Origin of the sequence: Comamonas sp. E6, from assembly GCF_001010305.1 — a bacterium.
In the GTDB taxonomy this organism is placed as follows: Bacteria; Pseudomonadota; Gammaproteobacteria; order Burkholderiales; family Burkholderiaceae_C; genus Comamonas; species Comamonas thiooxydans.
Genome location: NZ_BBXH01000011.1, coordinates 172,259 through 229,929, shown reverse-complemented (window position 1 = coordinate 229,929; position 57,671 = coordinate 172,259). Strand labels below are relative to the sequence as shown.

Here is a 57,671-nt window from a genome sequence, read left to right as displayed (position 1 = left end):
CTGGCCAGCACGCCCCCACTGCCGCCGTAGCGGCACAGCGCCAGCCACAGGGCTGCGCGCAGGCCGTGTGTAGCCGCAGTACCACCGAACTCCTCGGGGTAGCCGATGCCGAGCAGCCCCAGCTCGGCGGCCTGGCCATAGAGCTGGCGCGGGAACTCACCCGCCTCGTCCCAGGCCGTGACATGGGGGGCGATTTGCTCGCGCGCAAAGCGACGCACCAGGTCATAGAGCATTTCGCGTTCAGCAGCATCCGTCATGCAGGACCTCCAGACATGGGCGCCAGCTTCAGCAGCACCTGACCCGGCGCCACCTGCTGGCCGGCATTGACCAGCACGGCCTCCACCCGGCAGTCGGCCTTCACGCTCAGACTGTGCTCCAGCTTCATGGATTCGATGACCACGACCACATCGCCGGCCTTGAGCGCCTGCCCGGCCACCGCGCCCAGTTGCACCACACGGCCGTTGAACGGCGCGCGCAGTTCTGCAGCCTGGCCCGCTGCCAAAGCATTCTCCGGCGGGGCATAGCTTGCATCTTCGACCCACCAGTCCACGTCGCCCGCCTGCAGATGCCAGCGCGCCCCGCCCTGCCCGGCGGGCAGCTCCACGGCCTGCACGGTCTGGCTCAGGCCCGCAGCTCTCGCTCGCCAGCCATGGGCCAGCAACGCGTCGACCTGCAGCAGCGCAGGCTCGGCGCCGTGCCGCTGCAGCAGCCAGCTGTCTGCGGTCTCGGGCCGCAGCATCAGCTCCTGCGTCCGGCCTCGGTGCTGCAGCTTACGCAACTGGGCATAGCTGCAGGCCAGCGGCCCCGGCCGTTGGCCCACGGCGCACAGCGCTCCCCAATGCTGGTGTGCCAGGACTTCCTTGTCCCGCAGCAGCTGCTGCAAGCGTGGCGCATCGCTCGCCAGATAGGAGATCAGAGCCTGACCCCGCCTGAACACCTCGTCGTTCAGGCACTCAATCAGAAAGGCGCGATTGGTCGGCAAGCCCAGCACCGTGAGCCGGCCCAGCGCATGAATCAGCCGGTCGATGGCTTGCTCTCGCGTTGGCGCATGGACGATCAGCTTGCCCAGCATGGCGTCGTAATAGGGAGTGACTTCGCTGCCGGTGTGCAACGCGTGGTCAAAGCGCAGCGGCGCGCGACTGAAGACGGCGGCCTCGGGTGCCGAGAAATGCCGCACCACGCCGGTATGGGGCTGAAAGTTCTCGTCTTCGGCGCACAGCCGCACCTCGATGGCATGGCCGTCAAGCCGAACCTGCTGCTGCGTCAGCGGCAAGGCTTCGCCGCGCGCCACGCGAATCTGCCATTCGACCAGATCCAGACCAGTCAATGCCTCGGTCACAGGATGCTCGACCTGCAGTCTGGTATTCATCTCCATCAGATAGAACTGCCGGCCTTCGACCAGGAATTCCACCGTACCTGCCCCCACATAGCCTGCGGCCTTGGCCAGGGCCACGGCGCAACTGCCCATATGCTCGCGCTGCTCGGCATTGACGGCCGGACTGGGGGCTTCCTCGATGATCTTCTGGTGGCGACGCTGAACCGAGCAATCGCGCTCCCCCAGATGAATCACATGGCCATGCCCGTCCGCAAACACCTGCACCTCCACATGGCGCGGATGCATGACGGCACGCTCCACCAGCAAGTCACCGTTGCCGAAGCCAGCCAGAGCCTCCGAACGTGCGCTGTTCAGAGCGGCATGCAACTGGTTGGCACTTTCCACAAGCCGCATGCCGCGCCCCCCACCACCTGCCACGGCCTTGACCATGACGGGGTAGCCAATCATGGCGGCTTCATCGGCAAAGCGCGCGTCGCACTGGTCATCGCCTTCGTAGCCCGGCAGACAGGGCACGCCATGGGCCTTGGCCAGTTGCTTGGCTGCGGCCTTGCTGCCGAGCTGGCGAATCGCCGCCGGCGGCGGGCCAATCCAGATCAGGCCCGCTTCCTGGACGGCCTGGGCAAAGCCGGCATCCTCGCTGAGAAAGCCGTAGCCGGGGTGCACGGCATCGGCCCCTGTTGCCTTGGCGGCCGCCAGCAGCTTGTGCATGTCCAGATAGCTCTGTGCCGATGTCAGCCCGCCCAGTGCATAGGCCTGCGTGGAATGTTGCACATGGAGGCCTCCCGCGTCCGCATCCGAGTACACCGCCACGGTATCTATGCCCATGCGCCTGGCCGTAGCCATGATGCGCAGCGCAATCTCGCCACGATTGGCAATCAGAATGCGCTTCATGATGTGCCTCCTGCCTTGCAGGTCCAGGGAGCGGGCTGCTTGCTGGAAAAGGCCTTGAGCCCCGCCCCCGCCTCAGCGCTGCGCAGTGCACTGGCAAAGGCCTGCGCGCCCTGGTTCAGCGATGTATCCAGACTTTGCCCGCCAATGGTTGCCAGCAATTTTTTGGTGGCTGCCACCGCCTGCGGTGCAGCCAGTGCGCAGATTTCAAGCTGATGCTGCAACTGCTCGCGCCAGTGGGCAGCGTCTGTGGCCTGGATCACGGTCTGCACCAGGCCGACCTCCTGCGCCTGGCTTGCGGACCAGCGCTGACCGCCCAGCAGCCATTGACGCCCAGAACCATCGCCCAGCCTGCGCAGCACAAACGGCGCGATCTGCGCGGGCACAATGCCCAGCGTCACCTCGGGTGTGGCAAAGACGGCCTGCTGATCCGCCACCACCCAGTCGGCCACGCAGACCAGCCCCACACCGCCGCCCATGGCTGCGCCCTGCACGGCAGCGATCAGCAACTGGGGCAGCTCTGCCAACTGCTGCAGCAGATGACCAAACTCGCGGTTGACCTGAACCAGCGGGTCCTGCGCGCCCGCAGGCAGCGGAGAGCCTATGCTGCTGGCAAAGCCTCCGAGGCTGCCGCCCGCACAGAAATGCCCGCCGTTGCCGCACAGCACGACCACGCGCAGCAGTGAATCCTTCTGCGCTCTGGCGGCGTGTTCGCGCAAGGCCCGCACCAGCTCGTCGGTCAGTGCATTGCGGGTTTGCGGCGAATTCAGCCACCACCATTCCACAAAACCGTTGCCCAAGGGAAGACGTTCGATTTCAAGCACCTGAGTCATGCGCCGCTCCTCAGTGCGCCTGGCGCTTGATCAGCCCCATGGTCTTGCCGATGATGCCCAGCATGACCTCGTCGGCACCGCCGCCTATCGAGCCCAGACGCCCGTCGCGGTACAGGCGCGAGACGCGGTTGTCCCAGGTAAAGCCCATGCCACCCCAGAACTGCAGACAGGTGTCGGCCACTTCGCGCGTCAACCGCCCCGACTTCAGCTTCGCCATGCTGGCCAGCTGCAGCGCATCCTGGCCCGCCATATATATCTGTGCGGCACGGTAGGTCAGCGCGCGCAGCGCCTCGACTTCGGTCTGCAGCTCGGCCAGCTTGAACTGCACCCATTGCTGATCGATCAGGGTGCTGCCGAACATCTGTCGCTGCTGTGCCCACTCGATAGTCTGCTGAATGCAGTCCTCCATGGCGAGCAAGCCGCTGGCCGAGGCCCAGAGCCGCTCTTCCTGAAACTGCTGCATCTGATAGATAAAGCCCTGCCCCTCCTGACCCACCAGATAGCGCTGCGGCACGCGCACCTCGTCAAAGAACAGCAGGCCCGTGTCCGAGGAGTTCATGCCGATCTTGCGCAGCTTCTGCGCCACTTCCACGCCTTTGGTCAGCTTGCCGCGCGGGCCCTCCCGCAGCGGCACCATGATGAGACTTTTATTCTTGTGCACCGGTCCATCACCGGTGTTGACCAGCATGCACATCCAGTCCGCCTGAATGCTGTTGGTGATCCACATCTTCTGGCCGCTAATGATGTAGTCATCGCCATCCTTGCGGGCATGGCTTTTGATACCCGACACATCGCTGCCCGCACCGGGCTCGCTCACGCCTATGCAGCCCACCATATCGCCCGCGATGGCGGGCGCCAGAAACTGATCGCGCAAGGCGTCGCTGCCAAAGCGTGCCAGCGCGGGCGTGCACATATCGGTCTGCACGCCAATGGCCATGGGCACGCCGCCGCAGCGGATATGACCCAGAGTCTCGGCCATCATCAGGCTGTAGGAATAGTCCAGCCCCGAGCCGCCATAGGCTTCGGGCTTGGTCAGGCCCAGCAGGCCCAGATCGCCCAGCCCCTTGAAGACCTGGTGAGCGGGAAAGATTTCCTCTTCCTCCCATGCGTCGACATAGGGATTGATCTTCTCGTCGATATAGCGCTTGAGGGTCTTGCGCACTTCCAGATGTTCATGGGTCCATTGCATGGCTTGTCTCCGTCGAGTTCTGTTTGGAAGAAGTGGGGGAAGAGGCGCGGCACTACATGCGTGCGACCCCGAACTGCATGGGGCGCACCGTGCGCTGCTGCGCTTCGTGCAAGGTCTGCAGGCAGAAGGAGAGCACTGCGCGCGTGTCGCGCGGATCGATCACGCCGTCATCCAGCAGCAAGCCGCTGGTGACCAGCGCATCGGCCTGGGCTTCGAACATGGCCACGATCTGGTCGTACTGCTTTTGCATCAGCTCGGCATCGACGGGCAAGCCCTTGCGTGCCATGGCGGCCTCGGTGACCTGGCGCATGGTGCTGGCCGCCTGCTCGCCGCCCATCACCGCCGTCTTGGCACCGGGCCAGCTGAAAAGAAAGCGCGGCGCATAGCCGCGGCCGCACATTCCGTAGTTGCCCGCACCGAAGCTGGCCCCGCACTGAATAGTGATCTGCGGCACGGTGGCATTGGTCACGGCCTGGATCATCTTGCTGCCGTGCTTGATCATGCCGGCCTGCTCGCTGTCCTTGCCCACCATATAGCCCGTGGTGTTCTGCAGATAGATGATGGGATGACCGAGCTGGCACATCCATTGGATGAAATGCGCAGCCTTGTTGGCACCAGCCACATCGATGGGACCGTTGTTGGAGATCAGGCCCACGGCATGGCCCCCGATATGCGCCTGCGCACACAGCGTGGCCGCACCGTAGCCGGACTTGAACAGCAGCAGCTCGGAACCATCGACCAGCCGCGCCATGACTTCGTGCATATCCACTGGCTCGCGATGGTGCGCCGGCATCAGCCCCAAGAGCTCATCGGCCTCGTAACGCGGCTCGACGATTCCTGAACCGGCAGCCTCCCGTTTGGATATATCAAGCGCTTCAGGCCTTTTCCACTGGGACAGCTGAGACACCACAGCGCGTGCCATGCCCAGGGCTTGGCGGTCGTCCTCCGCGAGATACTCGCCCAGCCCCGAGACACTGGTGTGCATCTCGGCACCACCCAGCTCTTCCTCGGTCGCAATTTCACCAGTCGCCGCCTTGAGCAAGGGCGGTCCAGCCAGAAAGGCACGCGAGCGACCGCGCACCATGATGACCACATCCGACAACCCCGGCATATAGGCACCGCCAGCCGTGCCCGAACCATGCTGCACGGTGATGACAGGCAAACCTGCGGCCGACAACCGCGCCAGGTTGCGAAACAAGGCTCCGCCCATCACAAAGCCCTCGACGCGGTAGCGCATGAGATTGGCTCCCGCGCTTTCGACCAGATGGATGAAGGGCAGCTTGTTCTGCAGCGCGATCTCCTGCACGCGCAGCATCTTGTCCAAGCCTTTTTCCTGGATGGCTCCCGCTTCGATGCCCGAGTCGCTGGCCACGACCATGCAGCGCACGCCGCTGACAAAGCCGATGCCCGCCAACATGCCGCCGCCGGGCACGGATTTTTCAGGGTCTGCCCTGTCCTGCAGATAGCCTGCCAGTGAGCACAGCGGCAACCAGGGGGCACCCGGGTCCAGCAGCAAGGCCACGCGCTCGCGCGGCAGCAACTGGCCGCGCTTTTCAAACTGCGGCTTGGAGCGTTGCGATGCCTGCACTGCGCGCTGCTCCAGCTCACGCAGCGCGGCGATGCGCGCCAGCGTGGCGGCCCGGCGCTGCTGCGCCTGCTCACCGGCTGCATTCCATTGCGATGCAAAGACGCTCATGACTGAAACACCTTGGGAGTCTGGTAGAGAGAAAAGCCGTCAAATGCACGCACTGCGCCGCGTTGCTGCACCTCGGCACTGGCGGCCACCGGCCCCATGCCCATGCGCACCTGAGGACGGGCGCCATCGACGCGCAGCACCGTGCCGCTGATGAAACTGGCTGCGGGACTGAGCAAAAACACGATGGAGGCGGAAACCTCGGCCTCGTTACCAAAGCGCCCCGCCGGCACGGTAGCGGGCATCTTGCGCAACATGGCAGCCGCTTCGGGTGGATAGTGATCCATGCCGCTGGAGGCGATGTAGCCGGGTGCGATGGCATTAACACGCACGCCATGGGGCGCCCATTCCGCAGCCGCCGTCTCGGTAAGGCTGACCATGCCTGCTCGCGCCGCGCCGCTGTGCCCCATGCCCGGCATGGAGCCCCACATATCGGCCACCATATTGACGATGGAGCCCCCATGCTCTGCCATGTGTTGCACAAAGCATTCGCGCGCCATGAGGAAGCCGCCTGTGAGGTTCGTGTCCAGCACGGCCTGCCAGCCCTTGGCTCCGATGCTGGCCAGGGGCGCAATGTATTGCCCACCCGCGTTATTGACCAGGGCATCGATGCGCCCGTGGCGGGCCAGAACCTCGGCCACCAGCGCTTTGACGGCAGCCTCATCCCGTATATCCGCTCCGTGCCGGCTGACTCTGTCTGCCGGTACTCCGGCCTGCTGCAACTCGGCTTGGACAGCAACCAGCTTGTCCTGATTACGTCCCACCAGGGCAACTGTGGCGCCCAAGGATGCCAGCTCGTGCGCAACACAGCGGCCGATGCCCGAGCCGCTACCGGTCACCACAACCACCTGCCCCGCAAACAATGCGGCACGGAATACGGATTGGTACATCAACGCTCTCCAATGAATAAAGCCAGGGCTTGCTCGGTAAGCTCATCCAGCGTCAGCCCCCGGCCCTCGGTAAACCATTGAGCCGTCCAGTTCAATGCGCCAAAGATCAGCAGTCGCGCGATTTCGGGACGGGCCTTGAGCTTGCCCGTGCGGTGCAGCGCCTGCAACACGGGCATCCATTGCGCTTCGTAGGCATCCTTTTGTGCGCTCACCTCCATGCGCTGCGCATCGCTGAGCAAGCGCCATTCGTAAAGCATCACGGGGATGAAGTCGCTCTCGCCGCCGACCATGATTTGCAGATGATTGCGCACCAGAGCGCTCAGTCGTTCCACGCCGTTGGCACGTGCCCCCAGTGCTTGCAGCGCAGCGTTCTGACTCACCGCAGCCTGAGTCATTCCATCCTGCATCACCGCGTGCAGAATGGTTTCCTTGCTCTCAAAAAAATAGAAGATAGACCCCGACTGCATACCTGCAGCGGCGGCGATGTCACGGGTGCTGGTGCCGTGAAATCCGCGCTGCCTGAACAGCTGCGCCGCGACCTTCACCAGCTCGCCACGACGCATGCTTTCATTGCGCTCATCGGCCGACTTCGGAGGCCTGCCGCGACCGCGCTTTTTTACTATGACTGCTTCATGACTTGTTTGCATGAGACGCAGCATATCGGCCTTTGTTATTTTTACCAATCATTTGCTTTGTAAAAATAACTAGGGCTTGTACGCAAGGGTTTTCAAACAGTCAGCTCTCGACCCGCCTGGCACGGTAAAGACCGGGCGAGCTGCCCGTCCAGCCCTTGAATGCACGCTGAAACGCCGCTGCGTCGGCAAACCCCAGGTCTGCCGCCAGCTCCGTAAAACTGACTTTGCTGGTTCCCAGTCGGGAGACCGCGATATCTCGGCGAAGCTCATCCTTGATGGCTTGAAAGGAGGTGCCCGCAGCAGCCAGCTTGCGCTGCAGCGTGGGGGCCGACATGTTCAGCTCGGCGGCCGTAGCTTCCAGCCCCGCCCATCGCGGACGCGACTGCAGCAAATGAGAATGCACGCGGGCATCCACACCTTCTCCGGTACGCGGCGGCATGATGGCCGCCGCCGGCCAGCTGGCCACAAAGGTCTGCAACGCCTGCTCGTCACGACTGCAGACACGCGCGAGCTTGCGCGCATCGAACCAGAATGCCGAAAACGGCAAACCGAAATGCAAAGGCGCCGGAAAGGTATCGCCATAGTCGTTGGCGTAATCAGGCTGCCCGAAGGCAAAGTCAAAGTGCTGCACCTTGAGCGTACCGCCCATCAGCCAGGCAGTAAGCCGCCACAGCACGCGCAGGGAAAACTCATAGAGGAAATTGGGCAAGGGCTCATCGCCCACAGGGCGCAGCACAATGCCCGCCAGCGCTCCATCACGCACCAGTTGCACATCCACCTGATCCTGCAGCAGCACATGGGCCTGGCACATGCGTTGCAACGCAGTCTCCATCCCGTGCCCTGAAAGGGCCTGACGCGCAATCAGCTCCAGACTGCCACGCTTGAGCGGTCTGGAGAACTGGCACATGGCCTCATCCCCCAGCAGCTCCACCACTCGCCACATCAGCGCCACATACTGGTCTGCCGTGACTCTGGCGCCGTCCTGCGCCAGCAGCAGAGGGGCTATGCCGGCACGCAGCAGCAGCAGCTCCTTGCAGTCATGCCCGTGTCTTCTTACCCCGGCAGCAATACCCCGCACCAGCGCCATGGAGATCGTGAAAGGAACGATGGAAGCAGCAGCCATGAACAGATCACCTTGAGGTCTTTTGACATACGAAAGATGCGCTCGGCAATGGGTTTGCGCATCGGTAATTCCTACGATGGCTCTCATTGCCCAGCACCTGTTTGCCACTTTCCCAAGGAGCCCCCATGAGTCGCGATGTGTATGTTGCCGGCGTAGGCATGATTCCATTTGCCAAGCCCGGAAAGAGTGATCCCTACTTCCAGATGGGCTCCAGCGCCACGTCCCTGGCTCTGGCAGATGCAGGCCTCGCGTATGACGCAGTGCAGCAAGCCTATGTGGGCTATGTCTACGGTGACTCCACCGCCGGTCAGAGAGCGCTGTATGAGGTGGGCATGTCGGGCATTCCCATCATCAATGTCAACAACAACTGCTCCACCGGCTCCACCGCACTGTTCCTGGCACGTCAAGCCGTGGCCAGCGGCGCTGCCGACTGTGTGCTGGCCCTGGGGTTCGAGCAGATGACCCCTGGCGCACTGGGCTCGGTCTTTAGCGACCGGCCCAGCCCCTTTGACCGATTCGAAGCGGAAACCGATGCCCTGGTCGGCGACAACGGCGTGCCACTGGCCCTGCGCTACTTCGGCGGAGCAGGCAAGGCCCATATGGACCAGTACGGCACGCAGCTTTCCACCTTTGCCAAGATCCGCGCCAAGGCCAGCCGCCATGCAGCGCGCAATCCCCTGGCCCTGTTCCGCACCGAGGTGTCAGAGGAGGAGGTCATGGCCTCTCCCGTGATGTGGCCGGGCGTCATGACCCGGCTCATGGCCTGCCCACCTACCTGCGGCGCGGCGGCGGCCCTGCTGGTGTCCGAAGCCTATGCGCTCAAGCATGGCCTGGACCACAGCGTGCGCATCCGCGCCCAATCCATGACCACGGACAGCCCCAAGACCTTCGAGGCCCACGATATGCGCGAGGTGGTGGGCTTCAGCATGGCTCAGGACGCTGCGCGTCAGGTCTATGAACAGGCCGGCATCAGCCCCCAGGACGTTGATGTAGTGGAGCTGCACGACTGCTTTGCACAAAACGAATTGCTGACCTACGAGGCTCTGGGCCTGTGCCCTGTGGGCGGTGCGGAAAAATTTGTCTGCGACGGCGACAACACCTACGGCGGCAAGTTTGTGACCAATCCATCGGGCGGTCTGCTATCCAAGGGACACCCGCTGGGCGCCACCGGTCTTGCCCAGTGCACAGAATTGGTACAACAGCTGCGCGGCCGGGCCGATCAGCGCCAGGTTGCCAATGCCCGCCTGGCGCTGCAGCACAACCTCGGCCTCGGTGGCGCCTGTGTGGTCACCCTCTACGAGCGCGTCTGAAGGAGCGGCCAATGATTGACACCCAATGGATAGGGCATGACCTGCCCTCTTCTGAGCTCAACCTGGACCGCAGCCGCCTGCGCTTCTTTGCCAAGGCCATCGGTGAAAACAACGCCGTCTATACCGACCTGGAGGCCGCCCGCGCAGCGGGCTACCCGGACCTGCCCGTGCCCCCCACCTTTTTGTTTGCGGCGGAGATGGACAGCGGCGCGTCCGACCTGCTCCTGCAAACCCTGAACATCCCGATCGCCAAGATCCTGCATGGCGAGCAGAGCTTTTGCTATCACCGGAGCGCCTGCGCCGGAGACCGCATCACGGTGCAGTCCAGGATCGATGACATCTACAGCAAAAAGAACGGCGCACTGGAATTTGTCGTGAAGTCATCGCGCGCTGTCAATCAGAACAACGAGCTGGTGGCCGAGATGCGCTCCGTCATCGTGGTTCGCAACTAGAAAGGACCGGCAATGAACACCCCCCGCTACGACGAGGTCCAGGTTGGAGATGCACTGCCGGCCCTCGAACTGTCCCCGATCAGCCGTACCACGCTGGCCTTGTTTGCCGGAGCCTCGGGCGACCACAACCCGATTCATATCGACACCGACTTCGCGCGCAAGGCCGGCATGCCCGATGTGTTTGCCCACGGCATGCTGGGCATGGCCTGACTGGGGCGGCTGCTGACCAACTGGGCGCCGCAATCCAGGCTGTACCGTTTCGACGTGCGCTTTCAGGGCATTACCCATCTGGCCAATGCGATCTCATGCACGGGCCGCGTTGTGGAAAAACGCGATGCAGACCGCAGCGTCCGGGTCGAGGTGCAAAGCAGCAACCAGCATGGCCAGACCAAAATCGCGGGCGATGCCTGGATCAGCCTGCCCTGAGAACGTATTGATTCGCCCAAGGAGACAGCAATGACAGGAAAACTCGACGGCAAGGTAGCCCTGGTTTCAGGATCGGGCCGCGGCATAGGCCGCAGCATCGCCCTCAAGCTGGCCAGCGAAGGTGCACGCCTAGTCATCAACGACCTCGATGCCGAACCCGCCAATGAGACCCTGGCCCTGATACGCGAGATGGGCGGCGAGGCCATTGCCTGCGTGGGCAATGTCACCCACACCGACTTTGCCGAGCGCTTTGTCGGCACCGCCGTCCAGCAATACCAGGGACTGGACATCATCGTCAACAACGCCGGCTACACCTGGGACAACGTCATCCAGAAGATGAGCGACGAGCAGTGGTACGCCATTCTCGACTGCCATCTGACCGCCCCGTTTCGCATACTGCGTGCGGCTCAGCCCGTCATCAAGGCCTTGTCCAAGGCCGAGCTGGAAGCTGGCCAGCGCGTCATGCGCAAGGTGGTCAATATCTCCTCGGTGGCGGGCCTGTTCGGCAATGCGGGCCAGACCAACTACTCCGTGGCCAAGGCCGGAATCACGGGCATGACCATGACTCTGGCCAAAGAGTGGGGACGCATGAACGTCAATGTGAACTGCGTGGCATTCGGACTCATCAAGACCAGGCTGACCAACTCCGCCGCCAATGGCGAGACGGCCCACATCGAAGGCCGCGACATCAAGGTAGGCGTGAACCCCGGCCTGATGGCAGCCATGGAACAGACGATTCCCCTGGGTCGCGCTGGCACGCCCGACGAAGCGGCGGGTGCGGTCTACCTCTTTTGCCAACCCGAGTCGGACTACATCAGCGGCCAGACCTTGATGTGTACCGGCGGCCTGACCGGGGTCTGAACATGCTGCTGCCCAAACCCTTTCAACATGCCTGGATGAATGCAGATATCGATGCTTTCAGAGAGCAGGTGCGCCGCTACATAGTGCGCGAACTGACACCCCATGTACCCGCCTGGCGCGCTCAGGGCTATGTGCCGCGCGAGATCTGGCGCGGCTTTGGCGCGCATGGCTTTCTGCTGCCCGAAATGGACGAGCAATGGGGCGGCGGTGGCGGCAATCTGGCCTACCAGTTGGTGGTTCAGGAAGAGCTGACCAAGGCCGAAGTACATGCCATCACCAGCGTGCACACCATCGCCTCGCACTACCTGCTGGCCTATGGAACTGAAGAACAAAAGCAGCGCTGGTTGCCCAGGCTTTGCAGCGGCGAATTGCTGGCCGGCATTGCCATGACCGAACCCAGCGTGGGCTCCGACCTCAAGGCCATGCGCACACGGGCCCAGCGCGATGGCGAGCACTACGTTATCAATGGCTCCAAGACCTTCATCACCAATGGCTACACGGCCAATTTGCTGGTGGTGGCCGTGCGCACCGGAGATGCCGGAAGCGTCGGCGTATCGCTGGTGGTGCTGGAGACGGAAAACCTGCCCGGCTTTCGCGTGGGTCGCAGGCTAGGCAAGATCGGCCAGCATATTTCGGACACCGCCGAGCTGTTCTTTGAAGACCTGCGCATACCCGCCAGCCACCTGCTGGGAGGCACCGAGGGGCAAGGCTTCAAGCAGCTGATGAGCCAATTGCCCTATGAACGCATGCTACTGGGGGTCAGCGCCGCTGCAGCCATCGAGATGGCTGTTGCACTGACCGTGGACTACACCCAGCAACGCAAGGCATTCGGCCAGACGATTGCAGATTTCCAGAACACGCGCTTCAAGCTGGCCGAATGCGCCACCACGGCCCATGTGGTGCGCAGCTTTGTCAACGACTGCATACAGCGCCTGCTCGACGGCACTCTGGATAACGAGGCCGCCTATATGGCCAAGTGGTGGTGCAGCGAGCAGCAGTGCAAGGTGATGGATGAATGCCTGCAGCTGTTCGGCGGCTACGGGTATATGGAGGAATATCCCATCGCGCGGCTGTACACCGATGCCCGGATCCAGAAGATCTACGGAGGCGCTAACGAAATCATGAAGGACCTGATCGCCAGACGCCTTTTCGCCCAATAGCTCTCGCATTGATCGCTTTCTCTGTTTCAAGAAAGGCCAGTCATGTATCTCACGCAAAGCTTGCGTCGCGCCGTGCAGCAGACGCCTCATGCCACAGCCAGCATCTACAACGGTCGCAAACGCAGTTTTGCGCAGCTAGGGGAGCGAGTCGCCCGCTTCGCCGGTGCGCTGCAAGCGCTGGGCACCCAGGCCGGGGACCGGGTCGGGATTCTGAGCCTCAACTCAGACTGGTATCTGGAGTACTACATGGCCTGCTACTGGGCAGGCGCGGCCGTCAATCCCATCAATATCCGCTGGAGCGCCAACGAGATCGCCTACTCCCTCGATGATTGCGACACCCGCATTCTGCTGGTGGATGACAGTTTTGCGCCTTTGACACCGGAACTCCTCAAGCTATCCCGCTCTCTGCAAACGCTGATCCACCTGGGCGATGGTCCTGCCCCGCAGAACATGCTCTCCTATGAAGCGCTGGTGGTAGACAGTAGCCCGGTTGAAGACGCCATGCGCAACGGCGACGATCTGGCCGGCGTCTTCTATACCGGTGGCACCACGGGCTCCCCCAAGGGGGTCATGCTCTGCCATCGCAATCTCTATACCAATGCCATCTCGAGCGTGTCGTCACAGATCGTGCGCGCAGGCAGCATTGGCCTGCACGCAGCCCCCATGTTCCATCTGGCTGACGGTGCGTTCATGAATGCCCTGTTCGCCGCAGGCGGCTGCCATGTCATGGTGCCGCGCTTCGATCCTCTCGCGGTACTGCAGGCCATCGCCAGCACCGGCGTGACCGATACGCTGCTGGTGCCCACCATGATTCAAATGCTGGTGGACCACCCCGATCTGCACAAATATGATCTGAAGTCGCTGCGTCAGATGGCTTATGGAGCCTCACCCATCTCCGAGGGCCTGCTGGACCGGGCCATGCGGACCATCCCCGACGTGGATTTTGTGCAGGCCTATGGCATGACGGAGGTATCCCCCATCGCCACCATTCTTTCCCCCGAGATGCACCGCGAATCAGGCCGGGCCAAGGGCCGCCACCGCAGCGCCGGACGCGCCACGGCCTGCACCGAGGTGCGCATCGTCGATCCCGAAGGGCGAGAGGTGCCGCGTGGCGAGGTCGGTGAGATTGCGGTTCGGGGCCCCGGAGTGATGCTGGGCTACTGGAACAAGCCTGCCGAAACCGAAGCCGCCATCCGTGATGGCTGGATGCATACGGGCGATGGCGGCCGCATGGATGACGAAGGCTACGTCTTTGTCGTGGACCGCATCAAGGACATGATCATTACCGGTGGCGAGAACGTCTACAGCATTGAGGTGGAGAGCGTTATTGCCACCCATCCTGCCGTGGCCTCGTGCGCCGTCATAGGCATTCCCCATGAACATTGGGGCGAGCAGGTCCATGTCTTCATCGTGCTTAAGCCCGGACAGAGCCTGGAAGCTCAGGAGCTGATCCATTTCTGCAAGGAGCGCATCGCCGGCTACAAATGTCCCCGTGATGTTTCCTTTGTCGAGGCCATGCCGCTATCCGGTGCAGGCAAGATCCTCAAGACCAGCTTGCGGGCCCCGTTCTGGGCCCATCATGAAAGAAAGGTCACCTGATGTCTGATCTGGTTCTCTGGGAAGTTCGCAACGGCGTAGGTCATATGGTCCTGAACCAGCCCGAGCGGGGCAACGTGATCAGTACGGCCATGGCTCACAACCTGAAGGCGGTGGTAGGGCGGGCCTGCAACACGGATATCGGTGCCCTGCTCATTTCCGCAAGCGGTAAGCAATTCTGCGTCGGGGGCGATATCAGCGAGTTTGGCGAACATCGCGAGCGACTGGCACCGCTGATCGGCGCCATGCTTGATCTGCTCAACCCTGTCATGCATCAGCTGGCCAGCTTGCCGCTGCCAGTCATCAGTGCCGTGCAAGGCCCTGTCGGAGGTGGCGGCATCGGGCTCGCACTGTGTGCGGACCTGGTACTGGCCAGCCGTCACATGTTTTTGCGCGGAGGGTACTCCGCCATCGGCCTGAGCCCGGATCTTGGTGTATCGGGTTATCTCACCCGCCGTGCCGGTGCTGCCAGGGCCAAATACATTCTGATGAGCAACCGCGCTGTCGCGGCCGAGGACTGTCTGCGCATGGGCCTGGTCGACGAGCTGCACGAGCCCGAACAGCTGCTGGCGGCGGCAACCGCGCTGGCCGAAGAGCTTGCCGGCGGCCCCACAAACTCCTTGGCGGGCATCAAAAGCCTCTGTGACTCGGCACATCGGCAAGATCTTCAGCAGCAACTGGGTGCCGAGCGCGAAGCCATGCTGGGCTGCGCCCGCTCCGGCAACAGCCTCGAAGGCGTGACTGCCTTTTTGCAAAAGCGCAAGCCCGTGTTTCAGCGTCGCTGAATCGTTTGCCTGTTTTTTAGGCGCAACAGGCAAAGCCTTGCCAGTCAAGGCTTTGCGCATTTATTCCGATATTTACCCACAGGCCAGACCACATGTTCTGGGGATAAGCACGAAGCTGGTGTGTAATTGCCGACATGCCCCGATTGATTGCACCCAGCAAGGACGAAAGTGCCCTGCTCCCTCCGTTTCTGGAATTGCCCGAACATGCAATCCACATACCGCAGTCCGAAACCGAATTTGAAGCCGCCTTCAAGGCCATGAATGCCGAGCCCGTGCTCGGCTTTGACACTGAAAGCAAACCCATCTTCAATATTGGCCAGCAAGACAGCGGCCCTCATCTGGTGCAGCTTGCCACGGCCAGTCAGGTCTGGCTGCTGCAACTGCATAGGCCCATGGCTCTGGAAGTGTCGCGCATGGTGCTGGCTGCAGAACATATCTGCAAGGTCGGCTTCGGGCTCGATAACGATAAACACTCCCTGCCCCGCAGGCTGGGGGCGCCGCTGATCAATATTCAGGATCTGGACAGCCGCTTCAAGCGGCTCGGCTATGGCCCATCAGTGGGTGTGCGCGCCGCCGCAGCGCTGGTGCTCCAGCAAAGCTTTCGCAAGTCCAAGCGCACCACCACCTCCAACTGGGCTGCCACAGAACTCAGCCCGGCCCAGCGACGTTATGCCGCCAATGACGCCCATGCTCCGGTCGTGATCTATGCCCGCCTTCCCGCCTGGGAAAGCACACAACCAGTCCTTCCCCGACCCGGCCCCAGGAGTCCGAGGTCGTAAACGTTCAGCCCTCAGATCGCGAAAAGAAGCCAATCGTCAAAGCACCATAAGCTCTGTGCCCGACAGCGGGATTCAGGCAATCATTCTCCATTGCAGCTCGCTCTCGTCCTGCGCAGAGCTCATGACACAATCCCGCCCTGCCTTCTTGGCCTGGTATAGCAGCGCATCGGCCCGAGCCAGTGCCTGCTCGAAATCCTGTGCGGAACTGAGTGCAGCAATGCCAAAACTGGCTGTTACCTTGAGTTGCGCAGCCAATCCTCCGAGCACCTGGCTTTGCAAGCGCTCACGCACACGCTCCACAATGGCTTGCGCTTCGAACAGCTGTACTCGCGAGAGCAGCAAGACAAACTCCTCTCCGCCGAAGCGGGCAACCAGATCGTAGTCTCTGACCTGCTGAGTCAGCAACTGTGCCAGTTGCTGTAGCACCTGATCGCCGGCCGCATGGCCCCAGTTGTCGTTGATGTATTTGAAATGATCGATGTCCACGGCAACCACGGCCCAGGGCACCAGCCGCTGATCGGCCAAGCGCGACTCTGCGGCCTCCATGAAGGCGCGGCGATTGAGCAGGCGCGTCAAAGAGTCACGGTTGCGCTCTTCGCGCAATGTCGTCATCACATCCCTGACCGAGCAGGCCAGCAATCCAACGGCAAACCACATCGCAAACAGAAGCGCTATGGCCTGGGTGAGCAACCAGTATCCAGATCGGGTCAGCTCCTGCACTTCGTGAACGGGCAACAGACTTACGGCCGCCGGCCTGAACAAGGCATAACAGACGTTGAGCCCATAGGCCCAGCGCACGCCACGCTCCAGCCAGTCCTTTGACGAATCGGCCTTGAGAAACGCCGGCATGGCCAGGGTCAGCTGCAAGGCCATGGCCAGAGCCAGGCACTGCACGCGGACCCATAAATCATTCTCGATCCGGGAAAAATAGAACAGCACGGACAGGGCGACGACAGCGATCAACAGGCCGCCGGCCACGCTTGCCCCTGCCGACCCCAGCCGCAAGGACATGCCCTGCGCCAGCGACCAGGTTCCCAGCAAATACAGGCATGCCGTCATCAGGGCGAAATGACTCAGTTGCGCATTGCTCATCAGGCTTTGCGCAGCCAGAGCTGTCGCGAGCAGCACATAACCGCCCACCAGCCAGAGCAGGAACAGCGCACGCGGCTGTCGGCGCTGGACATACCAGCAAGCCAACAAGGCAAACCCGAACAACACCACGCAAGCCGGCGCAATCAAGGCAAAGTACAAATCTGCAGGCTGGCCCAATTTAGGTTCTCCGCGCAGGAAACTGTGAATTCAACGTCGTCCATTCTCCGGCGAGAAGTATCTCCAATATTCCAATACAGCGCTCGCTTTCACTCTGGCATAAGCACATAGCCATTAGGTCGTTCTCCTGAGTCGGCGTCCTGCCCATAATCAATGACGCCAAAGCTCTGGCTGTGGCGTTCGAATAACTTGCCAAAGAGACACACACATGCGCATAGAGACACTCGCCGTACATGCCGGCTATTCCCCCGACCCCACCACCAAGGCTGTGGCCGTGCCCATCTACCAGACGGTGGCCTACGCGTTTGACAGCGCCCAGCATGGCGCCGATCTGTTTGATCTGAAGGTCCCGGGCAATATCTACACGCGCATCATGAATCCCACCACCGACGTGCTGGAAAAGCGCGTCGCGGCGCTCGAAGGCGGCATTGCAGCGCTGGCCGTGGCATCGGGCATGGCAGCCATCACCGCCGCCATCCAGACCCTGGCCGAAACGGGTGACAACATCGTGTCGGCCAGCACGCTCTACGGCGGCACCTACAACCTGTTTGCCCACACCTTCCCGCAGCAAGGCATCGAGGTGCGCTTTGCCGATCCACGCGACCCGGCCAGCTTCGGCAAGCTGATCGACGCCAGGACCAAGGCGGTATTCATCGAGTCCATCGGCAACCCTCTGGGCAATGTGACCGATATCCGCGCTCTGGCCGATGTGGCCCACCGGCACGGCGTGCCGCTGATCGTCGACAACACCGTGCCCTCTCCCTATCTGCTGCGCCCGTTCGAACATGGCGCTGACATCGTCGTGCATTCGCTGACCAAATACCTGGGCGGCCACGGCACCAGCGTTGGCGGGGCGATCGTGGACAGCGGCAAGTTCCCCTGGGCGGAGCACAAGGCCCGCTTCAAGCGCCTGAACGAACCCGACGTCAGCTATCACGGCGTGGTCTACACCGAAGCACTGGGCCCCGCCGCCTTCATCGGCCGCGCCCGCGTCGTTCCGCTGCGCAATATGGGCGCCGCCATCTCGCCGCAGAACGCCTTCCAGATTCTGCAAGGCATCGAAACCCTGGCCCTGCGCATGGACCGCATCTGCGAAAACACGCAGAAGATTGCAGAAACGCTGCAAAAACACTCCAAGGTGGAATGGGTGCGCTATGCAGGCCTGAAAGACCACCCCGACCACGCCATCGTGCAAAAACAGTCTGGCGGCCGCGCATCGGGCATTCTGTCGTTCAGCCTCAAGGGCAGCGAAGGCCGTGCGGCCGGTGCGCGTTTCCTGGATGCGCTGCAGCTGTTCACGCGCCTGGTCAATATCGGCGATGCCAAGTCGCTGGCCACCCACCCTGCTTCAACCACGCACCGTCAGCTGGATACGGACGAACTGGCCAAGGCCGGCGTGACCGAAGGCATGGTGCGCCTGTCCGTGGGCATCGAGCATATTGACGATCTGCTGGCCGACCTGAACCAGGCGTTGGAACAGGTCTGAAGCGGGCTGAGACTCCGGCGCGCGACTTCAGGCATCGCGCGCCAGCCGCAGCCCCGTCATCTGCCATCGAGCCGTTGCGGGAAAGAAGTTGCGATAGGTCAGCCGCGCATGACCGGCAGGCGTGAGGCAGGAGCCTCCGCGCAGCACATACTGGTTGACCATGAATTTTCCGTTGTACTCCCCCACGGCACCCTCGGCCACGCGAAAGCCCGGGTAGGCGGCATAGGACGAATGCGTCCACTCCCAGACCTGGCCAGTTGCCACCCCATGATGAGCGCCCGAGACTTCAGGGTGCAGGCTGGCATGACCCACTGACGAGGACACAGGCCAGTCATGCGCACCCATTGCCACCTCCCACTCCATCTCCGTCGGCAGGCGCGCACCGGCCCAGCGCGCATAGGCATCAGCCTCGAAATAGGAGATATGGCAGACAGGCCTCAGCGCATGCAGAGCCGTCACGCCATACAGGCTGAACTCCTGCCAGCCCGCATCACCCGCAGCATCCTCAGCTTGCCTCCAGTACCAGGGGTGGCTCAGTTGCTGGGCCTGGCACCAGTCCCAGCCTTCGGCCAACCACCATTGAGGCTGACCGTAGCCGCCATCCAGCACAAAACGCAGAAACTCGCCATTGCTCACGGGCCTCGATGCAATCTGCGCAGCTTGCACATAGACACTGTGCCTCGGCATTTCATTGTCAAACGCAAAGCTGCCGCCACCATGACCTATGCTGTAGATGCCTGCCTCAAGTGGCAGCCATGTGAGATCGGCATAGGCCTGCACGCAATTCTCCTCTGCTACCCCATCTGACGCATAAGCAGGCCAGAGCGGGTGACAAGAAAGCAAATGCTTGATATCGGTGAGCATCAACTCCTGATGCTGCTGCTCGTGCTGCAAGCCCAATGCGACGAGCTGAGCAACGACCTGCTGCGTCGTCGGACTTTTCTCTTTCATGGCGGCCATCAGTGCCAGCATCTGCTCATCCACCACAGCGCGATAGGCCATGACCTGCGCCAGAGCCGGTCTGGTCAGCAAGCCCCGCTGGGCTCTGGGATGACGTGCACCCACCTGCTGGTAGTAGGAGTTGAACAGCATGCGAAAACTGCCGTCAAAAGCCTGATGCCCTGGCTGGTGCACGGCCAGTACAAAGGTTTCGAAGAACCAGCTGGTATGGGCAAGATGCCATTTGGCAGGACTGGCGTCCGGCATGGATTGCACGCAGGCGTCTTCTGCAGACAAGGGCGCAGCCAGCTTTTGCGTGCAGGCCCTCACCCGCTCGAACTGCTGCGCCAGCACTATCCAGTCCCTGGCAGCAGGCGCCATGAAAAATGGCCGCACCATGGTTTCAGACTTGGGCATGAATGACGGCAAACCATTGCTGCTCATCGGTCCAGACCCTGGGTTCGGCAAATCCCGCGCATGCCAGCATGGAGAGGAAATCGGACAGCGGGTATTTGTAGCTGTTCTCCGTATGGATGGTCTCGCCCTGAGCAAAATAGCGCAGGCCCTGAGGCCAGCACACCATGACGGGGCGACGGGCGCGCAAATGCATCTCTATCCGCGATGTCCGACTGTCGAAGCGCGCCTCATGCGCCCAGTCCTGAAGATTGAAATCGCTGCCCAGTAGACGGTTCACATGATTGAGCACATTGAGATTGAATTCGGCTGTGACGCCCTGCTCATCGTCGTAAGCGGCTATCAGAACCGGTACCGGCTTGGGCAGATCAATGCCAATCAGCAGCCCGCCGTCGCCCCCCAGAAGTGAATGCATGTGTCCGAGCATATGCAAAGCCTGCTGCGTATCGAAGTTGCCGATCGAGGAGCCAGGATAGAACAGCTCACGCCGTGTCTGTGGCACGCCTGACGGCAAATGCCAGTCCCCCGTGAAATCCGCCGCAACTGCACGAGCCGTAAGTCGCGGGAAGTCATGCTCCAGCCTGGCCACAGCGGCCTGCAGAAACTCGACCGCAATATCCACTCCCAGAAACTGCTGCGGCCCCACGCTGCGGCACAGGCGTCGCACTTTTTCGCAATTGCCCGCTCCCAGCTCTATCAACACCTGGCAACCCGCCATGGCCTGGGCGATCTCCAGGTCGTAGCGGGCCATGATGGCAGCCTCGGTTCTTGTGGGGTAGTACTCGGGCAGCTCGGTTATCTGCTCAAACAAGGCGCAGCCATGCGCGTCATATAGGAACTTGGGAGAAATCTGCGCCTGCCGCTGCATCAGCCCCTGCGCCAGCTCATAGCGCAGATGCGTCGGGGGGATATACGCGTCCATGAAGCTGCAACCCTCGTCCTGAAGCGGTGGAGGTCTCAACGAGGACGCCAGAGGCAATGGAATGCGCCCTGCGCGTGATGCAAACTCTATCGATGCTGCCTGCCTGTCCGGTGTCGCGCGCATGCTGATCCTCCTGATGAGCTGATCGCGCGATGCAGCCATTGCCCGCGCCATCACTGCCAAGCCTGCTTTAGAACGTGCTTACCGCGTTGGAGTGCAAGGAGATCGTAAACACGTTCTTAGACCCTCAGCCTAGCGCGGCCGGCAATCGGCAGAAGTAGGACTGAAGCCAGCGATCCTTTTACTGCATGCGCATGCAGCAATGCTGACAAAGTCAATACTGGCCAAAGAATTCAGCAAAAAAAATCGGTACCCCGCGCTGGCGGAATACCGATCTAAACATACACCCTAGCCTCCGAAGTCATCAGGCCATGCCGACCTGCTGACTCCGATGCACCGCAGAGCCTGCGGTGCGTGCCTCGCCTGCGGGAAGAAGGCCGCAGACAAGAACACTCTTTGCCGTGAAGCTATCAGAAGCGATAGCCCACGCCCACACCCACCAGCCATGGGTCAACCTTGAACTTGGTGTTTTCAAACACGCCTGCACCTGTGACCTTGGTACCCAGATACACCTTCTTGATGTCGAAGTTCAGCGACCAGTTCTTGTCCAGCGCATAGTCGAAGCCGACCTGCAGCGCGCCGCCAAAGCTGTTCTTCTTCACGGTCACGGCACCATCCAGGATGTCCACGTTCGAGAAGCGTGTGTAGTTCACGCCTGCCCCCACATAAGGCTTGAAGGCCCCGAAGTTGGTGAAGTGGTACTGCGCCAGCAAGGTGGGGGGCAGATGCTTGAGCGAACCGATCTTGCCGCCATTCAGGCGCACATCATGCTTTTGGGGATAGGTCAGCACCAGCTCTGCTGCAATGTTGGGCGTGAAGAAGTAGGACACGTCCAGCTCAGGCATCCATTTGTTGTTGATGCTCACGCCTGCGTCTCCGGCAGCGCCACCGTTGTCGCTGTCCAGATGCAGTGCGCGCACGCGAACCTGCCAAGGGCTGGAGCCGTCAAACGAAGATTGGGCAAAAGCGGTACCGGCCGTCAGGGCGCTGGCAACAGCAGCAATCGCGATCAGAGTCTTTTTCATGGGTTCTTTCCTTGAAGAATTGGGTGAGTGCAATGCTTTGCATCCCTTGGCATCCATTGAAGCAAAGCCACTGCCACACGGGTTTGTCCCAAGTCAACCCGCACACCAACACCGCAAAGAAAAAAGCGGACGTTGCCCATCGGCCACGTCCGCCCAGGACACTGATGAAGCGCAAAAATTTGCTTCAGCAGTGATGGTAGTCGTCAATTCGGATGAGCCACCCTGGCTGGTCGCAGCTTGTGCCACAACTCCATGCACACCACAACCGCACCGCCAATGACGGCCCCAACCAGCACATGTACCAACACCGGTCCCAGCGCTGCAACAATACCGCCCGTGGGCACAATCACCTGCTCTATCCAATGTTCGACAGGCTCTATGCCGTGCACCAGCAAGCTACCGCCCACCATGAACATGGCAGCCGTGCCCACGATGGACAGCCCGCGCATCAGCCACGGGGTAAAAGCAATCAGACCACGGCCCATGGCCTTGGCAGCGCTGCTGCTCTTGGCCATCAGCCAGCCGCCCACATCATCCATGCGCACGATCCCGGCCACCAGTCCATAGACGAACACGGTGATGGCCAGAGCTACTGCGATCAGCACCGAGGCCTGCTCCCAGATGGGTTTGGCGGACACCGTACCCAGCGCAATCGCCATGATTTCGGCCGACAAGATAAAGTCCGTGCGCACGGCCCCCTTGACCTTCTGCTTTTCGTACTCCATCGGGTCCATCTGCTTTTCACGCGCGGCACGCACCGATGAAGGCGCAACACCTTTATGGGTAGCCTCCTCGGCATCCACCACGGCATCATGCGCATCATGCTTTTTGTGCTTGTGAAACAGCTCAAGGATCTTTTCCACGCCTTCGAAGCACAGAAAAGCGCCCCCCACCATCAGCAAAGGCGTGATCAACCAGGGCACAAAGGCGCTGATCAATAGCGCTGCGGGCACCAGGATGGCCTTGTTCATCAACGAACCTTTGGCCACCGCCCAGACCACTGGCAACTCCCGATTGGCCTTCACTCCCGTGACCTGCTCGGCATTGAGAGCCAGATCATCGCCCAGCACGCCGGCCGTCTTCTGCACCGCCACCTTGGTCTGTGTGGCCACATCATCCAGGATTGCTGTGCTCTTGCCCGCAGCGGTCTTGGTCATCAAGGCCACATCGTCGAGCATGCTTGCAATATCGTCTAGCAGCATCAAAAGGCCGGCACCTGCCATCGCACTCCCCAGTTGGTTTCAATGTCCACTATCATGCCTGCAAACCGTGCAGCGACTGCAGCAGGAAGTTGCCAATCGCCTACGCGATCAGCACGGCCAAGGCTTTGCAGCGACAATGAGCGCCCTCATCGAACGGAAACCCTGTGACTCAAGCCATCGCTCATGCCGAACTGATTGCCAGCTACCGCAAACTTGCCGCAGAGGCCGCCAAGAAGGCGGAACTGGTCAAGGCCGCAGCGGGCAAAGGCCCCAAGACCATTGCAACGGTCAGCGAAACCGCTGCCAAGGCCGCGCGCCGCCGCGATGTGATGGCCGCCAGACTGGCCAAGCTTGGTATCGATCTGCCGGGCTGAGCCTCAACAAGCAGCCTTCTTCGGGCAGTCTCCTTATTTGCTGGTCTTGAAGCCCTGTGTCGCCGCCCAGGCTGCCACATCGTCGCGGCGGATGGCCGCTGCCATGAGCTGTGGAAAGGCATCGGGGGTACAAGCAAACGAGGGCACGCCCAGTGCCGCCAGCTTGGCCGCCAGTTCCGCGTCATAGGCCGGCGCACCCTCGTCGCTGAGCGCCAGCAACGTGATGAACTGCACGCCTGCTTCCACCAGCTCGTTGGCGCGGCGCAGCAGGCCCGACTCCACACCGCCTTCGTAGAGGTCGGAGATCAGCACCAGAATGCTGTTGCGCGGCTCGCTGATCAGCCCCTGGCAATAGCCGACCGCACCGTTGATATCGGTGCCGCCACCCAGTTGCACGCCAAACAGCACATCGACGGGATCGTCGAGTTTTTCCGTCAGGTCAACCACGGCCGTATCAAACACCACCAGCTTGGTGGCCACGGCCGGCAGGCTGGCCATCACCGCACCGAAGATGCTGGAATAGACCACCGAGTTGGCCATGGAGCCGCTCTGGTCAATGCACAGAATCACCTCGCGCTGCGGGCGGCGCGCCTTGCGTCCATAGCCGATCAGCGTCTCCGGAACAATGGTCTTGTACTCGGGCTGCCAATGGCGCAGGTTGGCGCGTATGGTGCGATTCCAGTCGATTTCTGCATGGCGCGGGCGTCGGTTGCGCTGGCTGCGGTCCAGCGCCCCGGCCACGGCACTGCGCATGGGCTCCTCGAGCTTTTTCATCAGCTCGTCCACCACCTTGCGCACCACCAGCCGCGCCGTGGCCTTGGTGTTCTGCGGAATCACCGAGCCCAGCGAAATCAGGTCCGCCACCAGATGCACATCGGGCTGCACGTTCTCCAGCATTTCGGGCTGCAGCAGCAGCTCGCGCAGATTCAGACGCTCCATGGCATCGCGCTGCATGACCTGCACGACCTGGCTCGGAAAGTATTTGCGGATATCGCCCAGCCAGCGCGAAACCGAAGGCGAGGAGTTGCCGCGTCCACCCTTGCGCGATGCCAGCTTGCTGTCTTCCTCATACAAGGCGGCCAGCGCCTGGTCCATCTCCTGCAAGCGGCCCGTCACACCGCCGCAACTGGCGTCAGCGGGGCTGCCCAGTACCATGCGCCAGCGCTGCAGCCGCGTGGTGGGCTGCAGCTCTTCGGACTCCTGTTGCGGCTCGGTCGCCAAATTTGCTGTTTGATTCATCGTCACACCCTGGCCGCAGCCGCATCAAAATCGGTAGCTGCCTGGGCTTGTCCCATCAGCGCCTGTGGCAGATTCAATCCCAGCAACTCATTGAGCACGGGCAAGGCCCGCAAGGCACGCGACTCATCCCAGGGCGCGGCGTCGTCCGCAGCGCCCACAGCAGGACCAGGTGCCGCAGCGCCCCCCACAGGAGTTCGCTTGACCTTGTCGCCCAGGCTTTGGCGCTCGTGATTGCTGAAGGTCGAGAAGCTGCGCCGCACCAGCGGCAGAATCTGGGCAAACTGCACCTCGCCCAGACCGCTGAGCCAGGCATCGACAGCACCCCAGATGGACTCGTCATGCAGCAACACCAGCGCCTGCTGGTTCAGGAAACCGTCCAGCCAGGCGGCCACATCCATGGGCGCCGCGCCCAGCGAAAGATTTCGGTTGAACTGACGCACGATCTCAGCGCTTTCCAGCAACTGCTCATCCAGCAGCAAACGGCAGGCCATGCCGCGCAGCAGCGCCGCTGCGGCATCCCCCATGGCCAGGCTGCGCAGTGCCAGACGCCAGGCATCCACCGCCTGTTGCGCCTGGCCGTCGCTGGTGCGCAGCCGCAGTGCCTCGTGCGCCGCCAGCACCTTGGTCTTCATGGCGGCCGCAGCATCCTCATCCATGGCCATGCAGGCAACAGGCAGGCCGATGGCGGCGCGCAGCACCAGCGAATCGATCACGCCGGCAAGCAAGGCGGTATCGGTCTGGCGCACGCTGCCATAGCGATAGACATTGGCCAGCGGCGGCAAGGCCTGCAGCAGCTGGGCCACATCGCCCGTGGTAGCTGCACGCTGGGCCAGCGTGGCGATCAGGGCTTCGACCAGCTGCGGCAAATCGGCCAGCAACGCATCGTCGATGGCCTGCGCGATTTCGGGCAGCGAGGTCTCGGTCGTCAGGCTGGAGCGCAGCTTGGCCGTGGCGGCCTGGGCCACGGTCGCGCCGTGCACGCTGGCCTCGATGATGCGCACTGCCAGCTCGGGCTCCCACTGCAGCTGCCAGCTTTCGCGGAAAGTACCCCGGTTGCGCTGGGCATCAGTGGCGCGCACGCCCCAGTCAATGCCGAGCAGGCGCAGACGGTGCAGGAAATGGCTGCGTGCCAGATCCGTGTCCTTGCGCAAATCCAGTGCCAGCAGCTTGCTTGCCGCCTCGGGCTTGAGGCGCAGCGATTTCTGCTGCTGCTCAATGTCGCGCTGCAGTGGCACCTGGGGTACATCGGCGGGCACCTGGCCCAGCACATGACCGACGGTCAGCTCCTCATCGATCAATCTGAGCGGCGCGTCCTCGCCCATGCAGATCACGGTGACTATGGCCTCGTTGATCTCCTCCAGGCCGGGCATGGGCTGGCCGCGCAGCGCCGCCAGGCCCTCGGCCAGACGCGTGGCCTCGATGATGTGAGCGCTGGAGCAGTCCAGATCCTTGTCGCGCAGCAGATGGGCCACGCGCGTCAGCCAGCCCGCCGTGCGCAGCGTGGCTGGAGAAACCTCGTTTTTGATAGCTACTTGCGCTTTACCATCAAGCGTTTGAGGCTGATTTGAATCCAAACCCTGGGACGACTGATAACACTGCCACAGATGCTGGTACCAACCCGGAGAAGTCACACCCGCGCCATAGCCGCTGCTGCTGGCCAGGTTGCGGTAGGTCCAGGGGGCCCAGGTCGCCATCACCTTGGCCTTGGGCAGGCCTTTGAGCAGTGCGCTGTCGGCCTTGGCCGTCACGCTGGCCTTGAGCGCCGGCACATGCCAGGCGCCACAGACCACGGCAATGCGCTGGTGACCGGCCTTGATCGCCTCGCGAATGCACTGGCGCATATGGGCTTCGCGCAGTGCTTCGCGCTTCATGTATTCCTCGCCGCGCCAATGTTCGCCATCCTTGGACAGTTCTTCGCGAGCTGCCGTCATCACCTCGCCAATGCTTTCAAACAGTGCTTCGCTGTCGCCGCGCTCCTCGACCAGACGGTTCCACCAGCTCTCGCCATCGTCAAAGCCTGCGGCATGGGCCAGCCAGTCCAGCGGATCGCGGTGCAGGTGTTGAGGGGGCGGTGCCGGGATGTCCAACTGCAACCCGTGCTCGTCACCGTCCTGCATATCGGCCAGCGTCGCGGCCTCCGCGACATCCGGTGCATCCTGCTCCGAGTCCGGGACAGCCACCGCCTGCACAGCAGCCTCTGCCTCCTGTTCCGCCTTCTTCAGCGCTTCGCGTCGCGCAAACTCGATGGCCATGCCATGGGTCTGGGGCAGGTCGATGAAGCGCGTGGCAACACCCTGGCGACTGGCCCACTGCAATGCCTGCCATTCGGGTGAAAACTCGGCAAATGGATAGAACGCGGCCTGGCTGGGCTCGTCCTGCATATAGACCAGCATGGCCACGGGCGGGCGCAGCTCGGCACTTTGCAGCATGGGCAGCAGCGCCTCCCCCTCTGGCGGGCCTTCCACCAGCAGGCAATCGGGCTGCAGTGCTTGCAGCGCCTGCAACAGGCTGCGCGCGCAGCCCGGGCCGTGATGGCGTATGCCAAAGAAATGAACAGAATCAGCGGAAGTGGCCATGGGCTGGGTCAATCAGAAATTCTTGAGGAGCGACTGCATTTCAATGCGGTTGGCACAGCCCAGCGAATCGAAGATTCGCGCTTGAGACGAGGCGTCTTTGTCGAAGACAGTAGCAGCGCTACGGCGAGACAAAGCAACGAAGTATCAAGGGCTGTGGCAGCCGCTCGCCGAATTACAGTTGCTCGCGGCAGGCGCGGTACAAATCCTTCCAGTCGCTGCGCTCCTTGACCACGGTTTCCAGATATTCCTTCCACACCACCGTGTCCTGCACCGGGTCCTTGATCACGGCTCCCAGCAGGCCCGAGGCCACATCGGCCGCGCGCAGCACGCCATCGCCGAAATGGCCGGCCAGCGCCATGCCGCTGTTGATGACCGAGATGGCCTCCGCCGTGGACAGCGTGGAGCTGGGCGACTTCACGCGCACGGTCTTGCCGTCCTCGGTCTGGCCGTGGCGCAGCTCGCGGAAGATCTGCACCACGCGGCGCACTTCCTGCAGCGCAGGCGGTTCGGTTGGCAACTGGAGCGCCCGCCCCTGCTCGGCCACGCGCTTGGTGACGATCTGCACTTCCTCGTCCTGCGAGGCAGGTACAGGCAGCACCACGGTGTTGAAGCGGCGCTTCAATGCGCTCGACAACTCGTTGACGCCCTTGTCGCGGTTATTGGCCGTGGCGATGACAGAGAATCCCTGCACGGCCTGGAACTCCATGGACAGCTCCGGCACGGGCAGCGTCTTTTCGGACAGCACGGTGATCAGCGTGTCCTGCACATCGGCGGGAATACGTGTGAGCTCCTCGATGCGGGCGATCTTGCCCAGCTTCATGGCATGGACCAGCGGACTGGGAATCAGCGCTTTCTCGGACGGACCATGGGCCAGCAACTGGGCATAGTTCCAGCCATAGCGCAGTTGCTCCTCACTGGTGCCGGCCGTGCCCTGGATCAGCATGGTCGAATCGCCGCTCACAGCCGCAGACAGATGCTCGGACACCCAGGATTTGGCCGTGCCGGGCACGCCGTACAGCAGCAGGGCACGGTCGGTGGCCAGCGTGGACACGGCAATCTCCATCAGGCGCGGATTGCCAATGTATTTGGGGCTGAGCTCAAACCCGTTGCTGAGCTTGCCGCCCATCAGATACTGGAGCACGGCCCAGGGCGAAAGCTTCCAGTTGGGCGGGCGCGGACGGTCGTCCACCTTCTGCAGGGCATCGAGTTCTTCGGCAAATTGCGCCTCGGCGTGCTGACGTAGTACTTGGCTCATGATGACTTTCGGGTTGAATGCAGAAAAATTCGAAGGCTTAGGCGCTCAGCGCGGCATGCAGGGCCATGCGCAGATCGGTGATACGGTTGAGTTGCTCGAGCACGCGCTCGTCATCCCAGGGGCGCAGGCGGGCGCGCTCCAGCCGCGCCTGTTGTTCGGGCGTCAGGGTGCTTTGCGCAGCAACGGTAGTGGCCTCTTCGGCCGCATCGGCCACCTTGGATACCAGCTTTTGCCAGAGCCCGGCCAGCCCTGACGGGGCTGCGGCCTCGGGCTGCTGCTCTGGCGCGGCAGGTTTCTCAGCCTGTGCAGGTTGACGCCAGAGCCACACAAAGCGCGGCAGAACGGCCGGATGCAGCCGGCGCGCGCAGGCCAGCACGGCCTGGTCGGCCTGCCAGCTATGCCAGCTGCCCGTGGCCTGCTTGCCGCCCAGCGCCTTGTCCAGAGCGTCCATCAGTTGCTCCGACATGGATTGAGAAAACACGCCAACCACGGGCATGCTGCTCTCGATGGTGTTGATGCGATCCACCAGGCTGCCCTTGGCCTGCTGCAGCTGCGCCTGCCAGAGCGCCTCGCGCTCCTGCTGGCTCAGTCGGTCCAGCAGGGCCGGCAGCAGCGCTTCGGCCCGCGCATCGCGCTCCATGGTCTGCAGCAGCGCAATCCAGCGCACATCGGGCTGATCGCGCAGCGCCGCCAGCCAGCCCTGGCGCAGGGCGGTCTTCCAGTCGCTGCGGCGGCTCCAGTCCCAGAGCTGCTCGGGCGTCATCTCCAGGGTCTGCAGCCAGAAGTCAATCGGCGCAAGTTCCACCATTTGCTGCAGCCACCAGGCTTTCACGCCCTTGATATAGGCCGGCGGCTGCAGTGCAATGCCGTCGCGCTCCCAGTCCTTGCTGCCCTCCTCGGGCGGCTCGATCTGCCATTCCCCCTTGGCATTGCGGCTCAGCATGGACTGCAGCCAGCCCAGGATGCGCAGGCTGTGCGCGCTTTGCGGCAGGCGCGAGAGCAGGCGGGCCGCGTTCTCACGCACCTCCTTGCTGCGATCGGTCAGCAGCTTTTCCAGCAGCGGCTCGTCCGCCATGGACAGCCCCACGCCCAGAGCCAGCACCATTGGCGCACGCTCCTTGGCATTGAGCTCCTTCAAGCTAGCTTCCAGTCTGGCGCGGGCCTGGTCTGCATCGGTATCACGTTCGCTATGCAGCAGCGCCACGCGCTGCTCGATGGAGCCTTCCTGCCAGATCAGCTCTGCATTGGCTGTCTCCTGCACGCCGCTGGCATAGCTCCATTGCGGGTTGAGCCCGGCCAGCCAGCGTCCTCGCTCGCCCAGCACCGGCGTCAGCCAGGTACGCAGCTCCACCGAACGGCGGCCTTCGTTCAAAGCATCGACCAGAAGTGCATAAGGCAAGCGCTGTCCGGCCTGATCGAGGGCATGGAACATAGGAGCCAGCATGTTCTCGGGCCCATGCTGCAGCACATCACGCATCAGGCCATGCAAGCGCTCATCATCGGACGCGCGGCGAGACTCGTCGGCAGGCAGTGCTGGGGAGCTCAAAAGCGCACCGAGCCTGACCTGCGCACCGGGTTGCCAGCCCGCTCGCTCCAGGACGGCGGCGACGGCGCTGGCTCTGAGCAGTTGTGCAGCCGTTGACGCAGCCGGCTGCAGCCAGGCGGCTTGCATGGCTTGCAAACCGGGGCTGGCTGCGGCGTCAATCTGCGCGGTCAACACCGCAGGTACGGCCAGCCTGTCCGCGCCGACCAGACTTGACTGCTGCAGCGCAGCCCACAAATTGGCGCTGCTCATCGCATCTCTCCTTGGTTCTGCCAGATGGGGGACAAGACCTGGCTGTGAGCATCCTGCTGCCAGGCACTGAGCAAACGCCAGCGCCCCAGTTGCGGCCCGGACTCCCACTCGCCAAACAGGGCCAGAGGCGTGCCGCCACTCAGCGCCAGCAGCCGCCAGGCTTCGTCATCGGCAATCACCGCAGGCACGGGTGCCGCCTGGCTCTGTCCTGTGGGCCAGCCCACCAGCCATTGCCCCTCTACATACAGCAGCTGGGCATCCGCACACCACAGCGGCTGCACCGGCTGCAGCGCATTGGCGGCAATGCGCTCGCCCAATTGTTGCAACGGTTCGCCCAGAGCCTTGACCGTCAGGGCTGCGGCATCGGAGCTGTCGATTGCTTCAACCCCATTGACGGCAACCGCCCGCAGGCTCGCCCTGCCCGGATAAAAGCTCAAGGCTGCGCGATAAGCGCTGCCGCTTACCCAGGCCGTCTCGAATCCTCGCCCGCCCTGGGCATAGTCCAGCATCAGGGCAGCGCGGCCGGTATTGAGGCCCTGCAGCCAGACTCGGCGTTCCAGCAGGCGACCCTCGCGCTCAATCAGGCGCTGACCCAGCACCCGCCAATCGTCGCTGATGGTCTCGCCACGGGCCTGTACTTCGGCCTTGTCCATGGGCCAGCCCAGAGCAGCCATGACGTCGGCCTTCACCTCGGGGCTCAGCGAGTCGCGCCGCTGCACCGCGTCCACCAGCAGCTGCCAATGGCCAAGCTGCACCAGCAGGTCACGCGGCCAGGTCGGGTGGCTGTCCACCAGCTCCCAGGCTTCCCTGATACGCGCGGCCATGCCCGTGGCCTGGGCATCCACCATGCGTGCCGCCATGGTGTTCCAGTGCTGGCGCGTCTGGCTGTCGCCGGCCTGATTGGCCAGGCCGGTGCGCACCATGTCCTGCATCCATAGCGACAGCTCCTGCATGCCGCCAGCAACCTTGTCCCAGCGCTTGTCCTCGCGCTTGGCCTGCTGTCTGGCCAGAGCCTCCTGATCCGCAACTGGCGCAGCGGCAATGGCGGCCGCCTTGGCCTCTTTCTGCTCGGCTTTTTGCTGACGACCACCCAGCCAGTTGCTGACCCATTCCGGGGGCTCTCCGCCCTCCGGCACCTGGCCGCCTGCGCGCAGCAGCATCAGCGCCAGCCCGTGCTTGCAGGGGAACTTGCGGCTGGGGCAGGAGCACTTGAAGGCCGGCCCGCTCAGATCGACCTGAGTCTGATACGGCTTGCTGCCGCTGCCCTGGCATTCCCCCCAGACCGCAGCATCATTGCTGCCTGTGTTCGGCCATTTGCTCAGGGACTGCAGTCCCTTGGCCGCCTTGGATGACGCAGCATCCGGCGACAGCGCCAAAACTTCCGCTTCCGTTGCTAATACACGCGACACCAATGTCTCCCGTCCCGAATCGACGCAATATCTTGATAGTTCGAGGCGCTTACGTACCAAGGGCGAGTGCGAGACTACCCTCGGAAAACCTCGTCCGCACTTTGCTGAAACTGTGTTTTCAGCGCGGCAAAAACTGTGGTTTGACCGACCGCGCAAACTGTTGCGCGCAATGCGTCAGCCTATCATCGCCATGGCACTGTGCCGATGAAAACGTGCAAAAAATCAGAACATAGAGAAGCTGGGTGACATGCATCAACCGGCTTCCTCGTCGAGCTGCGGTACCTCTGTTCCCGGTGAACATTCAGCCTGCCGACGCTGCTGCAGATGCAAGTACCGACTCCGCAGCAGCCAAGCCACGGCATGCTTGCTACTTTTGCTTACCAATGGCTCAGCCCGGCTTCGGTGCTCATTCCGCGCAAGCTGCCCGCAATTGCACCTTGCTGCCTATCTGGCTGTCAAATTGCTACCAGGGGTCTGAATGCTCTGGGTCAAATCGACCAGGACACTTTCGACGCCATACACGCCCTGTGTCACAGCCTTGGAAGTCGGCTCTGGGTCGGAGAATTAGCCACTGACGATGCTTCGGCTGGCAAGCCCGCTGCCAACAAGATAGAGGACTGCAAGAGATTCTGTCTGGCAGCTAACGAACAGCGTCGAAAGTTCTCCAGCAAGAGCTGTTCGCCGGCATCCCCCGCTGGAAGATCCGACTGGCGCCGGCCGGTCAGCACAAACAGCACATCAACACCTGCTGCGGCAACTGCAACAAGGTAATCACTATCCGGCTTTCGTTCGTCTTTCTCGTAGAGCAGCTGCGCCTGCTTGCGCACACCGCCAAGTTGGCCAAACCCTTCCTGATTTAAGCCAAGGCGTTCTCGTTCCTCACGCAAACGCGCACCAATACCCATATGTATAACTCAATATTGACAAATATACGCATTTGCGTACTATTGCCATACCTAAGCCAAGCTAGCGCCGCTTCACAGCACCGCACTAGAGGCAAAAAGCAGCAGCCCTTTGCACAGAGCTGCTGCACCTATTCACATCAATCAGTAGATTTTGACATGAAGCAGCTACATCCCCACGCGCAGGCCCGCACATGACTTGAGAGCCAAGGCCTACGGTCGCCCAATGGACACGGAACAGTCCAGATAGCCGCTTCCCGATCAACAGCCGGTGCAGTGTCGGCAACGGATCTTGCCTGCTCTGACAACAGGCACTCTACGAATGTGTTCTGTAGCGCTCGACAATTTCAGCCTATGTCTGAGTCCGGCGTTTACGGACTTGATGCTGTCAAAGCATCAGCTATCCATGCACGACTGTCGCGGGCAAATCAGCGCAGCTGAAAGCATGCGCTATTCAACACCAACGCCAGGACCTGCAGATCAGGCCCGACTGGAGTTTTGAGTCATGAGCCAGGACATTTTCGATCAGCGTGCCGATGGCAAGGCTTTTGCGGCAGCAGCTTCGTTGGCGCCGGCAACCGTGCCACAAGCCCAGATTGCCTGCCACCAAGCGCAGTTGATCGGCTATGCGTTGAGCCACCATGTGCCGGACATGCGGCGAGGCTTCGATATTCTTACCAGCTATGGCCGCTGGCATATAGATGCGAAGCCAGCCGCGCAGATGGCCGAGTTGATGCGCCAGCATCTGATGCAGCAACTGGAGACGATCTAGGCCTACGCTTCCGACAGGACGCGGAAAGCAGTTCACCCGATCCTTGAAGTCGGCCTCCGGGAAGACCATGAACCATGAAAAAAGGCTCTGCAGAATGCAGAGCCTTTTGATTGCGCTAGCAGTACCCGGGTATCAACCCAGCCACTTGCGGGCGTTGCGCCAGACGCGCATCCAGGGGCTGAATTCGGACTTGTCGCCCGAGGTCCAGCTCATCTGCACATTGCGAAACACGCGCTCGGGGTGAGGCATCATCGCCGTGAAACGGCCATCGGCCGTCGTCACTGCTGTCAGGCCACCGGCCGAGCCGTTGGGGTTGAACGGGTACTGTTCGGCAGGCTGGCCGTGGTTGTCCACATAACGCATGGCCTTGACCACTTGCTCGGCATTGCCACGGAACTGGAAGTTGGCATAACCCTCGCCATGTGCCACGGCGATGGGCAGGCGGGAGCCGGCCATGCCTTGCAGGAACAGGCTGGGCGACTCCAGCACTTCGACCATGGACAGACGCGCTTCGAAGCGGTTGCTCTGGTTCTGCGTGAAGCGCGGCCAGTCCTGCGCACCAGGGATGATATCGGCCAGCTCGGCAAACATCTGGCAGCCGTTGCACACGCCCAGACCGAAGGTGTCGCTGCGACCGAAGAAAGCCTGGAACTGCTCGGACAGACGGTCGTTGAAGGTAATGGAACGCGCCCAGCCAATGCCCGCACCCAGGGTGTCGCCGTAGCTGAAGCCGCCACAGGCCACCACACCGGCGAAGTCCTTGAGCTGCGCACGACCGGACTGCAGGTCGCTCATGTGCACGTCCACTGCATCAAAGCCGGCTTCGGTGAAGGCGTAGGCCATCTCCACATGGGAGTTCACGCCCTGCTCGCGCAGCACAGCCACGCGAGGCTTGGAGGCCACATTGATGAAGGGCGCTGCCACGTTCTCCTTGGGATCGAACGTCAGATGCACATGCATGCCGGGGTCGGCAGGTTCGCCAGCGGCAGCATGCTCGCTGTCGGCGCAGACGGGGTTGTCGCGTTGCTGGGTGATCTTCCAGCTCACGGCATCCCAGACCTGGTGCAGATCGGACAGAGTTGCTCCGAACACCTTGTTCGCATCGCGCCACACCTGCAGCTCGCCCTTGCCTGCGTCCACGGGAGACGAGGCGGGACGGGTCTTGCCGATGACATGGCTGCACTGGATCAGGCCATGTTCGCGCAGCACCTGCAGCACTTCGGCACGGTCTTCCGTCCTGATCTGCAGCACGGCGCCCAGCTCTTCGTTGAACAGCGCGCGAAGGGTCAGATCTTCGCGGCGGCCGGAGACCTGCTTGCCCCAGTTCTTGCCTTCGCCGCTATCCATGCGGCTGTCGGAGATACCGTCGCCTTCGGTGATCAGCATGTCCACATTCAAGGCCACGCCCACATGGCCGGCAAAGGCCATTTCGGCGGCCGTGGCCAGCAGGCCGCCGTCGCCCTTGTCGTGGTAGGCCAGAATCAGTCCCTTGGCGCGCAGCGCATTCACTGCATCCACCATGGCGATCAGATCCTTGGGCTCGTCCAGATCCGGCACCTCGTTGCCCGACTGATTGAGCACCTGACCGATGATGGAGCCGCCCATGCGCATCTTGCCGCGGCCCAGGTCGATCAGCACCAGGGTGCTGTCTTCCACCTCGGCGTCGAGCTGGGGCGTGAGCGTGGTGCGCACATCGTCGATGGAGGCAAAGCCGGTGATGATCAGGCTCACGGGCGAGGTGACCTTCTTGGTCTGGCCGTTCTCGCTCCATTGCGTGCGCATGGACAGAGAGTCCTTGCCCACGGGAATCGAGATGTTCAGCGCGGGGCACAGCTCCATGCCCACAGCCTTGACGGTGGCGTACAGCGCAGCGTCTTCACCGGCTTCGCCGCAGGCGGCCATCCAGTTGGCCGACATCTTCACCTTGGACAGCTCGATGGGCGCGGCCAGCATATTGGTGATGGCTTCGGCCACGGCCATGCGACCCGAGGCGGGCGCGTCGATGGCGGCCAGCGGTGTGCGCTCGCCCATGGCCATGGCTTCACCCTTGAAGCCCTTGTAGTCGGCCAGGGTCACGGCCACGTCGGCCACCGGCACTTGCCAGGGACCGACCATCTGGTCGCGATGGGTCAGGCCGCCGACGGCGCGGTCGCCAATGGTTATCAGGAAACGCTTGGAAGCCACCGTGGGGTGGGCCAGCACTTCGATCACGGCCTTTTCCAGCGGCACGCCGGTCAGGTCCATGGCGGGCAGCTCGCGCTCCACGCTGGTCACATCCTTGTGCACCTTGGGCGGCTTGCCCAGCAGCACGTTCATGGGCATGTCCACGGGGAACTTCTGGTCGCCGGACTCGACCGCCGTGTCCTCCAGCACCAGTTGGCGCTCTTCGGTGGCCGTGCCGATCACGGCAAACGGGCAGCGCTCGCGCTCGCAGAAGGCCGTGAACTGCTCCAGCGATTCGGGAGCGATGGCCAGCACGTAACGCTCCTGCGATTCGTTGGACCAGATTTCCTTGGGCGACAGGCCGGACTCTTCGAGCTTGACGGCACGCAGGTCAAAGCGTGCACCGCGCCCGGCATCGTTGGTCAGCTCGGGGAAGGCATTGGAGATGCCACCGGCCCCCACGTCGTGGATGGCCAGGATCGGGTTCTCGGCGCCCTGCTGCCAGCAATGGTTGATGACTTCCTGCGCACGGCGCTCGATCTCGGGATTGCCGCGCTGCACCGAGTCAAAGTCCAGTTCTGCTGCATTGGTGCCCGAAGCCATGGAGCTTGCCGCACCGCCGCCCATGCCGATGCGCATGCCGGGACCGCCCAGCTGGATCAGCAGCGTGCCCGCCGGGAACTCGATCTTCTTGGTCAGTTCGGAATCGATCACGCCCAGGCCGCCGGCGATCATGATGGGCTTGTGGTAGCCACGGGTGATGTCGCCGACCTGCTGCTCGTACTCGCGGAAATAGCCGGTCAGATTGGGACGGCCGAACTCGTTGTTGAACGCCGCGCCGCCCAGAGGGCCTTCGATCATGATCTGCAGCGGGCTGGCGATATGTTCGGGCTTGCCTACTTCGCTGCCCCAGAGCTTGGAAACGGTGAAGCCCGTAAGGCCGGCCTTGGGCTTGGAGCCACGGCCGGTTGCGCCTTCGTCACGGATTTCGCCGCCGTTGCCGGTCGATGCACCGGGGAAGGGCGAAATCGCCGTAGGGTGGTTATGTGTCTCCACCTTCATCAGCACATGGTTGGTAGCCGCCTGCTTCTGATAGCTGGGAGCGCTGACTGCGCCTGCCTTGGCATCGAACTTGGCGACAAATCGCTCAACCTCATGGCCTTCCATGATGGAAGCGTTGTCGGCATAAGCCACCACGGTGTGCTGGGGCGAGCAGGCCTCGGTGTTGCGGATCATGCCGAACAGCGATTTTTCCTGCTCCACGCCGTCAATGGTGAACTTGGCGTTGAAGATCTTGTGGCGGCAGTGCTCGGAGTTGGCCTGCGCGAACATCATCAGTTCCACATCCGTGGGATTGCGCTTGAGGTCGTTGAAGGCATTGACCAGATACTCGATCTCGTCTTCGGCCAGGGCCAGGCCCCATTGCTTGTTCGCGGTTTCCAGCGCTGCGCGGCCACCGCCCAGCACATCCACAAACTCCATGGGTTGTGCCGCCAGGGTGGTGAACAGTTGCTCGGCTTCAGCACGTGTCGCAAACACGGACTCGGTCATGCGGTCGTGCAGCAAGGCGGCAATCTGTGCCGTCTGCTGCGGCGAGAGCTCGGGCTTGCCGCCCAGCAGGCCGGACTTCACGTCCACGCGATACTCGGTCATGCGTTCCACACGGAACACATTCAGGCCGCAGTTGCGCGCGATATCGGTGGCCTTGGAGGCCCAGGGCGAGATGGTGCCCAGGCGGGGAGTGACGATGAAGGCCAGGCCTTCAACGCTGCCCTTATAGGGGTCACCATAAGTCAAGAGCGCCGAAAGGCGCTCTTGCAATGCGGGCGCAACTGCGCCCTCGGTGGCAACCAGGTGCACAAAGCGTGCAGATACGCCGGTGATCTTGGGGTGGATGGCGACCAGATCGGTCAGAAGCTGTTGGGCGCGGAACGAGCTCAGGGCGTTTCCACCCTCAAACTGTGTCAGATGCAATGTCACGTGGCGGCCTGTTTATGTGAAGGCTGTTGAAAAGCGTCCTGGTCAATCCCCTGCCTGAGAGGACCGGGCCAAAGCGCTGAATTCGGTGAGCCTCGGATTTTACCGTGCCTCGGGGTTAGTCCGAATGCTCACACCCACAAGCCCTGCATGTTCAAGCGCGCAATGGGATAATTGCGACCATGAGCATCACACTGAAGACTCCCGAAGACATCGAGCGCATGCGCGTTGCAGGCCGCTTTGCTTCGGATGTGCTGGACTACATCACCCCCCACATCAAGCCCGGCATCACCACCCAGCAGATCGACGATCTGTGCGCCAAGCGCATGGCCGAGCAAGGCACCAAGACGGCCTGCCTGGGCTATCAGCCCCCAGGCATGACGCCCTACCCGGCCTATGTCTGCACCTCGGTCAACCATGTGGTGTGCCACGGCATCCCCAACGACAAGCCTTTGAAGAAGGGCGATATCGTCAATGTCGACGTGACCATCATTACCGAAGACGGCTGGTTCGGCGACAACAGCCGCATGTTCATCATTGGCGAAGGCACGATTGCGGCCAAGCGGCTATCCAAGCTGACCTTCGAGGCCATGTGGAAGGGCATTGCCCAGGTCAAGCCCGGTGCCACGCTGGGCGATATCGGCCACGCCATCCAGACCTATGCGGAGAGCAACAACCTGTCCGTGGTGCGTGAATACTGCGGCCACGGCATCGGCAAGGTGTTCCACGACGAGCCCCAGGTGCTGCACTACGGCCGCCCCGGCGAAGGCGTGGTGCTGGAAGAAGGCATGGTCTTCACCATCGAGCCCATGCTGAATCTGGGTAAGCGCGACATCAAGGCCATGCCCGACGGCTGGACCGTCGTCACCAAGGACCGCAGCCTGACTGCCCAGTGGGAGCTGATGCTGGCCGTCACCAAGACCGGCTATGACGTGCTGACCTGGTCCGAGGGCTCGCCCACCCCGCCCGACTTCATCACGGCCATCCGCACCTGAGCGCACTGCTGCCGCTGACCTGCATGCCGCATCTGGCCAAAGCCGGATGCGGCATATTTTTTGCTTGTAGACCTTGTGCTGCAAGCGCCATGCGCTCATCTTTTTGCCATCACAGGCCTCAAGCCCAAGTCAGTTGGGTTAAGGTGACGCTCAAGCACTTGCCCTGTTGAAACGCTTTTTTCTACTGCGCATGACCTCCTCTGCCCACTCCTACGCCAACTCTGCCGACGCCTCCGACCTCTCCTCGCTACAGGGCCTGCGCGAGCAATACCGCGAGGCCAAGGCCCGGCAGATGGAGTTGCTGCGCAACCCCACGCTGGGCAGACGCAGCGTGCGCGGAGTGCTGCACCATTTCAGTGAACTGGCCGACGGTCTTCTGCGCACCCTCTGGCAGCGCGCGCAGATGCCGCAAGGCGCGGCCCTGCTGGCCGTGGGGGGTTATGGACGCGCCCAGCTCTTTCCCTACTCGGACATCGATGTGCTGGTGCTGCTGCCCCAAAGCAGTGCACCGCCGGCTGCGGAACTGGCGGCCAGCATCGAGCAGTTCATCAGCAGTTGCTGGGATGCTGGCCTGGAAATCGGCTCCAGCGTGCGCAGCATTGCCGAATGCCTGCAGGAGGCCGCGCAGGACCTGACGGTACAGACCGCCATGCTGGAGTCACGCCGCATCACCGGCAGCAAGGCCTTGTTTGCCGACTTCGAACAGCAGTTCCGCGCACAACTTGATCCCAAGGCTTTTGTCGAAGGCAAGCTGCTGGAAATGCGCCAGCGCCACGCCAAATACGATTTCACGCCCTATTCGCTGGAGCCCAACTGCAAGGAATCGCCCGGCGGGCTGCGCGATCTGCACACCATGCTCTGGCTGGCCAAGGCCGCAGGCTTCGGCAACAGCTGGCACGAGCTGGCCGAGCAAGACCTGATCACCCATTTCGAGGTCCAGCAGCTCGAATCCAACGAATCCCTGCTCAGCCTGATCCGTGCCCGCCTGCATGCCGCTGCCGGCCGCCATGAGGACCGGCTGGTCTTTGACCTGCAGACCGCCGTGGCCGAAGCCTTCGGCTACCGCTCCAACACGCCGGAGGGACGCAAACTGGCCATGCGCGCTGGCGAGACCCTGATGCGCCACTATTACTGGGCCGCCAAGGCAGTGACCCAGCTGTGCCAGATCGTGCGCATGAGCATCGAGGAGCGCCTGAACCCCGGCTCTCACGAACTGATCCAGCTCAATGATCGCTTCTGCGAGAAGGCCGGCACCATCGAGGTGGTCAGCGACGATCTGTACGAGCGCGATCCGCATGCCATTCTCGAAACCTTTCTCATGTATGAGCAGCATGAGGGATTGACGGGTCTGTCGACGCGAACCCTGAGAGCGCTGTATGCCAGCCGCGATGTGATGGACAGCGCCTTCCGTCGCGACCCGGTCAACCGCGCCACCTTCATGAAGATCCTGCAGCAGCCGCGCGGCATCACCCATGCCATCCGGCTGATGAATCAGACCTCGGTGCTGGGCCGCTATCTCTGGCCCTTCCGCCGCATCGTGGGGCAGATGCAGCATGATCTGTTCCACGTCTACACCGTGGACCAGCATATCCTGATGGTGCTGCGCAATGTGCGGCGCTTCTTCATGGCCGAGCATGCCCATGAGTATCCGTTCTGCTCCCAGCTTGCCGCAGGCTGGGACAAGCCCTGGATCCTGTATCTGGCTGCCATCTTCCACGACATCGGCAAGGGTCGTGGCGGCGATCACTCCGTGATCGGTGCCGTCGAAGTCAAACGTTTTTGCCGCGCCCACCAGATCGACAAGGCCGATGCGGAGCTCGTCGAGTTTCTAGTGCGCGAGCATCTGACCATGAGCCAGGTGGCACAGAAGCAGGACCTGTCCGACCCCGACGTGATTCGTGCCTTTGCCGAACGCGTCGGCAACGAGCGCAAGCTCACCGCCCTGTACCTGCTGACGGTAGCCGACATTCGCGGCACCAGCCCCAAGGTCTGGAGCGCCTGGAAAGGCAAGCTGCTGGAAGACACCTACCGCCTGACCTTGCGCGTGCTAGGTGGCCGCGCCCCGGATGCCGCTGCCGAGATCGAAGCCCGCAAGCGTGAGGCACTGGTGCAGCTGGCCCTGTCCGCCCAGCCCTTCGAGTCCCACAAGAAACTCTGGGAGACACTGGATGTGAGCTACTTCATGCGCCATGAAGCGGCCGACATCGCCTGGCATACCCGCCATCTCTCACGCCATGTGGGCCAGGGCAAGCCCGTGGTGCGCGCCCGGCGGTCGCTGGCCGGCGAAGGCCTGCAAGTGCTGGTCTATGCACCCGACCAGCCCGATCTTTTTGCCCGCATCTGCAGCTACTTCGACCGGGCCGGATTTTCCATCCTCGATGCACGTGTGCACACGGCCAACAACGACTACGCACTGGACACCTTCCAGGTCGTCGCCCCAACCATGCAGGAGCAGTACCGCGAGCTCATGCACATGGTGGAAAGCGATCTGACGCAGACACTGCTGCAGGGCGGCCCGCTGCCCACGCCGTCGCAAAGACGGCTGTCGCGCCGCGTCAAAAGCTTTCCATTCGCTCCGCGCGTCATCCTGCGCCCCGATGAAAAAGCCCAGCACTGGCTGCTGTCCATCTCCGCGTCAGACCGCGCCGGCCTGCTCTACATCATTGCCCGCATCCTGGCACAGCACCATATCAGCGTGCATCTGGCCAAGATCAGCACCCTGGGCGAGCGCGTGGAAGACACCTTCCTCATCGAAGGCCCTGAACTGCAGGACAACAGCAGCCAGTTGCGCATGGAAACCGAGCTGCTCAAGGCCCTGGCCCAACCCGGTTGAACCAGACCCGGCAATTCGGGCTTTAGTTTGATGATTCGCTGCCGATAAGCAGTCACCACTACTACGGAAAGCCCATGCAGCTCGCCTCCAATGAAGTTGCGGCATCGCCGCCCACCACACGCAGTGGCCTGTTTCATATGCCGTTGTTTCGGCCCGGCACCGAGGTCACTCAGAATGGCCGACGCGAAATCGTCAGCCATGTCATCTTGCGCAGACGCGAACTGATGGTTTACCTCCGAGGTCACGACGACCCGGTCAAGCCCGATCGACTGAGTCTTGCCCCCACGGTGTTCACCACCGAACGCCGGCCCGAACCGCTGACCTGGTTTCTTTGATCCCTCAAAGCAAGAAAGCCGCTGAGCTCATGGCATCAGCGGCTTTTTCTATGGAGCCCGGCTATCAGCCCAGCTTGGCCTGGGCATTGGCCATGACCTGACCCAGTTGCACCGGCACCGCCGGCTGCCACTGCGGATTGAACTGCAGACCTGCCGCTTGCGGGAACAGCATGACCACCGTGGAGCCAAGCTGAAAGCGGCCCATCTCCTCGCCTCTAGCCAGCATCACCGCTTCGTCACCTTCGTAATTCCAGGTCTTGATATGGCCTGGACGCGGAGGATTGATCAGACCATGCCACACCGTGGCCATGCTGCCCACGATCGTCGCGCCCACCAGCACCAGCACGAAGGGCCCATGATCGGTATCGAACACGCAGACCACGCGCTCGTTGCGCGCAAACAGGCCGGGTACGCCACGTGCGGTTACCGGGTTCACCGAGAACAGATCCCCTGGCACATAGGTCATGCTGCGCAGCTTGCCGGCACAAGGCATGTGAATGCGGTGATAGTCGCGCGGGCTCAGATAGATCGTGGCAAAGCTGCCGTTATCGAACTGACGCGCCAGAGCCGCATTCCCTCCCACCAGAGCAGTCGCACTGTATTGATGCCCCTTGGCTTGAAAGATCTGCTCGCCTTCGATCCTGCCGAACTGACTGATCGCACCATCTACGGGGCAAATCCAGTCCGCCTGCGCCAGAGGACGAACACCGTCCTTGAGCGCACGTGTGAAAAAGGCATTGAAGGTCTTGTAGGCTGCGGGGTCGGGATTGGCTGCCTCGGCCATGTTCACCTGGTAGCGCTGGATAAAGCGACGAATGACTGCCGTCGTCAATCCGCCGGCCTCGGCTTGCGCCAGTTTTCCCATCAGCGCGGTCAGCGCCTGCTTGGGCAAGAAATATTGGGAAAGTACGGCGAGTCGATCAGACACAATGGAATTTTGCTATCAAAGTTATAGAGCTGTCGAACAGGATTCTAGCCAAGACCACGGCAGCGGCGGCTGTCTTTGGAGGCTACAGGCGTTTTACCCCATCCAGGCCACCGCCCAGGCGCGATATCTCAATGATGCAAGCGTCATGACAAAGACCTATGCACCCGTCTCATCGCTGCGACGCTTTACCCCTTTATGAGGGCATAAGCGAAGGCGAGACGCTACAATTCCAATGTTTAGCTGAATGCTGTTTCACAGCATGGCTTGATTGGATATCGGCCTTTTGTTCGGTCTGCGCAAACAGCGCAGCGCCCTTGCCACATTGAGGCCTGAGCAGTTGTACTGCTCAGGCCTTTTCCGTGGTGATGACGAGCAAGCGCCGCAACTGACCTTTTCTGAGAGATTGAACAAATGGCCAAGGAAGAACTGATTGAAATGCAAGGTTCCGTGACGGAAGTCCTGCCTGACTCGCGTTTTCGCGTCACGCTGGACAACGGTCACCAACTGATTGCCTACACCGGCGGCAAGATGCGCAAGCACCACATCCGTATTCTGGCTGGCGACAAGGTGTCGCTGGAAATGTCGCCCTACGATCTGACCAAGGGCCGTATTACCTTCCGCCACCTGGCCAACCGTGGCCCGGCCCCCACGACACCTCGTTCAAAATAAATAGCGCCTCATCATCAAAAATTCGCCACTTTCAAAAGATGCGCAATTTTTTGTAGTTAGAATAGAGGCTTCGGAGCGTAGCGCAGCCTGGTAGCGCATCTGCTTTGGGAGCAGAGGGTCGCGAGTTCGAATCCCGCCGCTCCGACCAAATGACAAGGGGTTAGATCGAAAGATCTAACCCCTTTTGTCTGTCTACGCTTCGCGACCTTGCCGGCTTATACGCGCCATCATATTTATTTGCGGCTTGGCAGACTAAGAACCGCCTTAGCCCCCTGTGAGGCCGGCACGAAGCATCGATGCATTGCGCCCTCATGGCAAGAAGACTGGCAGCCCCTCCCCTAATTCGAGCTTGCACACCTTCAGCCCAAAGTGACACAAGCAAGAGCTCTCCGTGAGCGATGAAGCAGCCCGCATCATCCACGCGACATGCCACCCGGGCGCGGCCTTGGCCGGCTCAAGGGAATAAGACAGAACCAGGGCCGCAGCAACCAGCTTTCGGCGGGCAGAAGGCAAAAGAAAAAGCCCCGGCTGCTACGGCCAGGGCTTTGGAATTGGCGCCAGGGGTTAAGCCATCTTTCAGTGCTACAACCTGAACCTAGCGATGCGTATCTTGCTCTCGAAATATGACAGACAGATGGCAAAAAGCCCTGACCGTTTCCGGCCAGGGCTTTATTGGTTGCGAGGGCCGGATTTGAACCAACGACCTTCGGGTTATGAGCCCGACGAGCTACCAGACTGCTCCACCTCGCGATATTCCGCGTCGGGGGCCGACCACCATTCCTAGGCGCCTGCATGATTTCCCCGACGTTTGCATTGTAGCACACATGTATAAATTTACAGCATGAATAGATATTCAGTAATGAATCCCCTCATGAAGCAACACAAAAGTCAACTGGCCAACCTAGCGGGCTTTGCTCGTTAGGGCTCGTGCAGCTTACCTTTTGGCCGCCTCTTGAATCGCTTCTTTCAGATCACCTATCTTCTTCTGAGCGGTGCCTTCAACCTGCTTTGCGATCCCCCTGGCTTCTTGCTCAGGACTGTCCATGTGCTCACCAAGCCTCTCCTGAATCCTGCCTTCCACATCCTTCAGCGTGCCCTTGGCTTGATCAGTATTCATGATGTCCTCCTTATGAACAAAGCCGCGAAATGCGGCTTGGGTCAAAGTTAAGCGCTAGTGAGGCCTACGGCCGTGGAACCTGCCAAGGCATCCATGTGATGCAAACCCTTGCACGCCATCAATTGTTCACAACGACAAGCCCAAAACAAAGGCGCCAGCGGATCATGCTTGGAACTATGGTCACGCCGCTGGCTACCGCCAGGCAACCAGGGCATATGCCTCAGTATTGCGATGAATGACCGCTATTGGAGCATTCCTTATCAAGATACGTCAGCAGCATCCGAAATATCGACCAGAGGGAACGCCGACCGTGGATTCGACATCATGGCGGCCCTGACCAGACGCCAGCGCACAGAATTCAAGTGCTCCTTCTGCAGGACATAGGCTGCAAACAACACGCGATGGAGCTTCATGGACGCGGCTTGCAGTACAAACTGAGCCTGTCCAGCACCCAGTCCAGAATAGAAGGCAATGCTCATCTTCCTGCCGCAGAGGCTGGTACCGTTCCTCGGCACTGACACATCGCAGCCTCTTCCAACGGCCCTGAACCCAGCGCCCGCATCTATCCGGCAACTCTTGGCACCATTCAGTTTCATGCCTCTAGACATCGATCCTGTCTTTCTATAGTCCTGGGAATCAAACGGTTATTTGCAAACGATTCTCAATTGCGTTTATGATTCATCCCATGGTGCAGCGAGTCGCTGTACCACCTCTTCATCGTGGGGCGCTGACAAGCAGGGGCTTGCAGCGTTTTAGCTAGCCAGCGGCCCTCTCCTATTAGCCAAGCCTTTTTTCCACGATCGAGCCAATCAAGTCGCCAACCACAGCAGCACGGCCAAATACCGTTGCGCAATCACAAGCCTGTCTCCCGTCTGGAGCACCGGTCAGAGCTTTTCGACTACGCCATCACGCACCGCATATGGCTAGCAGAGTCCTGCACCAGATTAACGGCAAGCATCCAGCAAAACCCGGCCATCGCCGCTACTGACCCGCCGCCCTGCGTTGCGGCAACGAGCCCGAAGAGGATGAAAAACCATGGCCAAACCACTTGGCACCATCGCGCTTGCTGCCCACCCCTCCGCTGCCGCAATACCCTGAGCCACTGGCCCGGCTTGGGCGGATGCCCCCCTTGCGCAACTTCATTCCTCTCTGGCAGTGCGATCCGAATCGCTGCACGCACTGCCTTTTCCTGCCCGTGCAAACAGCCTAGCGAATGGACAACAAGACCGTGCAATGCCTGTTTGAGAATTCGCGAGCACACCTCACAACTTACATTCCTGTCAACGAACTGCCACAGTCAAGCATTAAAAAGGGACTCATCAGCTTCCATCCACCCTTCAAGGAGTAGCCATGACCTACCTGTACGCCGCCTATCCCGAACTCAAAGCGACGAATCAAGAGATCATGACGCCAATGCCTGACCCGCACTCTCCCGAAGAGGTTCTGCGGATACTGTCCCAGACTCCACCCGAAGGCGAGTACAGCGCCGACGCTTTCTAAACGGTCTCCAGATAAACCAAGCCACCCGAAGGTGGCTTTTTTGTTTGCGTTTCAGGTCTAGCGCCGGCCGCTCCCACGCCCGCCGTGGTGCTTATGCCCACCTCCATGACCACCTGACCGATGGCCATGATGCTTGTGGCCGTGCGGATGCCCGTAGTACCCATCATGGTGACGGTGCCCATAACCATGCCCGTGATGTGCATAGCAGCCAGACAAGAACAGCGCAAAGGCCGAGACTCCAAGTAACTTTTTCATAGCAATAAGTCTAGGTTATTCAATCGCTTACGGGTATTCGATGTGTAAGCAAGTGAAGCCCTGCCATGCCTAGCCAGCCTTGAACTGGTTGTTGTTTCTGTAGCCTCATGTGACCCCGAATTTAGTGAACCACAACAGCCCCTCTTTCCAGAACCAGGATGGCTGCGATACGAGCCCTGGGATGAGGCTCAAGCGTCAGAAGTGCCTTGTCACCAGGGCCGATACCGCGCCGCTTGCGCGTCTCGAGTATCAAGCCCTGGAAGCAGGAGGACACAAAGCATGCCCAAGAGCGGCGTTGCCAGATAGTTCAAAAGACTCGAGCCAACTGATATGGCCAACGCACTCACCCGCCGGGTGGCCAGACGCAAGAAAGTTAACTCATCAGATATGAGAGCCCCATAGAGTTTCGACCTCTCCATACACAAAAAGCAAAAGCAAAAGGCGAGAGACCTGCTCAGCCAAATTGCAATCTCCAAAGATTTGGAAATTTCGATTTTCTGCAAACAGGGTTTACCCCTGTTTTCCATATCATCATTACGTGAAAAATAGAACGAAGATTCATTCTATTTTTACAATGCAAAAAGAACCTTGGACATTCTTTCCAAATCCCGGCTCCCGCCATATTCAAACGCTTAGTGTGGCTCTGAGGCTTTTTGTAAGGAATGGCTTCTTTAACACTTCAATCCAAGAGTTATGCACCGAGGCCGGAGTTTCTATCGGCTATTTCTACAACCATTTCACTGATAAGGAAGGCATTGCTAGGGAGCTTTATCGACACCTGCTCTCCCGCATGAATGTGCTGCTGGATGTAATTGAAGTGCAGCACGCAAGCAGCCGCGAACGCTGTGAAACCGTACTGCGCATGCTGTTCGCCTTGGCTGAAGCCGAGCCTGATGCAATGGGTTTTGTGGTCAACGCACGCCACCGCGAGTTCCTACCAGAGGAGCAAGCGATCTGTTCCGCTTCCGCATTTGTCCGTATGCGCGGCTTTGTGTTCTCAGGCATGAAAGACGGCGAGATTCGCTCAATGGAACCCATGGTTGCCGCCAGTTTGATGTATGGCAGTGCAATCCGCATTATCTGCCTGCGCCTTGACGGATTGGTGGACACACCACTCGAACAACTCTTTGACTCCTTGTGGGAAGGAGTATGGCGCTCGCTTCGGCCCGATTGAGTTTGGTTTCACGAACCGACACCTATCAGGTGCCGGCCATTTTCCGACTGAATGTTAAAAGGAGTAGCAGGATGGCGCATCACATATTGATCATTGGCGGTGGCATTGGCGGTGGCATTGGCGGAACCATGACGGCCAATCATCTGGTCGTCAAGTTATATCCGGAACTGCTAAGCGGCAAGGTGCGCATCACCATGCTCTCCAATTCTCCTTGGCACTATTACAAGCCAGCCTTTATGTATGTGGCTTTCAATGCATTCTTCCGGGACGAACTGAGACGTAAACAACGTGGACTGCTGAGACCTGAAATCGACTTTCAAGTCGAGGAAGTGGAGAGCTTTGATTTTCCGGCTCAATCAGTCCAATGCAAAAGCGGAAAACGCTTTCACTACGACCATCTTGTGATATCCACCGGCTGCGTTCCTTCTCCAGAGCGCATTGCCGGCTTGGCCGAGGGCGGCGACCATTTCTACCAGCATGGGCCTGCCCGCAAATTGGCCGACAAGCTGACTCGTATCGAGAAGGGTCGAATATTCATCACCGTGACCTTCCCCAAGACCCCGAACGTCCCCCACCAGTGCGGCATCGCACCGATCGAGACGACTCTGATGCTCGACGATCTGTTGCGCCGCCGCGGAGTACGAGACAAGGTGGAGATCATCTATACCTACCCCACGGTATCGCAATTGCTGCGTAACTGCCTGTTCCTTCAGAGGGATACCTGCGAGATCCTCCCCACGGTGTTCGAGCAGCGCGGTATACGTTATCAGCGCGGGTTCACGTTGTCGCACGTGGACCCCGACGCAAAAATCGCCTATTCGGAAGAGGGTGAGTCAGAAGACTTCGACATTCTCATGGCCACTCCCCCCATTCGCGCAGTACAGGCCGTACGCGATAGCGGTATGTCCCAGGCACAGGATGGCGAAGGTTGGCTCCCCACTGACCACGAGACGATGCAAATGCTAGGCACCTCGAATGTCTACGTGCTCGGAGACACCGTGGATCTTCCTGTCAGCAAGGCCGGCGGCTCCTGCCACAGCCAGTCACCTGTTGTCGTCAACAACATCGCATCGCAAATCCGCTTCGACCGTACTTGCGACGCATACGACGGCCGAGTTGTGGCCATCGCGCAGATGGGACTCGATAACGGAATGCCTCTTTGGTATGACTACAAAGCAGATGTCAAGCCAACGCCTCCCACCAAGATCGGCGGAATGATGCGCAAGGGCTTCAATCGAGGCCTGTACTGGGCGGTAGCACGAGCTCTGGTCTAAGCCAGCTTCATGGATGCACACAAGGAGATTCGAGATGAATAGCACTACCGATATTCCGATGGCCGAGCACGAATCTGCCATGAAACTCAGTGCAGGTCTGCTGAACGACGATGCCGCTCTTCAGGGTTTGGCCGAACTCATGGCCAAACTCGAGCCTCTATTGGCAGGGCGCCGCCTGAACCGTGTCGTAGACATGCTTTCAGTGGCTGCCGATGCGGTCGATATGAGTGATGCGTACATGGTCGAAAAGCTGGCCAGAGCTTTCGAAGAAAGCGTATCTGCAGCATGGTCAGCCGGCAACGCGGCCCGTATGGCCGCAGCCCGGATGGAGCGACTCGAGACAACACCTACTTTAATTGGCCTTCTTCGCATGGCAGGTGAGCCAGATGTGCGCCGTGGGTTGGCGTTCCTGCTATCCATGGCTGGAGCATTGGGCCGGCAACATGCCTATGACCCTATCGACTACACAGCGGACTGAAGGCAAGTCCTTGGCAGTTCTGGCTCCAGCCCCCTCCGCCGCAGCCGGTCTTTCTTTTCTGGAGAGGCAATCAATCTATGAGGCCTTGCCTCCTGAATAGTTGTGCCGCCTGCGCAACGCCAAGCCTTACCCCGCCGAACCCTTCGGACAGATCAGCAAGGCACTGGCAGAGCACTTTGCACCACCAGTTGCAGTCGTTGAAGCAGATGAGCCAAACGCCTTTGCAATCAAGCCCCCCCATGTCCACCGATTGCATTCGCCGAGGTACTGCCACACATTTACAAATCCACAACGGATGACGAGCGAGCGACCATCTGGACCACGGGAAAGGATGGCTGGCACGGCGCTGCGCTTGCCGTAGTGATGCCGCACACCGTCTGCTGGCGGGGCAGCCGCGGCTCTGCCCTGGCAGCACTTGAGGGTGCGCGCCGCTAACGGCACGCAGGTAGCGCAATGCAAAAGCCCGACCACTGTCGGCTTTCAAATACCGGCCAGCCTGTTTCGCGAGAAAGTAGAGCCTCAAAACCGTCTGTGCTCACTGCATAGCAGTGAGCTGCAAAAACAAAAATGCCCCACAAGCAAACCTGTGGGGCATTTTATAAACTGGGGTGGCTGATGGGACTCGAACCCACGACAACAGGAATCACAATCCTGGACTCTACCAACTGAGCTACAGCCACCGTAGAAGTCTCTATTCTACTTCAGAATTTGAGCCATCAAATCAAAATTGAGAGCAATAAACACTGAACTAGCAACGATTCAAGGCAAACACCTCTCATCAAATAAAAACGCTCTGCGCTGCAGAGCGTTTTTTGAATTCTGGGGTGGCTGATGGGACTCGAACCCACGACAACAGGAATCACAATCCTGGACTCTACCAACTGAGCTACAGCCACCGTAGAAGCATCTATTGTAATGCATAAATCAGGCCGAAAATAAACTCACACCTGATTTAAATGCCTTACTGTGGACGCGGCACCTTGATCTGGACCTTGAAGGTCTTCTTCAACTGTTCATAGTAGGCCATGACTTCAGCCATGGAAGACCACTGCGTGAACTGCGCCTTTTGCTGCTCCAGCACCTGAGCATCTTGCGCGGGACGCTGGGCAATGCGATTGACCTTGATCACGGCATAACCTGCATTGCCAAGATCGACACCCTCCCACGCGGGCAGGTCATTCGTGGGGGCGCGCAATGCCGCATCCAGCACTTCACGCGGCAGATCCCTGGCTTGATCGCGACCCACCTCGACAGCCGCGGGCAGTTGAGCTGCTTCAGGCTTGGCCTTCCATTCGGCCATCTTTGCCTTGCCTTCCTGCTTGGCCAGCTCTGCGGACTGGTGCGCCACATACAGCTGCTTGAGCTTCTCCCCCACTTCATCCATGGACTGGGTGTGCGCAGGAGCATAGCTCAGCACACGACCAGCCACCAGGTTGCTGGGGGCCAGCTCCACTGCGTCGGTATTGCGCTTGTTCTCCAAAGAGTCTGCGGAGAACAGTGCCTCAAGGAAGCGCTTGTTGGCCAGAGGGCCTTGCGCATCAGGGGCTGGCTCACGCGTCACGTTCTCGACCTTGTGAATGCTCAGCTTGAACTTCTCGGCCACAGGCTTGAGGCTTTCGGACTGCTCGTAAACGGCGTTGGAGAAGGCTTCGGCCGCCTCTGCAAACTTGCGCTGAGCCTGTTGTTGCTTGAGATCTGCTTCCAGCTTGGGGCGCATTTCCTCGAACGAGGGCACCTTGGGCTGCTTGATGCCGGTCAGCTCGATGATGTGAAAGCCAAAGTCAGACTCGACCACATCGCTGATGTCGCCCTGCTTCATCTTGAAAACGGCTTCTTCCAATGGCTTGACCATGGCCTCGCGGCCAAAGTAACCCAGATCACCACCATTGGCAGCAGAGCCGGGATCCTGCGAGTTGGCCTTGGCTACCTGGGCAAAGCTCTTGGGATCTTTGCGTACCTGGGCTAGCAATTGCTCAGCCTTGGCCTTGGCTTTTTCACGCTCTGCAGCCGGAAGGTCCTTGGCCGCATTGATCAGGATATGGCTGGCACGACGCTCTTCGGGACCGGCAAGACGGGCAGCATTTTCCTTGTAATAGGTGCGCAGGTCGTCTTCGCTCAGAACAATGCCTTGCTGTACAGCGGCCAGGTCCAATTGGACATACTCCACCGTTGCTGCCTCTGGCTGTTTGAACTGGTTGGTGTGTGCTTCATAGAAAGCCTTGAGCTCGGCCTCCGTGGGCTGGACCTTGCCTGCAAAGGCACTGGCATCAAACCGGGCAACTTGAATTTCTCGGCGCTGATACAGGGCGTCCATGGCCTGCTGCAACTGCGCGGCAGTCGTGAAGCTGGTCGAAGAGACGGAACCCAGTACCTGATTGAGTGCCAGTTCACGACGCAGATTGGCTTCAAACCCTTCGGGAGTCATGCCCTGCGAACCTACCAAAGCCTCGTAGGCTTCCGCATCCAGCGAGCCATCTGGCTTTTGCAAGGACGCAATCGCGGGGATTTCACGCAAGGTACGCACCAACTGTGCATCGGGCGTTGCCAGGTGCATCTTGGCAGCAGCTGCTGCCAGCACGCGATCACGCACCAGCTTCTCCAGCGTGGCATAGCGCGCCTCTGGCGAGTCGAGCAGCTTGGCATCCATGGTCGGATTCTGCGCACGCAGGCGGTCGCTTTCAGCCCTGTGAGCGTTGTCCCAGTCCTGCTGGGTGATGTCATGCCCATCCACGCGGGCCACAGTCTGGCTGGACTCGGTGAAGTAGTTCTGGTTGACTCCGACAAAAATGAAAGAGGGAATGATCAGCAAGAACAACAAGATCATCACGAACTTGGAATGCTTGCGGATGGATTCGAACATGGTCAATCTTTCTGCGGCAGCAAAAATAAAGGCGAACTTGCGTTCGCCTCATTAACAATGGTGAAAGCCGTGCGACCCGCTGCGCCACCGACCGGGCCTCTACAGGGCACTGATGCTCTACAGAACTGCCATCCAACCTCCACCAACAGGGTTAGGCTAATCCTGTCCATTCTAACTGCCAGCTTTTCCATTGCCGCTGTCTAGCCAGGGCATCTTGCATAGAAATACCCCGAGCAACCGTCACCTCCGGTAGCAATAAACGCCACAACGCAAGGGAGGCTTAGAGCTCTCCAAGCCTCCTTTGCGCTTTAGTGGCGGGTACTGAATGTCTCGAACCGCCGAGCCACTCTGCGCAAAGGTTTATACCTTCAAAAATATCAGCAACTTGCCCGCACAAGCAGATGAGCCAACCCTCCCCATCAAGACGCTGAGCGAAGAATTCGCGTGCCCCGGCATGCACACCGGGCGGCTGGATGAAAAGACCGTTCAATGCCTGAAAGTGAACCAATGACCAGAATCCCCAGTGAAGCAAGCCGCGATTTCACAGTGCTCGGCTGGCCAGCCATGTCACCTGGAGCGCCTGCCGAGCGCTACATCCAGCCCTGGGACAGCTATGACGGTAAAGAGTTGCGGCGCACACCGGGCATTAGCCACTTCCGCGTGTTTGAGCTGCCAAGCCGCGCCATGGCCTGCTGATCTATTCCAACAGCACGCGGCTCCCCTACCCCCACCCCATCGACAACACGACCCGCTGCTCAGCGGGTTTCGCTTTTCTGGAACCAAGGTGCTCAAGAGCATGATCATTTACCGCATTGCCAAGAGCTGGCAAAACAATCTGCAGGTGCAGGAGGATGGCCTGCAAAGACAATGTTCGAGGAGTGCGACGCGCCCCACGAACGCGCCGCTGGCTGAGCAATGAGCCATGCGCTTCATGACCGAGACCAAAGTGCTGCCCGCCAGCGGCTCAACCGCAAAGTCAACAAGAAGGCCAACCGCCGCAAGCCTGGCAAGAAAGAGCTCCGCGATCTCAAGGATGAGCCTAAGTTGGATCTGCTGCCCATGGTCTTCGCCAGTGGCTGACATGCGCGCCCAAGGAGCGGAGCTCTAGCGCCAGCGTCGCCTGGCATCCAAGGCGGATCACAAAGGCTGGCAGGTGGCATCCAGCCCGAGAAGCTGGATGAGGCAAGCCCATAAACGGCTTTGCCAGATGACACAGAAGGCAGACGACAAGCCACCGGAGCCCTCACGAAGCCTCATGGCTTCGCACTGCAGTGCACAGCAAGCCGTACACCCTTCAAAAGGCCGCCCAGCAATACAAGAAGCTGGCCATAAAGGCAGGCTGGTTATTCACATTCAGGAGATTAAAAAGGTCACTGCATAAGCTTCAAAAATCGCACGGAAGTTACATGCTAGCGATGAATGCGAATCAATAACCTGGAACGATTTTCATTCATAGCAGAAAGTCTTGGCATTGACAATTTTTGACTGATTTACCACTCCAAACAAGAAGCAGGCTGACATAGATGAGGGAGAACGCACGTTGTAATAAATTGTGACGCCAATAGCGAAGCACATGTACGGTGAAAGTAGATTGTCGCTTTTCGCTCAGGAACAGGCGTTACCGCTCTTCGATCGAGGAGGCTCTGGTCATATGTTCGCGAATAACGACCTCTTGGTTCTGACGCCACCTCTGGCGATCTTTGTTCTGGCAGTCATATTGGTCGTGGCCTGGCTCGCCCAACGATCTCAGCGCTTTCTGCTTTGGCAAGCTTGCGCCTATTCACTCACTGCACTGCCTCTTGCAGCTCAAACCTTGATGCCCCTGGAGGAGCTCACTCGCTACGCACTCCTGATTGGCAGTTTCTACCTGCTGAGCGCTTGGTGCCTTGCGAAAAGTTGGGCAGAGAGATGGCGTGTATCGGCCCAGCCACTTGTAGCGCTACTGATTGCCAGTATCACTTTAGCTGCGTTGTATTACTTTAGCCGGATCAACCCCAACGTCTGGGCTCGAGTGAACTCCTTCAGTGTTGGTTCAGGCCTTGTTTTACTGCTACCTATCCTCCAGGTCTATTCAAGGAAGAGCTCATTTGACTGGCTCGACAAGTCACTGCTCTGGCTGAGCATCATTTTCACAGCCTACACCCTTACTCGACCCATGATTATTTCGCTGCTGGGATACCCGGATCCGCAGTCATTTCCAAGATCGCCGTATTGGCTCTTGACACTGGTGAGCATATTGAACTTCGCGATACTCTTTACCGTGGTCATGACCGCCATTGCCGCAAAGGAAACTGTTGGCAAACTACAGAAAGAACGTGACCTTGATACTTTGACCCAGATATTGAATCGCAGATCCTTCCATGAATATGCCTTGAAGCTTTTAACCGATATGAGACTCTATCCCATGGCAGTGCTGGCCTGTGATATAGACCACTTCAAACGAATCAACGATACCTGGGGCCACGAATGTGGCGATAAGGTGCTGCAGCTTGTCTCCACGACTCTGCAAAACCATGTACGAGAGCGCGACCTCGTCGCACGGTTCGGTGGCGAAGAGTTTGTGATTCTGTTGACCGACATCGCACTGCGAGATGCAGAAGAAATTGCTCAACGCATCCGACGAGACCTCAGCTCGAATAGAGACACTCTTCTCTCCGGCACAAAATTGACCATGAGCTTTGGGATTTCATCGATCACCGATCCATCCCAGCTGGACCATGCCTTGAGAGAAGCCGATCAGCTTCTTTATCAGGCAAAAAATGCCGGACGTGATCAAGTGCATGTATCGGGAGTGAGTTATCCAGATATCTCTCTCGAGAGCACTCATCCCAGCCTCGACCCATAGTTGCAAGAGACCTGCCGCAGCGCTTTGTGAAAACCCTGTAGCGGGAGCTTTCCCAGCCTGCCACTGAGCGGGCTTTTGGCGTTCGAGCAATGCTCAAGAACATGACCATTTAGTGCCCAGCCATCGACTGGCAGGGCGATCTACAGGCACAGGAGGATGTGCCCCACAACAGACCTTTTTTGCCGACTGCTGCTGCTCCACACAGGAGCGCTCGGAGGTCGCCCATCTTCGCAACCGCTTGGCGGTCAAAGCCAGGAAGCCAGCATCACTTCAATATTCGACCGTATTTTTTCAAGCGTCTCCTTAAAGCGCTTGCCCTCCTCGGCCAGCCTCTCGTAATCGGACTCTTGCTTGCTCTTTAGGGCCGCGAGATGCAGATCTAACTTAGCGCGCTGCCTCATGGCTTGATCCAAAAGCCTCTCCGCTTCCACTTGATCAGCAGCGTTCGCACTCATTTTCTGTGCACGCTTCATCAACACATCGATATGAACCAAGTCCGCTTCAGACTCGCGAATGTGTCTTTCAGCCATCTGTTCGATCGTTTCCATGGCGACCTCCTAGCTAGGGACCGTCGCGTGAAGAGTCCTGCCAAACTGGTTGATATTCCGGTTCTCTCGGAACACACCCATCAAATCAGCCATTCCCTCGCCGTTGCCCTAATCTATAAGGTACCGCATCTGCCCAGCCCACAACAAGTGGGCGCTACCCAACACCATGAGCCCAATGAGCAAAACCGCTGGATTGGAATCTTCAGCACCAGCAATCTCCAGCTTCTCAAGCTGAGCAGCCAGCCACCAAGCAGGCTCGTTTTCTGGAGCCAATGCTTACACCTCAATTCGTGCGGGCACTGCCTGCCAAGCTGATGATTGACCTGTTGACCGGTGCCTGTGATGCAAGTACAGGCATTGAGCAGGCCAGCGGCCGCTCCATTGACACGGGGATCAACCATGACCTGACGCAGTCGGCGCGCACGATGCCAACACCGCCCCTAAAGACTCGCCACTATCGCGCGGACATTCGGAAGATGTACCGCGCGAAGCTACAGGCGGGTAGCCGTAGACCTGCTGAACGTATCCGGCTCACCGGCAAACGCGAGGTAACCGTGGACATATGCTGCGCATGCTCATGCAGCGTGAGCGCTATAGCACCCAGGACTTCCCGCCGAGCTACATCATCGATCACCAGGCTGCAGACTAGCCTTCCGCAAAAACGGCTCGGGAGCGAACAGCCGGCAACAGCGTCAGCCCTCTGGCTGATCGTGGCCGGGAACAACAACGAAGCGAGCCCGCACAAACAACCAAATGAGCAGACTTCCTAGCAGTCCTATCCAAGTCCCAGTCTTTAAGGCCGTGGATTAGGATTCGCAGGAGATGGCTCAGGCCTCGGCACTGCTGCCCCAGGATCTGGCTGTGGTCGCTGTATTCCCTCCATTGCCGGCGGCCGCGTTTCCAGTTCAGGCTTTGGTGCTTTGTCATCGCAGGCGCTCAGCGCGCCAGCGGCCACCAGCAACGCAATAGCAGATAGAGATTTCATGATTGGCCTCCTGTCATCGAACACATGAGCATGCTAGGCCGACCAGTTACGCGAAATGGAGCCAATTTTGCAAAACTCACACCCTGAGACACTCATCAGTATTCGCTCTGATTTCACCTTATTTATGCTTGTCCGATGAGCGAGATACAAATCTAGAAAGCTCCGGAGACACTTGAAAAGCAGGTATGAGAGCGAGAGCGTAAGAAGCCCGAAAAGATGTAACCCCGGCCCGCCGCCGCGGGCTTTTCTCAAGCGGCCATGAGCTCTCCTGCCGGGCGCCACGCCAGGCTCAGGTTGCTTGGTAAGCAACGATTTACGGTTGGTAGAGGCGGCTTGTGGAGGCTATTCGGGTTGGTAGAGAGGGCAAAGAAAAAGGGCTTAGATCGCTCTAAGCCCTTGATTTCTTTAGTTTTTTAGTGGTGGGTCCTGACGGTCTCGAACCGCCGACCTACTCCGTGTAAAGGAGCCGCTCTACCAACTGAGCTAAGGACCCACTAAAACTGGGTGTCAGTTCAGAGCATCTTTCAATGCTTTGCCCGGACGGAATTTAGGCACCTTGGCCGCTTTGATCTTGATGGAATCGCCGGTGCGAGGATTACGACCGGTGCGAGCTGCACGCTTGCCAACAGCAAATGTGCCAAAACCAACAAGCGATACTGTACCACCTTTTTTCAGTGTTTTCTTCACTGCGTCGATCGTGGAGTCCAGTGCACGCGCAGCTGCGGCCTTGGAAATATCGGCGTTGTTAGCGATGTGCTCAATCAGTTCGGTTTTATTCACAAGATGCCTCTCGAGAAATAAGTGAATGGAATGTCTCTGCAAACGCAAGTCTTGCGTAACAAGAAACCAGTCGCGATGAAGACGGAAGCCAGCCTATCAGTTTTTGCGTATGGGCAAGCCCATTTTTACCTGAAGCCGCTGACATTTTTGACGCCAACTCGCGCTGCGCATTCCAGCGACAGAACCAGATTCTATGCGGTTTTTGAGCGGGTTCGGCCATCCACAGCGGCTTTTTTCAAGCTTCTTCCGTGTCGGCTTCACCGATTGACAACAATTGACAAAATCTGCAGTCCGATCAAG

At 60.4% G+C, this 57,671-nt stretch carries 48 protein-coding genes, 5 tRNA genes and 2 pseudogenes (1 of these 55 cut by a window edge); 24 read left to right on the top strand and 31 right to left on the bottom strand.

Going from position 1 to position 57,671, the window contains the following annotated elements; all coding sequences use genetic code 11:
- The 8 genes from CSE6_RS10805 to CSE6_RS10770 all read right to left on the bottom strand — a co-directional run.
- A protein-coding gene (locus CSE6_RS10805) for an acyl-CoA dehydrogenase family protein (protein WP_059440502.1) crosses the window boundary here: on the bottom strand, window positions 1-257 show its start. Its footprint begins 886 nt before the window's first position; only the first 257 of its 1,143 coding nucleotides appear in the window; it begins with the start codon at window positions 255-257; its stop codon lies off the left edge, out of view.
- Window positions 254-2,227, bottom strand: a complete 1,974-nt coding sequence (locus CSE6_RS10800) for a biotin carboxylase N-terminal domain-containing protein (protein WP_059440501.1) — start codon at window positions 2,225-2,227, stop codon at window positions 254-256. Before CSE6_RS10800 ends, CSE6_RS10805 begins: the two co-directional genes overlap by 4 nt.
- Complete coding sequence (locus tag CSE6_RS10795) at window positions 2,224-3,057, bottom strand: enoyl-CoA hydratase/isomerase family protein (RefSeq protein ID WP_059440500.1); 834 nt, start codon at window positions 3,055-3,057, stop codon at window positions 2,224-2,226. The genes CSE6_RS10800 and CSE6_RS10795 overlap by 4 nt, the downstream gene beginning before the upstream one ends.
- 10 nt (window positions 3,058-3,067) lie before the next feature.
- Window positions 3,068-4,246, bottom strand: coding sequence for an acyl-CoA dehydrogenase family protein (locus CSE6_RS10790; RefSeq protein WP_045839102.1), 1,179 nt, complete (start codon window positions 4,244-4,246; stop codon window positions 3,068-3,070).
- A gap of 52 nt (window positions 4,247-4,298) precedes the next feature.
- Window positions 4,299-5,942 carry an acyl-CoA carboxylase subunit beta gene (locus tag CSE6_RS10785; RefSeq protein WP_034394148.1) on the bottom strand — a complete coding sequence of 548 codons (1,644 nt, stop codon included), beginning with the start codon at window positions 5,940-5,942 and terminating at the stop codon, window positions 4,299-4,301.
- Window positions 5,939-6,829: an SDR family oxidoreductase gene (locus CSE6_RS10780; protein WP_034394145.1), complete on the bottom strand. Its 891-nt coding sequence runs from the start codon at window positions 6,827-6,829 to the stop codon at window positions 5,939-5,941. Before CSE6_RS10780 ends, CSE6_RS10785 begins: the two co-directional genes overlap by 4 nt.
- The gene (locus CSE6_RS10775; protein WP_238585680.1) at window positions 6,829-7,476 is read right to left on the bottom strand and encodes a TetR/AcrR family transcriptional regulator; all 648 of its coding nucleotides are present in this window, start codon (window positions 7,474-7,476) and stop codon (window positions 6,829-6,831) included. Before CSE6_RS10775 ends, CSE6_RS10780 begins: the two co-directional genes overlap by 1 nt.
- Window positions 7,477-7,564: 88 nt before the next feature.
- Window positions 7,565-8,587, bottom strand: a complete 1,023-nt coding sequence (locus CSE6_RS10770) for an AraC family transcriptional regulator (RefSeq protein WP_059440499.1) — start codon at window positions 8,585-8,587, stop codon at window positions 7,565-7,567.
- Window positions 8,588-8,712: 125 nt separating this feature from the next.
- Between CSE6_RS10770 and CSE6_RS10765 the strand changes: the two genes are divergently transcribed.
- The 8 genes and pseudogenes from CSE6_RS10765 (at window position 8,713) to CSE6_RS10730 (ending at window position 15,956) form a co-directional block, all read left to right on the top strand.
- Window positions 8,713-9,897 (top strand): lipid-transfer protein, encoded by a 1,185-nt coding sequence (locus tag CSE6_RS10765; RefSeq protein ID WP_034407718.1) that lies wholly within the window; start codon window positions 8,713-8,715, stop codon window positions 9,895-9,897.
- An 11-nt stretch (window positions 9,898-9,908) separates the two neighbouring features.
- A complete protein-coding gene (locus CSE6_RS10760) occupies window positions 9,909-10,349 on the top strand; it encodes a MaoC family dehydratase N-terminal domain-containing protein (protein ID WP_034394134.1) in 441 nt (146 codons plus the stop codon).
- Between the two features lie 12 nt (window positions 10,350-10,361).
- Window positions 10,362-10,775 (top strand): annotated as a pseudogene (locus CSE6_RS10755) (MaoC family dehydratase).
- A 30-nt stretch (window positions 10,776-10,805) separates the two neighbouring features.
- Window positions 10,806-11,636, top strand: coding sequence for an SDR family NAD(P)-dependent oxidoreductase (locus CSE6_RS10750; protein WP_059440498.1), 831 nt, complete (start codon window positions 10,806-10,808; stop codon window positions 11,634-11,636).
- 2 nt (window positions 11,637-11,638) lie between these two features.
- Window positions 11,639-12,796, top strand: coding sequence for an acyl-CoA dehydrogenase family protein (locus CSE6_RS10745; protein ID WP_083994717.1), 1,158 nt, complete (start codon window positions 11,639-11,641; stop codon window positions 12,794-12,796).
- A gap of 42 nt (window positions 12,797-12,838) precedes the next feature.
- Window positions 12,839-14,395, top strand: a complete 1,557-nt coding sequence (locus CSE6_RS10740; protein WP_059440497.1) for a long-chain fatty acid--CoA ligase — start codon at window positions 12,839-12,841, stop codon at window positions 14,393-14,395.
- Window positions 14,395-15,177: an enoyl-CoA hydratase/isomerase family protein gene (locus CSE6_RS10735; protein ID WP_059440496.1), complete on the top strand. Its 783-nt coding sequence runs from the start codon at window positions 14,395-14,397 to the stop codon at window positions 15,175-15,177. Before CSE6_RS10740 ends, CSE6_RS10735 begins: the two co-directional genes overlap by 1 nt.
- Window positions 15,178-15,311: 134 nt before the next feature.
- Window positions 15,312-15,956 carry a 3'-5' exonuclease gene (locus tag CSE6_RS10730; protein ID WP_059440495.1) on the top strand — a complete coding sequence of 215 codons (645 nt, stop codon included), beginning with the start codon at window positions 15,312-15,314 and terminating at the stop codon, window positions 15,954-15,956.
- A 72-nt stretch (window positions 15,957-16,028) separates the two neighbouring features.
- On the opposite strand, the gene CSE6_RS10725 is transcribed toward CSE6_RS10730, so the two are convergent.
- Complete coding sequence (locus CSE6_RS10725; RefSeq protein WP_059440494.1) at window positions 16,029-17,225, bottom strand: diguanylate cyclase; 1,197 nt, start codon at window positions 17,223-17,225, stop codon at window positions 16,029-16,031.
- A 208-nt stretch (window positions 17,226-17,433) separates the two neighbouring features.
- Here CSE6_RS10725 and CSE6_RS10720 point away from each other — a divergent pair, with 208 nt between their 5' ends.
- Window positions 17,434-18,711 carry an O-acetylhomoserine aminocarboxypropyltransferase/cysteine synthase family protein gene (locus CSE6_RS10720; RefSeq protein WP_034351674.1) on the top strand — a complete coding sequence of 426 codons (1,278 nt, stop codon included), beginning with the start codon at window positions 17,434-17,436 and terminating at the stop codon, window positions 18,709-18,711.
- A gap of 27 nt (window positions 18,712-18,738) precedes the next feature.
- On the opposite strand, the gene egtB is transcribed toward CSE6_RS10720, so the two are convergent.
- The 4 genes from egtB to CSE6_RS10700 all read right to left on the bottom strand — a co-directional run bounded on the left by egtB (window position 18,739) and on the right by CSE6_RS10700 (window position 23,354).
- Window positions 18,739-20,067 carry an ergothioneine biosynthesis protein EgtB gene (gene egtB, locus CSE6_RS10715; RefSeq protein WP_083994715.1) on the bottom strand — a complete coding sequence of 443 codons (1,329 nt, stop codon included), beginning with the start codon at window positions 20,065-20,067 and terminating at the stop codon, window positions 18,739-18,741.
- Window positions 20,054-21,109, bottom strand: a complete 1,056-nt coding sequence (gene egtD, locus CSE6_RS10710) for an L-histidine N(alpha)-methyltransferase (protein ID WP_370545702.1) — start codon at window positions 21,107-21,109, stop codon at window positions 20,054-20,056. Before egtD ends, egtB begins: the two co-directional genes overlap by 14 nt.
- Window positions 21,110-21,516: 407 nt before the next feature.
- Window positions 21,517-22,131, bottom strand: a complete 615-nt coding sequence (locus tag CSE6_RS10705) for an OmpW family protein (protein WP_003080665.1) — start codon at window positions 22,129-22,131, stop codon at window positions 21,517-21,519.
- A gap of 203 nt (window positions 22,132-22,334) precedes the next feature.
- Complete coding sequence (locus CSE6_RS10700; protein WP_034351669.1) at window positions 22,335-23,354, bottom strand: DUF808 domain-containing protein; 1,020 nt, start codon at window positions 23,352-23,354, stop codon at window positions 22,335-22,337.
- 143 nt (window positions 23,355-23,497) lie between these two features.
- On the opposite strand from CSE6_RS10700, the gene CSE6_RS10695 reads away from it, so the two are divergent.
- Window positions 23,498-23,707, top strand: a complete 210-nt coding sequence (locus CSE6_RS10695) for a hypothetical protein (protein WP_034351667.1) — start codon at window positions 23,498-23,500, stop codon at window positions 23,705-23,707.
- Between the two features lie 33 nt (window positions 23,708-23,740).
- Here the strand turns inward: CSE6_RS10695 and CSE6_RS10690 are convergent, their stop codons facing one another.
- From CSE6_RS10690 to CSE6_RS10665, 6 genes are all read right to left on the bottom strand, one after another.
- Window positions 23,741-24,946 (bottom strand): VWA domain-containing protein, encoded by a 1,206-nt coding sequence (locus tag CSE6_RS10690; RefSeq protein ID WP_034351664.1) that lies wholly within the window; start codon window positions 24,944-24,946, stop codon window positions 23,741-23,743.
- Window positions 24,947-24,948: 2 nt separating this feature from the next.
- Window positions 24,949-27,522 carry a DUF5682 family protein gene (locus CSE6_RS10685; protein ID WP_059440541.1) on the bottom strand — a complete coding sequence of 858 codons (2,574 nt, stop codon included), beginning with the start codon at window positions 27,520-27,522 and terminating at the stop codon, window positions 24,949-24,951.
- A 172-nt stretch (window positions 27,523-27,694) separates the two neighbouring features.
- Window positions 27,695-28,777: an AAA family ATPase gene (locus CSE6_RS10680; protein ID WP_034383694.1), complete on the bottom strand. Its 1,083-nt coding sequence runs from the start codon at window positions 28,775-28,777 to the stop codon at window positions 27,695-27,697.
- A 37-nt stretch (window positions 28,778-28,814) separates the two neighbouring features.
- Window positions 28,815-30,572 (bottom strand): DUF5691 domain-containing protein, encoded by a 1,758-nt coding sequence (locus CSE6_RS10675; protein ID WP_059440492.1) that lies wholly within the window; start codon window positions 30,570-30,572, stop codon window positions 28,815-28,817.
- A complete protein-coding gene (locus CSE6_RS10670) occupies window positions 30,569-31,948 on the bottom strand; it encodes an SWIM zinc finger family protein (RefSeq protein ID WP_083994714.1) in 1,380 nt (459 codons plus the stop codon). The genes CSE6_RS10675 and CSE6_RS10670 overlap by 4 nt, the downstream gene beginning before the upstream one ends.
- 563 nt (window positions 31,949-32,511) lie before the next feature.
- Window positions 32,512-32,886 (bottom strand): helix-turn-helix domain-containing protein, encoded by a 375-nt coding sequence (locus tag CSE6_RS10665; protein WP_034351660.1) that lies wholly within the window; start codon window positions 32,884-32,886, stop codon window positions 32,512-32,514.
- Window positions 32,887-33,388: 502 nt separating this feature from the next.
- On the opposite strand from CSE6_RS10665, the gene CSE6_RS10660 reads away from it, so the two are divergent.
- The gene (locus CSE6_RS10660) at window positions 33,389-33,655 is read left to right on the top strand and encodes a hypothetical protein (protein WP_059440491.1); all 267 of its coding nucleotides are present in this window, start codon (window positions 33,389-33,391) and stop codon (window positions 33,653-33,655) included.
- A 132-nt stretch (window positions 33,656-33,787) separates the two neighbouring features.
- Here the strand turns inward: CSE6_RS10660 and purL are convergent, their stop codons facing one another.
- Window positions 33,788-37,798: a phosphoribosylformylglycinamidine synthase gene (gene purL / locus CSE6_RS10655; RefSeq protein WP_059440490.1), complete on the bottom strand. Its 4,011-nt coding sequence runs from the start codon at window positions 37,796-37,798 to the stop codon at window positions 33,788-33,790.
- 179 nt (window positions 37,799-37,977) lie between these two features.
- On the opposite strand from purL, the gene map reads away from it, so the two are divergent.
- From map to CSE6_RS10640, 3 genes are all read left to right on the top strand, one after another.
- The gene (gene map, locus CSE6_RS10650; RefSeq protein WP_039048430.1) at window positions 37,978-38,790 is read left to right on the top strand and encodes a type I methionyl aminopeptidase; all 813 of its coding nucleotides are present in this window, start codon (window positions 37,978-37,980) and stop codon (window positions 38,788-38,790) included.
- A gap of 190 nt (window positions 38,791-38,980) precedes the next feature.
- On the top strand, window positions 38,981-41,623 hold the full coding sequence (locus CSE6_RS10645) for a [protein-PII] uridylyltransferase (protein ID WP_059440489.1): 2,643 nt from the start codon (window positions 38,981-38,983) through the stop codon (window positions 41,621-41,623).
- A 74-nt stretch (window positions 41,624-41,697) separates the two neighbouring features.
- Window positions 41,698-41,958, top strand: coding sequence for a hypothetical protein (locus tag CSE6_RS10640; RefSeq protein WP_003056528.1), 261 nt, complete (start codon window positions 41,698-41,700; stop codon window positions 41,956-41,958).
- A gap of 64 nt (window positions 41,959-42,022) precedes the next feature.
- Here the strand turns inward: CSE6_RS10640 and asd are convergent, their stop codons facing one another.
- On the bottom strand, window positions 42,023-42,886 hold the full coding sequence (gene asd / locus CSE6_RS10635) for an archaetidylserine decarboxylase (RefSeq protein WP_059440488.1): 864 nt from the start codon (window positions 42,884-42,886) through the stop codon (window positions 42,023-42,025).
- A 411-nt stretch (window positions 42,887-43,297) separates the two neighbouring features.
- On the opposite strand from asd, the gene infA reads away from it, so the two are divergent.
- Window positions 43,298-43,555: a translation initiation factor IF-1 gene (gene infA, locus CSE6_RS10630; RefSeq protein WP_003056533.1), complete on the top strand. Its 258-nt coding sequence runs from the start codon at window positions 43,298-43,300 to the stop codon at window positions 43,553-43,555.
- A gap of 71 nt (window positions 43,556-43,626) precedes the next feature.
- Window positions 43,627-43,703, top strand: a tRNA-Pro gene (locus CSE6_RS10625).
- Window positions 43,704-44,228: 525 nt separating this feature from the next.
- Here the strand turns inward: CSE6_RS10625 and CSE6_RS10620 are convergent.
- The 3 genes from CSE6_RS10620 to CSE6_RS10610 form a co-directional block, all read right to left on the bottom strand.
- Window positions 44,229-44,305, bottom strand: a tRNA-Met gene (locus tag CSE6_RS10620).
- 184 nt (window positions 44,306-44,489) lie between these two features.
- Complete coding sequence (locus CSE6_RS10615) at window positions 44,490-44,672, bottom strand: CsbD family protein (RefSeq protein WP_059440539.1); 183 nt, start codon at window positions 44,670-44,672, stop codon at window positions 44,490-44,492.
- A gap of 260 nt (window positions 44,673-44,932) precedes the next feature.
- Window positions 44,933-45,151, bottom strand: coding sequence for a hypothetical protein (locus tag CSE6_RS10610; RefSeq protein WP_034407691.1), 219 nt, complete (start codon window positions 45,149-45,151; stop codon window positions 44,933-44,935).
- Between the two features lie 871 nt (window positions 45,152-46,022).
- Here CSE6_RS10610 and CSE6_RS26065 point away from each other — a divergent pair.
- Window positions 46,023-46,172, top strand: coding sequence for a hypothetical protein (locus CSE6_RS26065; RefSeq protein ID WP_003066434.1), 150 nt, complete (start codon window positions 46,023-46,025; stop codon window positions 46,170-46,172).
- On the opposite strand, the gene CSE6_RS10605 is transcribed toward CSE6_RS26065, so the two are convergent.
- Window positions 46,169-46,360, bottom strand: coding sequence for a hypothetical protein (locus CSE6_RS10605; protein WP_131324615.1), 192 nt, complete (start codon window positions 46,358-46,360; stop codon window positions 46,169-46,171). The genes CSE6_RS26065 and CSE6_RS10605 overlap by 4 nt on opposite strands.
- 605 nt (window positions 46,361-46,965) lie before the next feature.
- Between CSE6_RS10605 and CSE6_RS10600 the strand changes: the two genes are divergently transcribed.
- The 3 genes from CSE6_RS10600 to CSE6_RS10590 all read left to right on the top strand — a co-directional run bounded on the left by CSE6_RS10600 (window position 46,966) and on the right by CSE6_RS10590 (window position 49,353).
- Window positions 46,966-47,601: a TetR/AcrR family transcriptional regulator gene (locus CSE6_RS10600; RefSeq protein ID WP_238585679.1), complete on the top strand. Its 636-nt coding sequence runs from the start codon at window positions 46,966-46,968 to the stop codon at window positions 47,599-47,601.
- A 71-nt stretch (window positions 47,602-47,672) separates the two neighbouring features.
- Complete coding sequence (locus CSE6_RS10595; protein ID WP_059440484.1) at window positions 47,673-48,875, top strand: FAD/NAD(P)-binding oxidoreductase; 1,203 nt, start codon at window positions 47,673-47,675, stop codon at window positions 48,873-48,875.
- Window positions 48,876-48,909: 34 nt separating this feature from the next.
- A complete protein-coding gene (locus tag CSE6_RS10590) occupies window positions 48,910-49,353 on the top strand; it encodes a DUF1641 domain-containing protein (protein WP_034360105.1) in 444 nt (147 codons plus the stop codon).
- Between the two features lie 604 nt (window positions 49,354-49,957).
- On the opposite strand, the gene CSE6_RS10585 is transcribed toward CSE6_RS10590, so the two are convergent.
- From CSE6_RS10585 to CSE6_RS10575, 3 genes are all read right to left on the bottom strand, one after another.
- A tRNA-His gene (locus tag CSE6_RS10585) sits at window positions 49,958-50,033 on the bottom strand.
- A 140-nt stretch (window positions 50,034-50,173) separates the two neighbouring features.
- A tRNA-His gene (locus CSE6_RS10580) sits at window positions 50,174-50,249 on the bottom strand.
- A gap of 65 nt (window positions 50,250-50,314) precedes the next feature.
- Window positions 50,315-52,213, bottom strand: a complete 1,899-nt coding sequence (locus CSE6_RS10575; protein ID WP_059440482.1) for a SurA N-terminal domain-containing protein — start codon at window positions 52,211-52,213, stop codon at window positions 50,315-50,317.
- Between the two features lie 325 nt (window positions 52,214-52,538).
- Between CSE6_RS10575 and CSE6_RS10570 the strand changes: the two genes are divergently transcribed.
- The 4 genes and pseudogenes from CSE6_RS10570 (at window position 52,539) to CSE6_RS10555 (ending at window position 55,058) form a co-directional block, all read left to right on the top strand.
- Window positions 52,539-52,724, top strand: coding sequence for a hypothetical protein (locus tag CSE6_RS10570; protein ID WP_034407682.1), 186 nt, complete (start codon window positions 52,539-52,541; stop codon window positions 52,722-52,724).
- Window positions 52,721-52,909 carry a hypothetical protein gene (locus tag CSE6_RS10565; RefSeq protein ID WP_059440481.1) on the top strand — a complete coding sequence of 63 codons (189 nt, stop codon included), beginning with the start codon at window positions 52,721-52,723 and terminating at the stop codon, window positions 52,907-52,909. The genes CSE6_RS10570 and CSE6_RS10565 overlap by 4 nt, the downstream gene beginning before the upstream one ends.
- An 88-nt stretch (window positions 52,910-52,997) precedes the next feature.
- A pseudogene (gene rdgC / locus CSE6_RS26470) lies at window positions 52,998-53,281 on the top strand (recombination-associated protein RdgC); the annotation flags it as partial.
- Window positions 53,282-53,864: 583 nt separating this feature from the next.
- The gene (locus CSE6_RS10555; RefSeq protein WP_045839202.1) at window positions 53,865-55,058 is read left to right on the top strand and encodes a diguanylate cyclase; all 1,194 of its coding nucleotides are present in this window, start codon (window positions 53,865-53,867) and stop codon (window positions 55,056-55,058) included.
- 245 nt (window positions 55,059-55,303) lie between these two features.
- Here CSE6_RS10555 and CSE6_RS10550 read toward each other — a convergent pair whose 3' ends face one another.
- From CSE6_RS10550 to CSE6_RS10540, 3 genes are all read right to left on the bottom strand, one after another.
- Window positions 55,304-55,606: a hypothetical protein gene (locus CSE6_RS10550; RefSeq protein ID WP_034357033.1), complete on the bottom strand. Its 303-nt coding sequence runs from the start codon at window positions 55,604-55,606 to the stop codon at window positions 55,304-55,306.
- Window positions 55,607-57,008: 1,402 nt separating this feature from the next.
- Window positions 57,009-57,084, bottom strand: a tRNA-Val gene (locus tag CSE6_RS10545).
- Window positions 57,085-57,098: 14 nt separating this feature from the next.
- Complete coding sequence (locus CSE6_RS10540; protein ID WP_003056615.1) at window positions 57,099-57,371, bottom strand: HU family DNA-binding protein; 273 nt, start codon at window positions 57,369-57,371, stop codon at window positions 57,099-57,101.
- Between the last annotated feature and the right edge of the window lie 300 nt (window positions 57,372-57,671).

Coding starts and splice junctions, on each gene's coding strand:
- CSE6_RS10800 (WP_059440501.1), bottom strand. CDS start 2,227: ATGAAGCGCATTCTGATTGCCAATCGTGGCGAGATTGCGCTGCGCATC.
- CSE6_RS10795 (WP_059440500.1), bottom strand. CDS start 3,057: ATGACTCAGGTGCTTGAAATCGAACGTCTTCCCTTGGGCAACGGTTTT.
- CSE6_RS10790 (WP_045839102.1), bottom strand. CDS start 4,246: ATGCAATGGACCCATGAACATCTGGAAGTGCGCAAGACCCTCAAGCGC.
- CSE6_RS10785 (WP_034394148.1), bottom strand. CDS start 5,942: ATGAGCGTCTTTGCATCGCAATGGAATGCAGCCGGTGAGCAGGCGCAG.
- CSE6_RS10780 (WP_034394145.1), bottom strand. CDS start 6,829: ATGTACCAATCCGTATTCCGTGCCGCATTGTTTGCGGGGCAGGTGGTT.
- CSE6_RS10775 (WP_238585680.1), bottom strand. CDS start 7,476: ATGCAAACAAGTCATGAAGCAGTCATAGTAAAAAAGCGCGGTCGCGGC.
- CSE6_RS10770 (WP_059440499.1), bottom strand. CDS start 8,587: ATGGCTGCTGCTTCCATCGTTCCTTTCACGATCTCCATGGCGCTGGTG.
- CSE6_RS10765 (WP_034407718.1), top strand. CDS start 8,713: ATGAGTCGCGATGTGTATGTTGCCGGCGTAGGCATGATTCCATTTGCC.
- CSE6_RS10760 (WP_034394134.1), top strand. CDS start 9,909: ATGATTGACACCCAATGGATAGGGCATGACCTGCCCTCTTCTGAGCTC.
- CSE6_RS10750 (WP_059440498.1), top strand. CDS start 10,806: ATGACAGGAAAACTCGACGGCAAGGTAGCCCTGGTTTCAGGATCGGGC.
- CSE6_RS10745 (WP_083994717.1), top strand. CDS start 11,639: ATGCTGCTGCCCAAACCCTTTCAACATGCCTGGATGAATGCAGATATC.
- CSE6_RS10740 (WP_059440497.1), top strand. CDS start 12,839: ATGTATCTCACGCAAAGCTTGCGTCGCGCCGTGCAGCAGACGCCTCAT.
- CSE6_RS10735 (WP_059440496.1), top strand. CDS start 14,395: ATGTCTGATCTGGTTCTCTGGGAAGTTCGCAACGGCGTAGGTCATATG.
- CSE6_RS10730 (WP_059440495.1), top strand. CDS start 15,312: ATGCCCCGATTGATTGCACCCAGCAAGGACGAAAGTGCCCTGCTCCCT.
- CSE6_RS10720 (WP_034351674.1), top strand. CDS start 17,434: ATGCGCATAGAGACACTCGCCGTACATGCCGGCTATTCCCCCGACCCC.
- egtB (WP_083994715.1), bottom strand. CDS start 20,067: ATGCCCAAGTCTGAAACCATGGTGCGGCCATTTTTCATGGCGCCTGCT.
- egtD (WP_370545702.1), bottom strand. CDS start 21,109: ATGCGCGCGACACCGGACAGGCAGGCAGCATCGATAGAGTTTGCATCA.
- CSE6_RS10705 (WP_003080665.1), bottom strand. CDS start 22,131: ATGAAAAAGACTCTGATCGCGATTGCTGCTGTTGCCAGCGCCCTGACG.
- CSE6_RS10700 (WP_034351669.1), bottom strand. CDS start 23,354: ATGGCAGGTGCCGGCCTTTTGATGCTGCTAGACGATATTGCAAGCATG.
- CSE6_RS10690 (WP_034351664.1), bottom strand. CDS start 24,946: ATGAATCAAACAGCAAATTTGGCGACCGAGCCGCAACAGGAGTCCGAA.
- CSE6_RS10685 (WP_059440541.1), bottom strand. CDS start 27,522: ATGGCCACTTCCGCTGATTCTGTTCATTTCTTTGGCATACGCCATCAC.
- CSE6_RS10680 (WP_034383694.1), bottom strand. CDS start 28,777: ATGAGCCAAGTACTACGTCAGCACGCCGAGGCGCAATTTGCCGAAGAA.
- CSE6_RS10675 (WP_059440492.1), bottom strand. CDS start 30,572: ATGAGCAGCGCCAATTTGTGGGCTGCGCTGCAGCAGTCAAGTCTGGTC.
- CSE6_RS10665 (WP_034351660.1), bottom strand. CDS start 32,886: ATGGGTATTGGTGCGCGTTTGCGTGAGGAACGAGAACGCCTTGGCTTA.
- CSE6_RS10660 (WP_059440491.1), top strand. CDS start 33,389: ATGAGCCAGGACATTTTCGATCAGCGTGCCGATGGCAAGGCTTTTGCG.
- map (WP_039048430.1), top strand. CDS start 37,978: ATGAGCATCACACTGAAGACTCCCGAAGACATCGAGCGCATGCGCGTT.
- CSE6_RS10645 (WP_059440489.1), top strand. CDS start 38,981: ATGACCTCCTCTGCCCACTCCTACGCCAACTCTGCCGACGCCTCCGAC.
- CSE6_RS10640 (WP_003056528.1), top strand. CDS start 41,698: ATGCAGCTCGCCTCCAATGAAGTTGCGGCATCGCCGCCCACCACACGC.
- infA (WP_003056533.1), top strand. CDS start 43,298: ATGGCCAAGGAAGAACTGATTGAAATGCAAGGTTCCGTGACGGAAGTC.
- CSE6_RS10615 (WP_059440539.1), bottom strand. CDS start 44,672: ATGAATACTGATCAAGCCAAGGGCACGCTGAAGGATGTGGAAGGCAGG.
- CSE6_RS10610 (WP_034407691.1), bottom strand. CDS start 45,151: ATGAGCATTGCCTTCTATTCTGGACTGGGTGCTGGACAGGCTCAGTTT.
- CSE6_RS26065 (WP_003066434.1), top strand. CDS start 46,023: ATGACCTACCTGTACGCCGCCTATCCCGAACTCAAAGCGACGAATCAA.
- CSE6_RS10605 (WP_131324615.1), bottom strand. CDS start 46,360: ATGGTTATGGGCACCGTCACCATGATGGGTACTACGGGCATCCGCACG.
- CSE6_RS10595 (WP_059440484.1), top strand. CDS start 47,673: ATGGCGCATCACATATTGATCATTGGCGGTGGCATTGGCGGTGGCATT.
- CSE6_RS10590 (WP_034360105.1), top strand. CDS start 48,910: ATGAATAGCACTACCGATATTCCGATGGCCGAGCACGAATCTGCCATG.
- CSE6_RS10575 (WP_059440482.1), bottom strand. CDS start 52,213: ATGTTCGAATCCATCCGCAAGCATTCCAAGTTCGTGATGATCTTGTTG.
- CSE6_RS10570 (WP_034407682.1), top strand. CDS start 52,539: ATGTCTCGAACCGCCGAGCCACTCTGCGCAAAGGTTTATACCTTCAAA.
- CSE6_RS10565 (WP_059440481.1), top strand. CDS start 52,721: ATGACCAGAATCCCCAGTGAAGCAAGCCGCGATTTCACAGTGCTCGGC.
- CSE6_RS10555 (WP_045839202.1), top strand. CDS start 53,865: ATGTTCGCGAATAACGACCTCTTGGTTCTGACGCCACCTCTGGCGATC.
- CSE6_RS10550 (WP_034357033.1), bottom strand. CDS start 55,606: ATGGAAACGATCGAACAGATGGCTGAAAGACACATTCGCGAGTCTGAA.